The sequence below is a fragment of the Serratia sp. CY27727 genome (genome assembly GCF_052169275.1).
GTDB lineage: Bacteria > Pseudomonadota > Gammaproteobacteria > Enterobacterales > Enterobacteriaceae > Serratia > Serratia sarumanii.
Genome location: NZ_JBJNLB010000002.1, coordinates 509,078 through 563,211 on the forward strand (window position 1 = coordinate 509,078; position 54,134 = coordinate 563,211).

The following is a 54,134-nucleotide window of genomic DNA, read 5'->3' on the forward strand; positions in this document are numbered from 1 at the left end:
CCGCGCCGCAGCGCCTCAATCAGCAGCGCAAAGCGTGGGCCGATGCTGTTGAGCAGCCGTTCACCGGCCTCGGTGGGGGCGACGCTGCGGGTGGTGCGGGTGAGCAAGCGCAGCGCCAGGCGTTCTTCCAGCCCGCGAATAGCGTGGCTGAGCGCCGATTGGGAAACCCCAAGTTGCGCCGCCGCTTTGGTGAAGCTGCGCTCCCTGGCCACCATCAGGAAAGCGATCAGATCGTTAAAGTTTTCTTTCAACATATCGGCACCGAAGAGGAAGGGAGCGCACTGTCGCGCAGATTTATGAGTTTAGCTCATAGCTCCTTGCACATTTTACCCGCTAGTCGCCGGAAAAGCATGGCGCTATCTTGGCATCACGCATTCATGACGATCAGCGCCGGCGGTGAGAGCCGGCGCGGAGGACACGACAGATGAAAATACAACGCAGCGGTTCGATCCCATCACAGCGCGGTTCAGCGGATTATTTTACCGGGCAGGTACGCATCGACGCGCCGTTCGCTGGTGACGCGCCGGCCAGGGTGGGCGGCGCGACCGTCACCTTCGAACCCGGCGCCCGCACGGCCTGGCATACGCATCCGCTCGGCCAGACGCTGATTGTCACTCAGGGGCGCGGTTGGATCCAGATGTGGGGCGAGGCCACGCAGGAAATGCACTCCGGCGATATCGTCTGGATCCCGGCAGGCGTCAAACACTGGCACGGCGCGACGCCGGACACCGCCATGACCCATATCGCCATCGCCGAAGCGGTGGACGGCAGCCCGGTGACCTGGCTGGAGCCGGTCAGCGAGGCGGAGTACCGCCAATAAGGCCGCTCAGGCTTCGTGGCTCTGCTCGCAAAACCTCAGGCGGTTGCCGAACGGATCGGTGAGATTCAGCTCCTTGCCCCAGTCGACAACCTCCACCCCCGGCCGGGCATAGCGGTAGTTTTTGGCCGTGAGCTCCCGGTGCAGCGCGTCGATATCGTGCACCGGGATGAAAAGGGCGGCGCCGGGCGTGCTGTCCCCGTAGTGTTCGCTCAGGTGCAGCGTCAATCCGGCGCGGCTCACCTGCATGTACAGCGGCAGATCCTCGCTGAAACGATGCTCCCACGCCAGCGTGAAACCGAGAAAATCCAGATAAAACTCTTTGGCCTTGTCGACCGAAAAGATGCGCAGGATCGGAATGGCGGGGGAGAAGGTGGTCATCGTCGATCTCACTGTTACGTTAGCGGCAGCCGATATGGATATCGACCGCGTCGGGGCCGGTATAGGCTTCGAAGTCAGTCAGGAAGCGGCGTTCGATTTCCGGGTGTTGCTCGAAGTAGGCCCAGATGGCTTGCCAGCCTGCGATAACCGCCGCCGGCATCGCGCCCCGGGCCTGGAACACCAGATAGCGGCCGGGTTCGATGTACAAACCGCTCTCTGCCGCACTGCCGGCGGTGACGTCAAACGGCCCGCCGGCGTCGGAGGCGTAGTTGGAGTAGACCCCGTAGACCGGCATGGCGGGCGAGGTGGCGAAAAAGTCTGACCACAGCGCAGAAATTTTAGCCGTTTCGGGCCGGGTTTCGTCCTGATTGGTGGTTCTGATTGTCTGGCCGGCGACGTAAAAGCCGGGCAACTGCATCGAGAGGGGGTGCATAGCGGAAATTCCTTTTAACCGTTTGAACGAGAGGCCTAAAGGTAGCAAAGACTCTCCAAAACCGCCAGGCAGGGCCCCCGCAGGCGCGGGAGCCCATCGCATCAGGCGCCCAAACCGCCAAGGCACAGGTATTTGATTTCGAGATAGTCTTCGATGCCGTATTTTGAGCCTTCGCGGCCCAAACCTGAGTGCTTCATGCCGCCGAACGGCGCCACCTCGGTGGAGATCAGCCCTTCGTTGATGCCGACGATACCGTACTCCAGCGCTTCGGCCACGCGCATCACCCGGCCGATGTCGCGGCTGTAGAAGTAAGCGGCCAGGCCGAACGGCGTGTCGTTGGCCAGTTCGACGGCGTCGGCCTCGTGGTTGAAGCGGATCAGGGGCGCCACCGGGCCGAACGTCTCCTCGCGGAAGATTTTCGCCGTGCGCGGCACGTCGGTCAGGATGGTCGGGGTGAAGAAATTGCCGCCCAGCGCGTCAGGCTTGCCGCCCAGCAGCACCGATGCGCCGTGCTCGACGGCGTCGGCGATATGCTCGCGCACTTTCTCCACCGCGTCCGGGTTAATCAGCGGGCCGATGGTGACGCCCTCATCCAGGCCGTTACCGACTTTCAGCTTGGCGACGGCTGCTTTCAGTTTGGCGGCGAAGGCGTCGTACACGCCGTCCTGCACCAGAAAACGGTTGGTGCAGACGCAGGTCTGGCCGGCGTTGCGGTATTTCGAGGCGACCGCGCCGGCCACGGCGGCGTCCAGATCGGCGTCGTCGAACACGATAAACGGCGCGTTGCCGCCCAGCTCCATGCTGGTTTTCTTGATGGTGGGCGCGCACTGGGCCAGCAGCTGCGCGCCGACTTCGGTGCTGCCGGTGAAGGAGAGTTTACGCACATCCGGGTTGGCGGTGAGTTCGCCGCCGATGCCCTTGCTGGGGCCGGTGATCACGTTGCACACCCCGGCGGGCAGCCCGGCGCGCTCCGCCAGCACGGCGATCGCCAGCGCCGAGAACGGCGTCTGGCTGGCGGGGCGGATCACCCCGGTACAGCCGGCGGCCCAGCCGGGGCCGGCTTTGCGGGTGATCATCGCCGCCGGGAAGTTCCACGGGGTGATGGCGGCGAACACGCCGATCGGCTCTTTCTGCACGATAATGCGGCGACCGGCCTGCGGCTGCGGAATGGTGTCGCCGTAGACCCGCTTGCCTTCCTCGGCGAACCATTCGATAAAGGAGGCGGCATAGGCGATCTCACCGCGGCTTTCAGCCAGCGGTTTACCCTGTTCCGCCGTCATGATGCGTGCCAGATCGTCCTGATTTTCCATCATCAGTTCAAACAGCCGCCGCAGTTTGCCGGCGCGTTCTTTGGCGGTCAGCGCACGCCAGGCGGGCTGCGCCTTCTTGGCGGCGGCGATGGCGCGCGCGGTTTCTTCGGCGCCGAAGGCCGGCACGTGGCCGACCAGCTCGCCGTTGGCGGGATTATGAATGGCGATCGAACGGCCTGCTTGGGCCGGCAACCATTGCCCGTCGATGTAATTGGCCTCGCGGAACAGCGTGGGATCCTTGAGGGTAGCGCTAATGCTGGTGCTCATTGTTCTCTTCCTTTGCTGAGTTCAACAGAATGGTCTATCCCATACGGCTACCCTTTACCCTAGCAAACTTTGCCGCCGCCGTTTGCCGCCGCGGCGACAAGATGAGCGTTTTCTTCATGCGCACCTTCTGTACAAAAAATATCCGCCGCCGGGCCGATACTGAAAGAGCAGGCATATGACCCTTTTCGATGTGATTAAAAGGAGTGTGCGAATGATGAAATCAGTGGACAGACATCTCGCGGCCTACGGCAGCGAAATGGATTTTTTGGCGTCGAGCATCGCCCTGATGGAATGGCAAGGGCGGCAGATTGACGCCGGGCAGGTGGCCGGCAATATGTCGGAACAGCAAAGCCGCCTGTTCTTTGCGCGGTTGCGTTATTTTCGTCAGCTTTATCAGGCCGCATCGGCGGCCGAACACAGCCTGTAATCTTCCGATTCAGCCCCGCCGCAGCGGGGCTTTTCATTTCAGCGGCGCCACACCCCGGTCGCCAGCGTCGCCGGCGAATATTCCAGATCGCGTCCCCGCCACGGCAGCGCCGCCGCAAAACGCCAGGCGCGGTGAACGTCAAACCGCCAATAGCGTTCCGCCCCTTCAACGCCGGGATGCCCTTCCGCCTGCCAGAGGATCTGCGTTTTTCCCTGCAGATGCAGCACGTCGCCGCGCTCAAAATCGATGAACAGCAGCGCCGCCCGTGGTTCGGCCAGCAGGTTGCCCAGCGTATTCATATAGCGGTTGCCGCGAAAGTCCGGCATCCACAGCGTGTCGCCTGCCAGATGGATAAAGCCGGGCCGCCCGCCGCGATGGGAAATATCGACGCCGCCCTGCGCCAGTTCCAGGTGCGCGCCGCTGGCGACGAAGCTGGTGTCCGCGGTGCGGATCAGCGCCTGCGCCGCCGCATCGAGCGAAGCTAAATGCTCAACCGGCTGTGGTCGGCTCTCCACCGGGTAGAGTTCGCGGCGCTGAATGTACTGCGGGCAGTTGCCGAAGCTTTGGTGAACGACGATCTCCACCCGGTTTTTGTCGGTGCGGCCGACGATGCCGTTGGCGCGGTTGCGCCGCCGGTTGCTGAAGTCGAGCCCGAGCGCACCGACCGGTTTGCCGGGCAGCAACAGCGCCTGGGCGGGATCGTCGCTGCGGCGCGGCGCGCTGATGCGCAGGTGCGTGTCGTCCGGCGTGCGTAAAAACCCGGGCGGGCCGCTGAACAGGGTGGCGATGGGCCAGCCCTGTTCGTCCACCGTGGCGACGAACAGGTAGGGCAACGCGGCGAAAAAAGCGCGGTGCTGATCCGGCATCGCGGGGTAGATGCCGCCGCCCACGCGATCGAAACCGGCCAGCGTTTGCGCGCGCAGCTCATCGGGGTGGAACCGTTGCGGGATCATGGCGTCAGCTCGCCGCCGGTTCCGGCAGAGCCGGCATAGCGAAGAAGCCGGGAAGCGCCGCGATGCTCGCCACCCAGCGGCGTATGGCGGGGTAAGGCGCCAGCGAAATGCCGCCTTCGGCCGCGACCGCCACATAGCTGTAGCAGGCCAGATCGGCGATGGTCGCCTGTTCGCCGGCCAGATAGCCGCGCTCGCTCAGGTGCTGCTCCATCTGCGGCAGAAAACGATCGCTGATTGCCCGCGCCGCCTGATAATCCTCCGGCACGGCGAACTGGGCGATCAGCCGGCAGGAGGCCGGGCCGTAGCGCACTTCACCGGCGGCTTTGGAAAGCCAGGCCTGCACTCGCGCCGCCGCCGCCGGCTGTTCCGGCAGCCAGTGGCTGTTCGGCGCATAGCGTTTCACCAGATAGACCAGAATGGCGTTGCTGTCGGCCAGCGTCAGATCGCCGTCCTGCAAGACCGGGATCTGGCCGAACGGGTTGAGCCGGCGAAAGGCCGCGCTCTGGCGTACCTCCGCCGAGGCTTCTACCCATTCATAGGGCAGCGCCAGCATGCGCAGCAGCAACGCCACGCGGTGAGCGTGGCCGGAAAGCGGGGTGCCGTAGAGGGTGATGGTGGACATGGCGTTTCTCCTCACTGTTTTTTTTCAGCATACTCTTGCGGCGAATGAGCGTAATCCGGCAATGTGGAAATTGATAATTTCATTTTTCGGAAGAGTCTATGGATCGATTAGACGAGTTGGCCATCTTCGTGGCGGTGGTGCAGCAGGGCAGCCTGGCGGCCGCTGGGCGCAAACTGCGGCGCTCGGCGCCGGCGATCACCCGGGCGATCGCCGCGCTGGAACAGCGTTTCGGCACCCGGCTGGTGGAGCGCACCACCCGGCGGCTGGCGCCTACCGAGGCGGGCGTGCGCCTGCTGGAGCGCGCGCAACAGCTGCTGCAGGATTATCAGGCGGTGGTGCAGGATACCGCTGAAGCGCAGCTGAGCGGCTTGCTGCGCGTCACCTCGCCGGTGCAGTTCGGCCGCCGCTACGTGGCGCCGGTGGTGATGGCGTTTCTCGATGACTACCCGCAGATGCAGATCGAAATGGTGTTGAACGATCGCAATCTCGATCTGATTGACGAAGGATTGGATATCGCGGTGCGCATCGGTCATCTGCAGGACTCTTCCCGCGTGGCGAGGCGGCTGGGGCAGGTCAGCCGGGTGACGGTCGCCAGCCCGGCTTACCTGGCGCGCTGCGGCGAGCCGCGCTCGCCGGCGCAGCTGGCGGAGCATGCCACCATCGTTGGCACCCAGCGGCCGTCACTGCGCGAATGGCGCTTCGGCCCGCAGGAAAACGGCGAGCGCGTGCGCTTGGCTCCCCGGCTGTTGCTCAACGACGTGGAGGCGCAGCTGCTGGCGGTGCGCGCCGGCAAGGGCATCGCCCGGCTGCTCTCGTATCAGGTAGCGGACGATCTGGCCGCCGGCACGCTGGTACGGCTGCTGGCGGACCATGAACCGTTGCCGATGCCGGTACAGCTGGTGGCGCAGCAGGCGCAGCGCATGCCGCTGAAGGTGCGCGCCTTTTGGGATTATGCGTTTGAACGGCTCAGCGCATTGCCGCAAATTCAGCCGGACGGGCGGGGAAAATAAGCGCGAAAAGTTTCATGGGTTAAACTTTTTCGCCGCCTGTCTCATTTTATTTTACCGGGCGCGCATTGCTGATGCGCCCATCTTGACAATAATGTTGCCGGTGCTAATAGTTAATTCACATCTTAAATAATAAACGAAGTTTAATATATGAAACAACTTGCGGGGAGCTATGACAACGGCACCACGGTGGATAATGAAGACGCTATTTTGACTTCATTTCAAACTCGCAGCGCGGCTATTTTTCATCAGGTGAAGCATGAAAAGAATATTGCGTATGGCGAAAGCGAACGCGAGACGTTTGATTGGCTTTATTCTGCAAAGCAGCACCAGGGCACGTTAATTTTTATTCACGGCGGCTATTGGCAATGCTGCGATAAGGCAGATTTCGCCTTTATCGCCGCCGGGCCGTTGGCGTTGGGTTTTGACGTGGTGCTGGTGGAATATGCGCTGGCGCCGGCGGTTAATCTTGACGCCATTTGTCGCCAGGTGGGGGCGGCGCTTGATGCCATTCAGCGCCGTCTGCCGCCGCACTATGCCCATCCGGTGCATCTGTGCGGCCATTCCGCCGGCGGGCATCTGGCGGCGTTTTGGCAGCGGCATGCGTTGGTGGATGCGGTCTTTCCCGTCAGCGGCCTGTTCGAACTGGCGCCGCTGCAAGAGAGCTATGTCAACCGGGCGCTGCAGCTGACCGCGCGGCAGATTGAAACGCTCAGCCCGGCGCGCCGGCTGCCGGCGCGCAGTAAGCCGCTCACGTTGTATTACGGCGCTGATGAGCTGCCGGAACTGATCGGCCAGTCGCAGCACTATCACGCGGCGCTGCGCCAAGGCGGGCTGCCGGCCGATCTGGTCGCGGTGCCCGGCGCCAATCATTTCACCATTCTGGATGCGTTGTTCGCCGCCGACGGCGCGCTGCTTCGCCAACTTGACCACTACGGGAACCACTGACATGCGCGAGATCGTAGCGACCGGGCTGCCGGAGATCGGCCAGCCTTTTTCCTGGGCTACCCGGGGCGGCGGCATGCTGTTTACCGCCCACGGCCCGGTGCGGGCGGACGGCAGCATCGAGACCGGCGCGCCTGAGCAACAGATTGCGTTAACCTTCGACAACCTGGCCCAGACGCTGAAGGCGGCGGGCAGCCACAGCGATAAGGTGCTGCAGGTAATGGTTTATCTCACCGACGTTAATGACGTTAAATTGCTCGATGATATTTACCTGAAATACTTTAATTATCCTTATCCCAATCGCTCCACGGTTATTGTCGAAAAATTGGTGGTGCCGGGAATGAAAATAGAAATTACCGTCAGCGCCATCGCCTGATTTAATTTCTCATTAAGTCCGTCTTCATATTAATTCAATAACGAGTTAAGGATGCGTCATGTTTAAACAGATTGCACCTTCCGCGGCCGATTCTGTTCCATCGCTGATGGGAGTCTATTTGCAGGATCCCAATCCGCAAAAAGTGAATTTAGGCATTGGCCTCTATTACGACCGGCAGAATGATTTTCGCCCGGCCGCATGTGCCTGCCGGGGCTCAACCCCGGCAATATCGACTACGTGACCGCCGCCATTCTCGACGTCACCCGTACCCTCTAACTTCGCCCGGGAACCCAGCCATGCCACAGATGAATGATTTTGAGCATATCGCCCGCCGTCAGGGCGGGTTGAACAAGCATCTTACCGCCGGGCAGATGTCGATGCTGGCGATCGGCGGCGCTATCGGCACCGGGCTGTTTCTCGGCAGTGCCTACGCCATTCAGATGGCGGGGCCGGCGGTATTGCTGAGCTACCTGATCGGCGGCGTTATTGCGCTGCTGTTGATGGGCAGCCTGGCGGAAATGACCTCCGAACACCCGACGCCCGGCTCGTTCGGCGACTACGCCGAATTCTATCTCGGCCCGCTGTTCGGTTTTCTGGTGCGTTATTCCTACTGGTCTTGCGTGGTGCTGGCGGTGGGCACCGAAGTTACCGCCATCGGCATGTACATGCAGTTCTGGTTCCCGGCGACGCCGACCTGGCCGTGGGTGCTGCTGTTCTCGGCGGCGGTGATCGTCGTCAATGTGATCGGCGTGAAGTCGTTCGGCCAGGTGGAATACGCGCTGTCCACCGTCAAAGTGACGGCGATCGTGGCGTTCATTCTGATCGGTCTCGGCATGCTGGCGTTCTCGGGCAACCCGGCCTACGGCCTGCGCAACCTGACCGCCGGCGGCTTCATGCCGTTTGGCGTCAAGGGCATGTGGTTCGCAACGATCGTGTCCATCTTCAGCTACCTGAGCATTGAAATGATCGCGGTGGCCGCCGGCGAGGCGAAAAATCCGGTGATTGCGGTGAAGGCGGCGTTCAAGGGCACCCTCGTGCGGCTGTTCATCTTCTACATGCTGTCGATCGCTCTGATGCTGGCCATCGTGCCCTGGCGCCAGTCCGGCACCGGCGAAAGCCCGTTCCTGATGGCGATGAACGTCATCCATCTGCCCGCCGCCGCCGGTATTTTCAACTTTATCGTGCTGGTGGCGGCGCTGTCGGCGATGAACAGCCAGCTGTATATCACCACCCGCATGATGTTCTCGCTGTCGCGCGCCGGGCAGGCGCCGGCGGCATTGGGGCGCGTCAGCCGGCGCGGCATTCCGGTCAATGCGCTGGCGATGTCGTGCATCGGCATCGTGGTGTCTATCGTGCTGAGCCTGGTGGCGCCGGAAACCTCGTTCGCCGCCATGATGTCCATTTCGGTGTATGGCGCCTGCTTTACCTGGCTGATGATTTTCGTCACCCATCTGTTCTTCCGCCGCCGGCATCGGCAGACCCACCTGAAATTCCGCATGTGGGGGTTCCCCTATACCACCTTGCTGGGCACCGGGCTGATGGCGGCGCTGATGATCTCGACCGCGTTTACCGAATTCTTCCGCATGACGCTGTGGTTCGGTATTCCGTTCACCTTGCTGCTGGTGGCGGCCTACCGCTTCCAAAGCCGCCGCGCGGCGGCGCCGTCGCCGTTCAAGGCGCCGGAGGTGGAGTAATGCGGGAGAGGGGCTGAGGCGCGCCTCAGCCCCGGGGATTACAGCTGGCTTTTCGGGATCAGGTGGTCGCCGAAGCTCAGGCGCTGGCGGCCCGGTTCGATTTCGGTCAGCGGCGCCACTTCGCGCAGCGAGGATTTGCAGCGCTGAACCAGATCCTGATATTCGCGGGTGCCGGCGATCTTCCAGGCCAGTTCTTGCTCGGTCAGATCGCGCAACACGCGCGCCGGGCTGCCGACCACCAGCTTGTTGGCTTCGAGAGTCGCCGCGGCTTTGACGAACGCCATCGCGCCGACGATGGTGTTCTCGCCGATCTCCGCGCCGTCCATCACCACCGCATTCATGCCCACCATCGCATTGCGGCGAATGCGACAGCCGTGCAGGATGGCGCCGTGGCCGATATGGCCGTCTTCTTCCACCACCGTGTCCTGCTGCGGGAAGCCGTGCATCACGCAGTTGTCCTGAATGTTGGCGCCGTCGCAGATCACCAGGCGGCCAAAATCGCCGCGCAGGCTGGCGTTCGGGCCGATGTACACGTGTTTGCCGACGATCACGTCGCCGATCAGCACCGCCGTCGGGTGCACGTAACTGCTGGGGTCAACGACCGGCGTCAGGCCGTCAATCTGATACACAGGCATAGCGTGAGTTCCTTAATATGTAGGGTCGCGCGGCAGGCCGCCGAAGCGCCGATAGTAGCCGGCGGCCGGCGCGGGCAGGGCGCCGATGGTGGTTTCCGCCAGCGCGCTGACGTACTCCGTCGCGGCGCGATCGACCTGCTGATAGAGATTGATGCACAGATTGCGGGCGATCTGGCCCTCCCACTGCGCGGGCAGCAGCGCGTCCGGCAGCAGCGGATCTTTCAACACCACGCGACGGAAGAAGTGAATCAATAATAGCTTAATCTGGAAACAGCGCAGCGGCGTCAGCGCCGCCGGATCGACTTCGCGCAGCAGCGCCATCAGCGGCCGGAAGGAGACGATAAACTCGTGATAGCCGGCCGCCACCTCGCTCAGCGACCAGCAGTCGGCCACCAATTTCTGCAGGGTTTGCTCGGAGCGGTTGTAGGGATAATCGGCGCGGAAATAAATCACCTGCTCGCTGGCGTTCAGCTCGCCGAGCAGCGCCGTTACGTCGGTTTGCGCATGGGTAGGAGCGGCCATCAGGTTGCTGGCGATTTGCCCGAACCCGAGCCAGCCCAGCTCTTTTTTCAGCCGCGCGCGCGCGTTTTTTTCGGCGCTTTCCAGCAGCAACAGCTCCCACTTGCCGTCCCAGGCGGGCTGCTCGCGCAAATAGATTTTCGATTCGGCGTGGCGGAACTGGCGCATTCCCTGCTCGGTCACGCGGTAGAAGCTGCGGCGGCCTATTTTCTCCACCGCCAGCCACCCTTCTTTTTGCAGGCGGAACACCGAGGTGCGCACGAAGCGATCGCCGAAGCCGAAGGCCTCCAGCAGCGCGCTCAGGCTGCCGAGCCACACTTCGCCGCCGCGGTGGCTGAGCGCGTCGCCATACAGCGAAATGATCAGCGAGGTGCCGCTGATCGGCTGCGCGTCGACGGCATGGCGAATGAACTCATCCAGTTTATGTTCCATATTTTTCCATGGGTTAGCATTCGATGAGCCATAACATTACGCCTAATTTGGGGCGGCGTCATCCGTGACGCCGTGCGCCTCAGCGCGGCCGCAGATCGACCACGCGCTGCGCTTTGCCTTCCGAGCGCGGAATATCGCCGCAGTTGGCGATGCTGACGTCGGTGCTGACGCCCACGATCGATTTGATGTGGTGGCGCAGCTGGTGGCAGATGTCGCAACGCTGCTGGTGGCTGAGGCTGAGCGCCGATTCTTTCAGCTCGACGCGCACCGCCAGCGTGTCCAGGTGCCCGCTGCGGCTGACCTGCAGCTGATAGTGCGGCGACAGCTGCTCGAACTGCATGATCTGCTCTTCCACCTGCGACGGGAAGACGTTGACGCCGCGGATGATCAGCATGTCGTCGGAGCGGCCGGTGATTTTGCCCATGCGGCGCATCTGGCGTGCGTCGCCCGGCAGCAGCCGGGTGAGATCGCGGGTGCGGTAGCGGATCACCGGCAGCGCCTCTTTGGTCAGGGTGGTGAACACCAGTTCGCCGTGCTCGCCGTCCGGCAGGGCGACGCCGGTTTCCGGGCAGATGATCTCCGGCAGGAAGTGGTCTTCCCAAATGGTGGGGCCGCCGCCGCTTTCCAGGCACTCCATCGCCACGCCCGGCCCCATCACTTCCGACAGGCCGTAAATGTCCAGCGCCTTGATGCCCATGCGGGTTTCGATTTCGTGGCGCAGGGCTTCGGTCCAGGGTTCGGCGCCGAACACGCCGAGCCGCAGCGAGCAGCCGCGCGCGTCGCCGCCCATCTTGCGTTCCAGCTCGTCGATCAGCGTCAGGCAATAGGACGGCGTCACCATGATGATGTCGGGTTTGAAATCGAGGATCAGCTGCGCCTGGCGTTCCGTCTGGCCGCCGGACATCGGGATCACCGTCGCGCCGAGCCGCTCCGCGCCGTAGTGCGCGCCAAGGCCGCCGGTGAACAGGCCGTAACCGTAGGCGACGTGCACCTTGTCTTTGGCGGTGGCGCCGCCGGCGCGCAGACAGCGAGCGACGATATCGGCCCAGTTATCGATGTCGCGCTGGGTGTAACCCACCACCGTCGGCCGGCCGGTGGTGCCCGAGGAGGCGTGGATGCGCACCACCTGTTCCATCGGCACCGCGAAGGTGTCGAACGGGTAGTTGTCGCGCAGATCCTGCTTGGTGGTGTAGGGGAAGCGCGCCAGATCGCTCAGCTGTTTGAGATCGTCGGGGTGCACGCCGGCCTGGTCGAATTTGCGTTTGTACATCGGCACATTGTCGTAGGCGTGGTGCAGCGTCCACTTCAGACGCGCCAACTGCAACGCTTCAATCTCATCGCGCGAGGCGAATTCGATCGTTTCGAGGGGCTGTGGATTTATTGTCATGGTTAGCCTCAGGGGTCAGACACGCTCAATGATCATGGCGATGCCCTGGCCGACGCCGATGCACATGGTGCAAAGCGCGTAGCGGCCGGCTCGCCGTTCCAGTTCAAACAGGGCGGCCAGCGCCAGGCGCGCGCCGCTCATCCCCAGCGGATGCCCCAGAGCGATCGCGCCGCCGTTGGGGTTGACCTGCGGGGCATCGTCCGGCAGGCCAAGCTGGCGCATCACCGCCAACGCCTGGGCGGCGAACGCTTCGTTCAGTTCGATAACGTCCATCTGCGGCAGGCTCAGCCCGGCGATTTCCAGCACCTTGCGGGTGGCCGGCAGCGGGCCGATGCCCATCAGCCGCGGCTCTACGCCGCAGGTGGCGGTGGCAACGATGCGCGCGCGCGGCGTCAGCCCCTGGCGCGCCGCCATCGCTTCGGAGGCGACGATCAGCGCCGCCGCACCGTCGTTCAGGCCCGAGGCGTTGCCGGCGGTGACGCTGCCGGGCTGACGGAACGGGGTTTTCAGCGCCTGCAGCTGCTCGAGGGTGGTGTCGGGGCGCGGGTGTTCATCCTGGCTAAACAGCGTCACCGCGCCTTTTTTGCCGCTGAGGCTGACGGGGGCTATTTCCTGCGCCAGGTGGCCCAGCGTCTGCGCCCGGGCGGCGCGCTGCTGGCTGCGCAGCGCAAAGGCGTCCTGATCGGCACGGCTGATGTTGAACTGCGCCGCGACGTTTTCGGCGGTCTCCGGCATCGAATCGGTGCCGAACTCGGCCTGCATCCGCGGATTGACGAAGCGCCAGCCGAGGGTGGTGTCGTACAGCTGCGCCTGGCGGCTGAAGGCGCTGTCGGCCTTGCCCATCACCAGCGGCGCACGGGTCATCGATTCCGCGCCGCCCGCCAGCAGCAGCCCGGCGTCGCCGGCTTTGATGCTGCGCGCCGCCATCGCCAGCGCATCCAGGCCCGAACCGCACAGGCGGTTCACCGTGGTGCCGGAAACGCCGACCGGCACGCCGGCCAGCAGCAGCGCCATGCGCGCCAGGTTGCGGTTGTCTTCCCCTGCCTGGTTGGCGCAGCCGAGGATCACGTCGTCCAGCTGCGCCCAATCCACCTGCGGATGGCGTTCCAACAGCACGCGCAGCGGCAGGGCGGCCAGGTCGTCGGCGCGCACCTGGGCCAGCGCGCCGCCATAGCGGCCGATCGGGGTGCGCACGCCGTCGCAGATAAATGCCTGATTCATGCCTGATCTCCTAAAATGCTGTGGCCGAGGCGGTGCGCGCGGCCGCGGAACCAGGCGACGGTTTTGCCCCGTTGGTTAACGATCTCGACGTCATACAGCCCGGTGGCTTTGCCCTGATGGCGCACCGCCGCGCTGGCGGTAAGGCGGTCGCCGGCCAGCGCCGGGCGGACGAAGTCGATGCTGCAGCCGGAGGCCACCGCCGCCAACCCCTGGCTGTTGCAGGCGTAGGCGAAGGCGGTGTCCGCCAGGCTGAACAGCTGGCCGCCGTGGCAGGTCTGGTGGCCGTTGAGCATCTGCGGGCCGACGGTCATGCTGACCTGAGCGTATCCGGCGTCGACGGCGTCGATGTGCATTCCCATCGCCTGAGCGCAGGTATCTTGCTGGAACATCTGTTCGGCGCAGCGCTGAGCCAGCGCGCGCGGCGTATTGGCGTTCATCGTTCGGCTCCTGGGAAAGAGGCGGGGGAAGCGTAGCGGCGCAGCAGCGGCATTGGGCGATAGCGCGCTTCGCCGTAATAGCGTTGCAGGTTTTCCAGCGTCGCCAGAATGTGGCGCCAGCCGAGCGCGGCGCCCCAGGCCAGCGGGCCGCGCGGATAGTTGACGCCGCGCAGCATCGCCAGATCGGTATCTTCGGCGCTGGCGACGCCTTTGTTCACCACGTCGAGCGCTTCGTTGGCCAGCATGGCCAGGGTGCGCATCGTCAGCAGGCCGGGGTAATCCGGCAGTTGAATGACCTGCTTGCCAAGGGACTGCAGCAGGCGAATCGTTTTGGCATTGTGTTGCGCATCGTTTTGCGCCGCGCAGCTGATGGCGATGGCGGAGGCGTGCGCATAGTCGGCACAGAGATCGAACAGCACCACGGGCGTTCCACGTTCGTCGGCCAGCTGGCCGGCGGTTTTACCATTGGTTAACATCAGTGTAACGTCGTCGATCGTGACGTGCGGGCTGGTCTGGCCGGGTTGTTTGATCGCCCCCGCATTTTCGATCAACAGTTCCGCCAAATCGGCCAGCGAAGACCAGTCGCCGTGCAGCGTAACGCGTTGCGGCAATGCGGCCTGCGCCGGAGGCGAAAAGGCGATCGCGGCGGCGGATCGCGGTGCGTCGTAGCGGTAGAAACCGCGGCCGGACTTGCGGCCGAGGCGTCCGGCCGCCACCAGTTCCTGCTGCACCAGTGAGGGCGTGAAGCGCGGATCCTGATAGAAGGCCTGATACACCGATTCGGTCACGGCGTAATTGACGTCCTGGCCGATCAGATCGGTCAACTGCAGCGGGCCCATGGCGAAACCGCCGGCGTCGCGCAATACCGCGTCCAGCGTGGCGGCGTCGGCCACCCGTTCCTCCAGCGCGCGCAGGGTTTCGGCATAGAACGGCCGCGCCACGCGGTTGACGATAAATCCCGGCGTCGAGCGGCATACGACGCTTTGCTTACCCCAGCGCTGCGCCAGGGCCTGCAGCGCGGCGAGGGTCTCGGCGCCGGTCTCCAGGCCGCTGACGATCTCCACCAGCTTCATCAGCGGCGCCGGGTTGAAGAAGTGCAGCCCGGCCATGCGCTGCGGGTGTTGCAGTGCGCCGGCGATGGCGGTGATCGACAGCGAAGAGGTATTGCTTACGAACAGCGTCGTGGGCGAGCAGATCGCCTCCAGATCGCGGAACAGGCTCTGCTTAATCGCCAAATTTTCCGCCACCGCTTCAATCACCAGCGTGCAGTCGGCCAACTGCTCGAGCGAGTCGGCGCGTTCGAGGCGCGCCAGCAGCGCTTCGGTGGGCGCGGCGTCGGCCTTGCCGCCGTCTACCCGCTGGCGCAGGCGGCGAGCGAGATCGTCGATCGCGCGCTGGGCGGCGGCGGGCGCGATATCGAACAGCCGCACCAGGTGGCCGGCGGCGGCGGCCACCTGGGCGATGCCGATGCCCATGGTGCCGGCGCCGATCACCGCCACCTGGCCGTTAAGAAGGGGCGCGTTCATGGCTATTTCCCGCTGAAGTTGGGCGTGCGTTTGGCAAAGAACGCGCTGACGCCTTCGCGATAGTCGTCGCTGCGGCCGCCCAGGCGTTGCAGATCGCGCTCCAGATCGAGCTGCTGATCGAGGCTGTTGGTGGCCGAGCTGTAGAGGGCTTTTTTGATCAGCCCCAGGCCGTAGGTCGGCTGGGTAGCCAGATGGCGCGCCAGCGTTTGCGTGCGGTCAGTCAATTCATCCGCCGGCACCACCTGCCAGATCATGCCCCACGCCAGCGCCTGTTGGGCGCTGATTTTGTCACCCAGCATGGCCATGCCCATCGCGCGGGCGTGGCCGGCCAGCCGCGGCAGGAACCAGCTGCCGCCGGAGTCAGGCACCAGCCCCAGACGGCAGAACGACTGAATGAAGCTGGCATTGTCAGCGGCGATGACGATATCGCACGCCAGGGCCAGCGCGGCGCCGGCGCCGGCCGCCACGCCGTTGACCGCGCACACCACCGGCTTCGGCAGGGCGGTCAGGCGACGGATCAGGGGGTTGTAGAAACGTTCGACCGACAGACCGAGATCCGGCGCCTGTTGATCGGCGCTGACGTTGCGATCGTTGAGATCCTGCCCGGCGCAGAAACCGCGCCCGGCGCCGGCGATCAGCAGGCAGCGCACGCTGTCGTCGCGCTCGGCTTGCGTCAGCGCTTCGCTCAGCTGGCGATGCATCTCGTCGTTAAAGCTGTTGAGCCGATCCGGCCGGTTGAGGGTCAGCGTCAACACGCCGGCGTCGAGATGGCTGAGAATCAATGCGTTATCCATAAATCAGCGCCCCTGATAGTTTGGCGTACGTTTTTCGAAAAAGGCGGCGATGCCTTCGCGGCGATCGTCGGTGGCGGCCAGGGTGACGAACTGCTGACGCTCCATCGCCAGCCCCTGGCTGAGGCCGGTTTCCTCGGCCTGTTTCAGCGCCTGTTTGGCGGCGCGCAGCGCCAGCGGCGCCTGACGGCTGATGCGATCGGCAATCTGCTGCGTGCGTTCCAGTGTCAGGGCATCGACGCACACTTCGCCGATCAGGCCGGCCTGCAGCGCGGTGCGGGCATCGATGGGCTCACCGGTCAGCACCATCTGGCTGGCGCGCGACTTGCCGACGCAGCGGATCAGGCGCTGGGTGCCTCCGGCGCCCGGCATCAGGCCGAGGGTGATCTCCGGCAGGCCGAAGCGGGCGCTTTCGCCGCCGATGACGATGTCGCAGGCCAGCGCCAGCTCGCAGCCGGCGCCCAGGGCATAACCATTCACCGCCGCCAGCAGCGGCTTGCTGAACTGCGCCAGACGCTGCCACAGCTGCGGACGGCGATCCGCCAGCGCGGCCGGCAGATCCTGCTGTTGCAATTCGCGCAGATCGGCGCCGGCGGCGAAGAAGCGCGCCGCACCGGCGATCACCACGGCGCCCACGCCGCTGTCGGCGTCGGCCTGCTCCAGCCGTGCAACCAGCTGTTCCAGGCACGGCGTGCTCAGGGCGTTGCGCGCCTCCGGGCGATGCAGCGTCAGCGTGACCACGCGGTGCTGCTGCTGATGCAAAATAAAGGGGGTGTCCATCGCGGCTCCTAGACGTCGAAGTCCAATACCACGCCGTCGCCTTTCGGCCACGACTGGCAGCTCAATACGTAGCCCGCAGCCAGCTGATCCGGCTCCAGGCTATAGTTGACGCCCATCTCCACCTGGCCGGCCTTCAGACGGCATTTGCAGGTGGCGCAGACGCCGCCTTTGCAGGCGTAGGGCAGGTCGGCGCCCTGGCGCAGCGCGGCGTCGAGAATGCTGTCGTCCTGTTCGCCGATCTCGATATCCAACCGGCGGCCGTCGAGCAGGATCGCCACCCGGGTGGCGTTGCGATCGCCGCTGTGGCGCGGGTGGGCGGCCAAACCGCTGGTGTTGAAGCGCTCGCTGTGGATGTGATTGGCCGGTACGCCGGCCTGTTCCAGCACGGTTTGCGCGTCGTTCATCATCGATTCCGGCCCGCAGATAAAGGCGTGGTCATAGTCGCGGAAATCCAGCAGCGCGCCGCCGATCGCCGTCAGGCGTTCGCGGTCGATACGGCCGCTGAGCAGCGGGCTGTCGAGACTTTCCTGGCTGAACAGGTACAGCGGCTGAAAACGCTGCGGGTAGCGGTTTTTCAGATCCGACAGCGCCTCTTTGAACATCATCGAACGGCTGTTGCGGTTGCCATAGATCAGGGTGAAGCTGCTGCCCGGTTCGAGCAGCAGCGTCGCCTTGATGATCGACAGCATCGGCGTGATGCCGGAGCCGGCGGCGATCGCCAGGTAGTTGCCGTGGCGCTCTGCCTGCGGCTGGTAGCCGAAGCGCCCCTGCGGCACCATCACCTCCAGCGCGTCGCCGACTTTCAGCATGCGGTTGACGAAGCCGGAGAAACGGCCCTGATCAATCGCCTTCACGCCGATCTGCAGCAGGCCTTCCTGCGGTGAACTGCAGATGGAATAGCAACGCCGCAACTCTTCGCCGTTGACCAACGCCTTGAGCGTCAGGTGCTGGCCGGGGGTATAGCGGTATTGGTTTTGCAGCTCTTCGGGCACCCGCAGGGTGATGGCTACGGCGTCCGGCGTTTCGCGCTCGATGGCGGCGACGTTCAGGCGATAAAAGACCGTCATGGTGTCAGCGCTCCTATATGCATTTGAAATAATCGAACGGTTCCCGGCAGTCGCAGCAGCGGTACAGCGCTTTACAGGCGGTGGAGCCGAACTCGCTGATCTTCTCGCTGTGGGTGCTGCCGCAGCGCGGGCAGGCTACCGGGCCGTGGGCGTGCGGCCGATCGCAGGTGTGGCCCTGCGGGGGCGCTACGCCGTATTGCCGCAGCCGCTCGCGGGCGTCGGCGTTCATCCAGTCGGTGGTCCAGGCCGGGCTGAGGCGAATGTCCACCTGCACCGGGCTGAAGCCGGCGGCCGCCAGCCGCTGCTCGATGGCGTTGAGCAGAAATTCGGTGGCCGGGCAGCCGGAGTACGTCGGGGTGAAGGTCACGCGCCAGCCAGCGCCGTCGCGCGCCACGTCGCGCACCATGCCCAAATCGGTGATCGACAGCACCGGCAGCTCGGGATCGCTGATCTGCTGCAGGCAGTGCCAAATCTGCGGAATTTCGGCGGGTTGCAAACGGGTGACGTTCATCGTGGCCTCCTACCATTGCCCGTTTGGATAGGCGCGCTGCAGGAACTGCATCTCCGCCAGCAGCGGGCCGAGGTGTTCGCTGTGCCGGCCTTGCTTGCCGCCGTGCCGGAACGCCTGCTCGGCAGGCAGCGCCAGCGTCGCCTGGCGCAGCGTCTCTTCCACCTGCGCTTGCCAGGGGGCCTGCAGTTCGCGGGGATCGACGGCGATGCCTTGTTCCGCCAGTTCCAGCTCCAGCGCGTCGGCGTGGAACAGCTCGGCGGTGAAGCGCCACAGGTTATCCAGCGATTGCTGGATCTTGCGGTGGCTGACGTCGTTGCCGTCGCCGAGGCGGATCATCCAGCCGTGGCTGAAGCGCAGGTGGTAATCGGCCTCCTTCAGCGACTTGGCGGCGATGGCGGCGATCTGCGCGTCGCGGCTGCGGCTCAGCGCCTGGTGCAGCTGTACGTGGTAGGCATCGAGCAGGAACTGACGCACCAGCGTGTCGTTGAAACCGCCGTTCGGCTGCTCCGCCAACAGCAGGTTATGAAACTGGCGCTCGTCGCGCCCGAAGGCCAGGCTGTCTTCGCTGCAGGGCGGGCCGGCCAGTTCGGCGGCGTAGCCCAGGAAGTTGCGCGCCTGGCCGAGCAGATCGAGCCCGATGTTGGCCAGCGCCAGATCGATTTCCAGCTCGGGCGCGTGGCCGCACCAGGCGCACAGGCGCTGGGCGAGGATCAGTGGCGTGTCGCCCTGGCGGAGTAAATAGCTGATGCGCGGATCGTTAACCGTCATGGTCGCCTCTACATGTTCTTGATGCCGTCGGGAATGGTGTAAAACGTCGGATGACGGTAGATCTTGTCTTCGGACGGATCGAAGAACGCGCCGCGATCTTCCGGCTGCGAGGCGATCAGATGGCGCGATTGCACCACCCAGATCGAGCAGCCTTCGTTGCGGCGCGTGTAGGCGTCGCGGGCGTTTTCCAGCGCCATTTGGTCGTCGGCGGCGTGCAGGCTGCCGACGTGGCGATGCGCCAGCCCTTGTTTGCTGCGGATAAACACTTCATACAGCGGCCATTCAACGTGGCTCATGATCTCGGTTCCTTATGTTGGCTATGCGGCGGAGGCGGCGTTTTTCGCGGCGTGGGCCATGGCGCCGTCGCGCACCCAGGCGCCGTCTTCCCAGGCGCGGCGTTTGGCCTGCAGGCGTTCGTGGTTGCATTGGCCGCGCCCTTTGATCACCTCATGCAGCTCGCTCCAGTCGATTTCGCCGAAACGATAGTGACCGGCGGCGGCGTCCCAGCGCAGCTCCGGATCCGGCGCCGTCATGCCCAGCGCTTCAAGCTGCGGCACGGTGTTGTCGACGAACTTCTGCCGCAGCTCATCGTTGCTGTGGCGTTTGATCTTCCACGCCATGCTCTGGGCGCTGTGGGGGGAGTCGGCGTCGCTCGGGCCGAACATCATCAGCACCGGCCACCAGAAGCGATCGATGGCGTCCTGCAGCATGGCGCGCTGCGTGTCGCTGCCGTTGGCCATCGCCATTACCGCCTCGTAGCCCTGGCGCTGATGGAAGCTTTCCTCTTTGCAGATCTTCACCATCGCCCGCGCATAGGGGCCGTAGGACGCACGGCACAGCGCCACCTGGTTGACGATGGCGGCGCCGTCTACCAGCCAGCCGATCACGCCGATATCCGCCCAGTTGAGCGTGGGGTAATTGAAGATAGAGGAGTACTTCATCTTGCCATCGAGCATCTTTTGGTAGATGTCCTGGCGCGAACAGCCGAGGGTTTCGGCGGCGCTGTAGAGGTACAGACCGTGGCCGGCCTCATCTTGCACTTTGGCCAGCAGCACCGCTTTGCGGCGCAGCGTGGGGGCGCGCGTCAGCCAGTTGGCTTCCGGCAGCATGCCGATGACTTCCGAGTGGGCGTGTTGGCCAATCTGCCGAATCAGGTTCTGACGGTAGGCGTCCGGCATCCAGTCTTTGGCCTCAATGGCGATATCCGCCGCGATCTTGTCGTCGAAATGCTGCTGATACTGTGCGTCAGTTGTCATGCTTGCCTCTTGGTGATTCGTATTTTTCACATTAAACATAAAAATGTGAATCACTTTAACTAACCATAAGGCTACAAACTGATAACAAAAAGATCAAACGTAATTCATGTGGTTTTGCGAGGTCACTCACAAGGTTATTTGTTATTTTGTTGATTTTATTTGATAAGTAAAGTGATTAATTACTTGTTTATGGCAGGTTAAGCGGTCTGAAAATGCCTTTTGTTCTCTTTTTGTTAAAATTTGATTTGGCCTCGACTGGCATTTATATGATACGTAATTAAGCTGTATGGTGAAAATTTATGAATTTCGGAGGGCACATGCAGCAGTTACACAGTTATCTTTCTGGCGCCTGGGTGTACGGGCAGGGAGAGGCGCGCGAAATCCGCCACGCGGTGACCGGCGAAGCGCTGTACCAGGTCTGCACCGACGGCCTGCCGTTGGCGGCGAGCCTGGACTATGCCCGCAGCCGCGGCGGCCCGGCGCTGGCGCACATGACGTTCCAGCAGCGCGCCCAGATGCTGAAAGCGGTAGCCAAACACCTGCTGGCGCATAAAGAGGCGCTGTATCAGATTTCCTATCAAACCGGGGCGACGCGCAGCGACGGCTGGGTCGATATCGAGGGCGGCATCGCCACGCTGTTCGCCTATGCCGGCATGGCCGGCCGCGATCTGCCGGACGATACCCTGTGGCCGGAAGACGAGCTGATCCCATTGTCGAAACAGGCGCAGTTCGCCGCCCGCCACGTGCTCACTTCGCGCCCCGGCGTGGCGCTGCACATCAACGCCTTCAACTTCCCGTGCTGGGGCATGCTGGAGAAACTGGCGCCGACCTGGCTGGCGGGCATGCCGGCCATCATCAAGCCGGCCACCGCCACCGCGCAGCTGACGCAGGCGATGGTCAGGCTGATCGTCGACAGCGGCCTGGTGCCGGAAGGGGCGCTGCAGCTGGTTTGCGGCGGCGTCGGCGACATGTTCGCGCACCTGGATTACCAGGATGCGGTGACTTTCACCGGTTCGGCGCAGACCGGGCAGCGGCTGCGGGCACACCCGCGCCTGCTGGAGAAATCGATCGCGTTCACCATGGAGGCGGATTCGCTCAACTGCTGCGTGCTGGCGGAAGACGTGACGCCGGAAATGCCCGAGTTTGCGCTGTTCATCAAAGAAGTGTGCCGTGAAATGACCGCCAAGGCGGGGCAGAAATGCACCGCGATCCGCCGCATCATCGTGCCGGCGGCGCAGGTGGCGGCGGTGCGTCAGGCCTTGCTGCAGCGCCTGGCGGGGGTGACGGTGGGCGACCCGCAGCTGGAGCAGGTGCGCATGGGGGCGTTGGTCAGCCACGAGCAGCGTGATGATGTGCAAAGCAAGGTGGAGTTCCTGCTGCGCAACGGCTGCGAACCGCTCTGTGGCGCGGCGCTGGATAAGCTGGAGGTGCTGGGCGACGGCGCGCGCGGCGGGGCGTTTTATCCGCCGACCCTGCTGTATTGCGCCGATCCGTTCACCCATCAGGCGGTGCACGGCACCGAGGCTTTCGGCCCGGTGGCGACGCTGATGCCGTATGCGGATACCGAACAGGCGATCGCGTTGGCGTTGCTGGGGCAGGGCAGCCTGGCGGGCTCGCTGGTGACCGCCGATCCGGCATTGGCCACGCGCTTCATTCGCGCGGCGGCCTGCGCCCACGGCCGCATGTTGATTTTGGATGAGCGGGCGGCGGCGGAGTCCACCGGCCACGGTTCGCCGCTGCCGATGCTGGTACACGGCGGCCCGGGGCGCGCCGGCGGCGGTGAAGAGCTGGGCGGGCTGCGCGCGGTGAAACACTATATGCAGCGCACGGCGATCCAGGGCAGCCCGGCGATGCTGGCGGCCATCGGTGGCGAATGGGTGCGCGGCGCGCCGGTCGCCGAGCATCCGGTGCATCCGTTCCGGAAATACTTCGAGCAGCTGCAGCTGGGCGATAGCCTGTTGACCGCGCGCCGCACCGTGACCGAAGCGGATATCGTCAACTTCGCCTGCCTGAGCGGCGACCATTTCTACGCGCACATGGACAAGATCGGCGCCGCCGACTCGCTGTTCGGCGAGCGGGTGGCGCACGGTTACTTTGTGGTATCCGCCGCGGCCGGGCTGTTTGTCGACGCCGCCGTCGGGCCGGTGATCGCCAACTACGGCATGGAAAATCTGCGCTTTATCGAGCCGGTGAAGATCGGCGATACCATTCAGGTGCGGTTGACCTGCAAAAAGAAAATCCGCAAGCCGCAGAAAACCGCCGAAGATCGCCCGCACGGCGTGGTGGTGTGGGATGTGCAGGTATTGAATCAGCAACAGCAGCCGGTGGCGCTGTACAGCATTCTGACGCTGGTGGCGCGCCAACAGGGGGACTTCGAAGCGTGATGCGCGTTTGCCGCCGCCGGCCCCCGGCGGCGGCAAATCATTCAGATCAGCGGCTGAGCGCGCAGCTGTTCAAGCACTTTCAGCGGTGAACGCTGCGGATCCTGCATCTTATTCACCGGCAGCAGGAAGGTCTGTTCCAGCATAAACTGGCCGCCCATCGCGGCATGCGGCGTTTGATCAGAGAAGCAAATCCAGCTGCTGCCCGGCGGGAACGTCAGCGCCAGCTGCGGCCCCCGTTGCTGATAATCGCCGTCGGCCTTCATGGCGTCATGCAACTGCAGCATCAGGTGGTCATAATGGCTGCGGCGGGTTTTGGTGATGCGCACCTGGTGCTGCAGCCAACTGCCGAAAGCGGAGTAGCGAGCGAGACGCGGCATAAAGCGTGCAGCCAGCTCAGGGAACGGCTCGCCGACCCGCCATTGGCGATGCTCGCCGTGCGGGTTGATGTTGGTGAAAATGCGCAGAATGCGTTCGCCGTAGTTCGGGCGCGACGGGAAGGCGTCAACGTGCAGCCGGCTGTCGTCTTTGCGCCAGGAACTGGCCGCCCTCCAGGCGGAAACCGGATGTAAACGCAGGCTGCCGGTCGGGTGGTGCAGCGCCTCCTGATATTCGGGCAACAGCCCGGCGATCAACTGGCGGCAGGATTGGTAATAGCGTTCCAGCAATTGCTGAACCTGCTGCCGGCGTTCCGCGACGGCGACGCCGCTCAGCTTGCCGGACAGCGGTTGGTAGCTGATGTTTTTGCGCTTCGGGTCGACCAATGTCGGATCCAGCAGCGGCATTTCCTGTTCAGACAGGGTGAAGGCCAGTTCGGGCAGAAACAGCACCTTGCCCTGTTCCAGTTCGCTGACCGCGCTGGATGCTTCCGCTGCCGCCCATTGTCGCAACGACAGCGTCAGGACGGCCTGTTCGTGCATAATATCGCCAGTAGGCATGAGATCTCCTTGCAAATCTATATCGCTTTATTCCTGCCTCTCAGGTTGCCGCGTGATTGGCTGCACTGGCTTGCGCAGTGGCTGGCTGGAGCGGCGTCAGCAGGCCGCCCAATGGCAACGTGAAATTTGTGGGTTCTATTATGGCTGTATCAGCAGGGCGCAATGCGCCGAAGCGTGCGATGGCTTCCTGATAGATAGAATAATCTTGATAAGGGTATCACCGGCAATGCCAATGAAAAGTAAACGGGGTATAAACGAGGCGAGGTATAGGCACGAATAATCAAAAAAGGCACAAATTGCCTGCTGAATGGCGTGCTTTATCTTATTGAATTGTAATGAAAATAAATATACTGCTTATTATTTCCGTTATTTTATTCAGAGTGCAGGGTAAACCGGTGAAATAATGTTTCGTGAGGGAACTACTTCATTTTTCTGGCGAATAAATCGGGCCGCCAAATCTTGGTGACCCGATTATTGGTTAAGCGCCGTAAATGCAGTTTTTGCCTTTTTTCTTGGCCTGATACAACGCACTGTCCGCCTCATTGATAAAGCTGATCGGCGTATCGTTATACATATGCGGCACTTTGGCGCAGATGCCGATGCTGATGGTAACGATGCCGTGCGGGTTGCCCTGATGCGGAATTTTCAGATCGCGCACCGCGTTGATAACGCGCTCGGCGAAAATCAGTGCGCCTTGCACGTCGGTATCCGGCAGGATAATCCCCATCTCTTCGCCGCCGTAGCGCGCCAGGACGTCGTTGCTGCGGCAGGCCAACCCTTTGAGCGTTTGGCCGATCTGCTGCAGGCACTGGTCACCGGCGACGTGGCCGTAGCTGTCGTTGTACTGTTTGAAATAGTCGATATCCAGCATCAGCAGCGCCACGCTGCGGTAGTTGCGCGAAGCCCGCGCCAGCTCGTTCTTCAGCGCGATATCAAACTGGCGGCGGTTGGCCAGCCCGGTCAGGCCGTCCAGCAGCGCCAGCTCTTCGAGCATCTGGTTGATGCTGGTCAACTGATCGCGGGTGCGCATCAGCTCGGCTTCGGTTTGCATGCTGTGCTTGATTTGCCGCAGTAGCACCATGCCCATCGCCAACAGGATCATCAGCAGCGAGAGGCCGCCCGCGGCGAACAGACCGGCGTCGGTGCGCCAGTCCGCCAGCGCGTCGCGTTTCGACAACCCGGCGGCGATCACCAGCGGAAAGCGGTTGACCCGCGAATAGCCGTAGATGCGCTCCACTTTGTCGTACAGCGAGGTGATGGTGGCGTTGCCGAACTCCGAATGCGGTAAAATTTCGCTGAACAACACGCCCTTGGCGATATTTTTACCGATCGACGCCGCCGAGTAAGGGCGGCGGTAAAGGATGGTGCCGTCCGCCAGCAGCAGGTTCAGTGAGGCGTCGGTGTTGAGGGCGAAGCTGTCGTAAAACTGGCGGAAATAATCGACGTACAGCGTCGCCAGCACCACGCCGCCAAAGCTGCCGTCTGGGTTGTTGAAACGCCGCGAAACGGGAATGATCAGATCGCCGGTGGTGCGGCTGCGGATCACCTTGCCGATGTACAGGCCGCCGCCGTCGCGGTTTTGATGGTATTTGAAGTAATCGCGATCGGCGTTGTTGGCGTTCTTGATGAATTTGCCCGAGGAGGTCGCCAGCCAGCGGCCGCGCGCATCGTAGAGAAACAGCCCGTGCAGCTGCGGCAGGTTGCCGACCTGCGTCTGCATGACGCGCTGCAGCCGCGTCAGCTGCGCTGGGCCCAACCCGTCGGTTTGGAGACGTTCGGTCAGATCGAGCAGGTTGCCGTCCACCTGCATGAAAGTATCGTCGGCATGCTGTGCCAGCGAGCGGGCGAGGTTGGCGGACTCATGCTCGGCGCTGCGCAGATCGCGCTGATGCGCGTTCCAGATTTGCCAGCTGTTAAAGAGGATCAGCGTGGCGGCAACGATGATGACAAACACGCCGGCCTGAAATAATAATGGGGAGCTTTTAGCGCTGCGCGCCGGCACGGCATCCTGTATGGGTTGCTGCTGAGTCATGTCACCCTTGTTGTTTGATTACTATTCAATTTGAGTTAAGAGCAATCTTATATTTTATGCATAAATGCGCCAGACCTCTAGCCCTTAACGTGGCGATAGCGAGAAAGGGCATTTGCACCCCGTATCAGCGGCGGGGTGAACACTGTGGAGTGAAAGAGCCATGTCGGATTACATCATTATCGCTTTACTGACGCTGGCGGTGTATTACCCCCTTACGCTGGGGACGCTGGCGGTGATGATGTACTTCGCCTGGCGGCGGCGCCGGTCGCCCTATTGGCGGTTGGGATTGGCGCTGTTGGCGCTGCTGTTCGTGCTGTTCGCCAAGGCGGCGTATGACTGGCACCGCTATGGCTAGCGGCGCCATGACGGGTTATTCGACGTTAATCATCCAGTTGACGCCGAATTTGTCGGTCAGCATGCCAAAGCCTTTGGCCCAAAAGGTGGCTTGGTAAGGCATCGTCACCTGGCCGCCCTGCGCCAGATTGTCGAACAGTTTGCGTCCTTGTTCCGCATCGCTGGGGTTCAGCGACAGCGAGAAGCCTTTATGAGAAGCGCCGCCGCCGTCATCTTGCGGGCAGCCGTCGGAGGCCATCAGTACGCCGTCGCCGATCAGCAGGCGCGCATGCATGATCGCCTCCGGATTGACGTCCTGCGGCCCGTCTTGCCGGGCTTCTTCGGGCATGTCTTTATAGCGCATGACCATTTCAATTTTGGCATTCAACTGCTGTTCGTAGAAGTTAATCGCTTGCTCACAGTTACCGCTGAAAAACAGATAGGGTTGTACCAGCATGACATTGACCTCGGTTGTGGCTCGACAGGCAACGACCGGCCCTCGGGCAGGAAGAAATGGTTGCTGGCGGCAATAATTGCCGTCGGTGACTTATTAGTGTAGTTCCCCTGGCGCAGAATGCTTGTGCGAGGTGAGTGCGCCTTCGCCGCCGGCATGACGGGCGAAGGCGCAAGGGCGGTCAATACAGCGACGGCTCGCCGGCTGGGCGGGTTTTAAAGCGGCGGTGCAGCCACATGTACTGATCGGGGGCCAGCAGCACCTGTTCTTCCACCACGCGGTTCATCTTGGCCGCCGCGCGCGTTTCATCATCCAGCGGGAAGTCCGTCAACGGCGGCTGCACGATCAGCTCATAGCCCTGAGCATCTGGCAGGCGGCGCGGCACGAAAGGCACGATCGACGGCCGCCCCATGCGCGCTAGGATAAAGGTTCCGGTGGTCGTGGCGGCGTTTTCCACGGCGAAGAGCGGCGCGAACACGCTGCTTTGCGGGCCGTAATCGTGATCCGGCGCGTACCACAGGATTTCGCCCTGTTTCAGGTTGCGGATCATGCCTTTGATATCTTTACGATCGAGCATGAATTTATTCGAGCGCAGCCGGCCGCGTGTTTGTACCCACTCCATCAGCCTGTTGTTGTGCGGGCGATGCACGCCGATGCCGGGGTTTTGCATGCCGAAAATGCGCGCGCCCAGTTCCAGCGTCAGAAAATGCAGACCGATCAGCAGAACGCCTTTGCCGCCCTGACGCGCCAGCCGCATGTTTTCCATGCCGCTCACCTTGAACCAGCGGGCGATGCGCCAGTCGGGCCAGAACCAGGCCATGCCGACTTCGAACAGGCCCATACCGACGGACTCAAAATTTTTGACGATCAGCGCCACGCGCTCGGCGGCGGGCATCGCGGGGAAGCAGAGCTCTAAATTGCGGCGCGCTATTTTTACCCGGCGTTTCATCAGGCGCATGGCTATTCTGCCAAGGCCGTGTCCGAGTCGATAAATGAGCGGGTAGGGCAGTAATACCAAGAGATAGAGTATTCCCAGCCCTATCCACAGCAACCAATAACGAGGGCGCAAGAATTCGCGCTCAAAGCGTTGGTTAGAAAGCATTTTTCCTGTGATTCCTTGTTTTTTCCAATGGGACCTTAACCCAAATTTTCATAGGGCGAATGGTAGAACATTCTGAGCTAAATAGGATTTTCCATTAATGCTTTTTTTACGCTTTAGCTAAGCGCAGGCGAAAAACGGGGAGAGATAGGATTTTTACCGAGGGAATGGCGGATATTTTCCGCTATTTCAAACGACTGGCGAAATTGAAAAATAAAGACACAATTAAGCGCATCGCAAAAGTGACAACTGCTATGTAACCTTAATGAAACAATAACGCGGCGGAACCGTCCCAAACGGCGGCCAGTGCGTACAGTAGCGCGAGAATCAGGACAAAAGGGGCATTGAACATCGGCGTTTCCTCCAGGAGGATTTGTTTAAAGTTTAGCCTCGCGAGATGACAGCAGGATGAAATCAGATCGTTTTTTGTACGGTGAAATTCAGACGGACGGAAATGGGTAAACCGCTGATTTTTTACTATAGTCATAGTGTGAAGTTATGCGTTTGTCGCCGTACGCCTCTGCATTGAGCGGCAGCGGGCAGGTTGCCCAGAGCAAGATCGCGGAGCGGACGGCGCCTGGCGCGAAACATGTGACGAGATTCTCAGAGGGTTGGTCTGTAAGGATTTGACATGTCATATGAAAATGACGATCTAAACGGTGTTGAGCAACCGAGCGACTACGTGAAAACCACCGCCTGCGAAGTGCGCAGCGGCGTAAAGGCAGCGCTCGAGCAATCATGTGCCTGCATCAAGGATAACCCTTGGGCGGGGATAGGCGCCGGCGCCGTCGTGGGCCTGGTAATAGGATTTCTGTTAGGCAAAAGGTAATAGGGAGAGTAAAGATGGGCATCATTTCCTGGATCATTTTTGGTTTAATCGCCGGTATCCTGGCCAAGTGGATTATGCCGGGCAAAGACGGCGGCGGCTTTATTGTGACCGTTATATTGGGGGTCGTGGGCGCCGTAGTCGGCGGCTATATCAGCACCTTCTTCGGTATGGGCCGCGTTGACGGTTTTAACCTGGGCAGCTTTGTGGTGGCAGTAATCGGCGCCCTGGTGGTGCTTTTTGTCTACAGGAAGATCAAAGGCTAAGCAGCCATTGCTCAACAGGGTCGCCGCGGCGGCCCTTTTTCGTGAAATCAATCCGGCTGTGCGGCGCGGGCCGCAGCGGCTGAAAGGGGAATATCATGGGTCTGTTCGATAGCGTATTGGGTAACATTCTGGGCGGCGGCGCCAACGGCAAAGGCATCGACTACATCGCCATTATGCAGTGGGTCGAGCAACAAGGCGGCCTGCAGGCCATTTTGGACAAATTCCGTCAGGGGCAGTTCGGCGATATCGTCGGTTCCTGGCTCGGCAATGGCGAAAATCAGCCGATTACCGGCGATCACGTACAGCAGGCGTTGGGTAGCGACGCCATCAACCAACTGGCTGAAAAGCTGGGTATCGATCCGGCTCAGGCGTCCAGCACCATTGCACAGTTCTTGCCAACGGTCACCGATGCCGCCTCGCCAAACGGTGAAGTGCAGCAAGACAGCAACGAACTGGGCGACATGGTCGGTAAACTGTTCAAATAATGATTAGGCTCCCGGCGTCTGGCCGGGGGCATTCACTCCGCTGATCCCCTCGATCGTCGTCAACGCCTGCTGCAGATGCGCCACCCAGGCGCGCACTTTCTCCGGAATAAAACGCAAGGCGGGATAGACCGCGTGCAGCGCCATGGGCGGGTAGCGGTATTCCGGCAAAACGGGCACCAATGCCCCCGTCGCCAGCTGTTCGGCGATTAAAGGCCGTTGAGCGCCGCCGATGCCGGCCCCAGCCTCAATGGCGGCCAGCAGCGATAGCGTATTGTTGGCGCGGAACGTGGGCCGCAGAGCAACCGTCTCGGGGCCGTGCGGGCCGAACAGGGTGAGCGTATCGCCGTCGTTCAGGCCGCTGTAACGAATGTGCGCATGTTTCGCCAACTCCGCCGGGGAACGCGGCGTGCCATGCCTGGCCAGATAGGCCGGTGACGCCACCAGCAGGCGTTGCAGCTCGCCCAAACGTTTCGCCACCATGCCGGGCGCATGCAGTTCACCGAAACGCAGCGCTACGTCGATGCCTTCGCCGATCACGTCGGCGAGGCGATCGTCCAGCAGCAGCTCGATGGCGAGGTTCGGATGACGTCGCTGGAAAGCGATGGCCAGCGGTGTGACGTGCAACTGCCCGAACCCGGTCGGGGCGTGAATGCGCAGATTGCCCTGCAACTGGTGGCGCTGGCCGTGCAGCGCTTCTTCCGCTTCGTCGACCGCCGCCAGAATCGGTTTGAGGCGCTGATAATAACCGCTGCCGGCATCGGTCAGGGTGACCGCCCGGGTGCTGCGAAACAGCAGCTGGGCCCCCAGTCGCTGCTCCAGGCCGGCGATTTGCTGACTGACCGCCGGCTGCGTCAAACGCAGATCGCGAGCGGCGGCCGACAGGCTGCCCAGCTCCGCCACCCGCATAAAGGTTTTCATTGCGTTCAGTTTATCCATGTCGATCTTGCCTATAGATTTTTCTTATAAGTGTTAGTGCTAATTTGGCTCTACCGCAAGCATTGCTAATCAATAACACTCAGGGCATCAACAACCCGAGGAGTGGCAAGATGAATGCAAAGCGACAGGCATTGGTGATCGGCGCCAATGGCGTGATTGGGCGCCGATTGATTGAGGAGCTGATCGGCCAGGGCTGGCAAGTGGTGGGCGTCTCGCGCCGGGGTGGGCAACCGGCGCCGGGGGTGCGCCACCTGCAGGTTGATCTGCTGGATGCGGCGGCGACGCGCGACGCGCTGCGGCCGCTGAGCGCGATTAGCCACGTTTTCTATGCCGCCTATCAGGATGCGCCGGACTGGGCGGGGCTGGTGGCGCCGAACCTGCAGATGTTGCAACACGTTGTCGAGGGGCTGGAGCCGGCCGCACCGGCGTTGGAGCACATCAGTCTGATGCAGGGCTATAAGGTGTATGGAGCGCATTTGGGGCCGTTTAAAACGCCGGCGCGCGAAAGCGACGCCGGGCATATGCCGCCGGAGTTTAACGTGGCGCAGCAACAGTATCTGGCGCAGCGGCAGGCCGGCAAGCGCTGGCGCTGGAGCGCCATTCGCCCGAGCGTGGTGGGGGGCTTCTCCCTCGGCAATCCGATGAATCTGGCGTTAAGCATCGCGGTTTACGCGTCGATCAGCAAAGCGCTCGGGTTGCCGCTGCGCTTCCCCGGTAAACCGGGCGCTTACCACAGCCTGCTGGAAATGACCGACGCCGGGCTGTTGGCGCGCGCCACGCTGTGGGCGGCGACCGAGCCGGCGGCGGCCAATCAGGCGTTTAATATCAACAACGGCGATCTGTTTCGTTGGAGCGAGATGTGGCCGAAAATCGCCGCTTACTTTGGGCTGGAATGTGCGCCGCCGCTGCCGATGCCGCTGGAGAGCATGATGGCGGACAAAGCGCCGCTGTGGCGCGAGCTGGTGCAGCGGCACCAATTGGCCGAACCGGACTATCGCGCGGTGGCCGGCTGGCGCTTCGCCGATTTCGTCTTTTCCTGGGACTATGACATGTTCGCGGACGGCAGCAAGGCGCGGCGCTTCGGTTTCCATCAGTTCGTCGAAACCGAAGCCATGTTTTTCTCGCTGTTCGATGAGTTCCGCCGTCGCGGCATCATCCCCTGAGCGTGGCATCGGTTTCCCCGCAGCACCGGCCGCGGGGAATGAGGTCAGAACGTCAGCATGATCTTGCCGATGTGCTCGCTGGACTCCATCAGCGCATGCGCGGCGGCGGCCTGCTCAAGCGGGAAGGTTTTAAAAATTTGCGGCTTCAGCACGCCGCGCTCCAGCAGCGGCCACACCTTCTCGCGCAGCTCGGCGGCGATCTGCGCTTTGTCCGCCACGCTGCGCGAACGCAGCGTCGAACCGGTATGGGTCAGGCGTTTCAACAGCAGCGGCATCAGATTGAGCTCTTTCACCACGCCGTTTTGCGTGCCGATTTGCACGATGCGGCCTTCCATCGCCGCGGCCTGATAGTTTTTGGCAACATAATCGCCGGCGATCAGGTCGACGATCACGTCGGCACCTTTGCCGTTGGTGGCGTCTTTGGTGCGTACGACAAAGTCTTCGCTGCGGTAATTAATCGCCACGTCGGCGCCCAGCGCCAGGCTGGCCTGTCGTTTCTCTTCGGAGCCGACGGTGGTGATCACCTGGGCGCAGAAGGCCTTCGCCAGCATGGTGGCGACCGTGCCGATGCCGGAGGTGCCGCCATGGATCAACACGGTCTCGCCGGCTTTGAGGTGACCGCGCTGGAACACGTTGACCCAGACGGTAAAGAAGGTTTCCGGCAGCGCGGCGGCCTCGGTCAGGCTCAGGCCCGCCGGAACGGGCAGCGCATTGCTTTCATGCACGGTGCAATATTCGGCATAGCCGCCGCCGGCGATGAGGGCGCAAACCCGATCGCCGGGCGCGAAGCAGGTCACGCCTTCCCCGGTGGCCACCACTTCGCCGGCAATTTCCAGGCCGGGGATATCCGAGGCGCCGGGCGGCGGCGCATAGTTCCCCTGGCGCTGCAGCACGTCGGGGCGGTTAACGCCGGCGGCGGCGATTTTCACCAGAAGTTGGCCCGCTTGCGGAACCGGCACCGGGCGTTCAGCGACGACCAGAACCTCGGGGGCGCCCGGCTGGCTGATTTCAATCGCTTTCATCGTGCCGGGCAGCGCTGCATTTGTTGACATGGTCACTCTCCTCATCGTGGCGGACGTGGCTATCGGGCGAAACGTCCGCAATAAAGTCTGCTGTTAGCTTAGCGAAATCGAATGAGGCGCGCGTGGTCGAATAGAGCGGTTTTGCGAGGAAGGGGCGAAGCCGCCGCGATGGGCGGCAGGGCATCAATCGTTAGGTGGGATGCGGAACCCTTTCAACGAGACGATGAAGTGGTCTTTTCCTTTGGAGATCTTGGCGCCTTTATCGCACCACAGGCTGGCAAGCTGGAAGAAGTCGTCGCTGCCGATATCGTAGGCCAGTTCGATTTTCTTGGCGGTGCCGGCGCGGATGAGTTTTTCTGCTTCCTGATGGTTTGCAGCTTTAATTATGGTCATGGGCGAAATCCTTGGTGTTAAGCCAGAGCGGATAAACGCGAATTATCATATGGCCATAGTGTGACAATTTTGTGATGAAAGCATGACAGCCCGCGAAGGCGCGGCGTGCGTTGTGCCGGGCCTTCGCGGTGAAAGCGCGTTGTCGGTTACCGATCGTACGGGCGGATGAATGTGCTTTTTTTCTGAGATTTTAAATGTTTATAGAGGGCGAAGCCCGCAATGCCGGCCAAGACGGCCAGGAGGGCAAGGGATCCTGTGGCCATGAACGTTACCTCCGAATAAGAATGGCAAGGAGGCGTATTTGTGACATTGATCACTCTGCGGGGCAATGAGAGCAATCTGTAATCGGGAAGACGCTGTGAGGGCGAGGCAAAAAAAAGCGCCTATAGGGAGGCGCATAAAGATTTGCAACACAGCTTGTTGTGTTCAACACCAGGAGGAGTGGTGAACTGACGCTATTCTATGCAGCGGCAAAGGCGGCTGATATAGGTATTACTCCGAAAGCGCCGCTACCACTCATAGCCCAACTGAATGTTGTAATCGGGATCCTGATTGGTGGAATAAGGATCGGACTGGCGGCGGCGATCGGTTTTCTTCACCGGGCCTTCATACGCGGGATAAGGTTTGGCGCGCGGTTTGCTGCAGCCTGGATGATCGCACTCGATATCGACGCGAAAACCGCTTTTATCTCTCGCCTCTGCCCAGGCAATCGGCGGTTTTTCCGCTTTGGGGGCCGGCCCCGGCTCCGGCGCAGTTTTGGGGGCGGGGGTGATGCTGGGTTCAGGCGGATGATAATTCAGTTCCAGCGCGCCCAGCGGGGCGCTGCAAGCGGCAAAGGCCAGCAGAATGGCACTGGTGGCCGGCAATGTAAGCCATCTCGGCATGGTGACTCTCCCTGAATGATTTCGTCAGGCAACTATAAAACAGCAGAACGAGAATTACTATCATTTGCCTTGGGCGTTACGGGCGAGCCAGGCGGCGATTCCATCGGCAGACGGGGTCAAATCCTGTGCGTTTAGCCGAGATTAGCGTCTCGTCACGGCGAAAAAGGTTGCTATTGCCGCTCGCTCATGAGTTAATGATGTCGGCCTGTGGTACAGACCTATTTATGCACGACATTTTGAGTAAAGTAGTTCAAATTTAAAGCGTTATCCCGGATAGCCCTTCTCTGACGAATTTCCTTTCCAGTGCCTCCATAAGTAACTGATGACCGGCTACCTCGCCCATGGCGGCTTACATTTATTATTGAAGGAATTAGACATGTCTAACATGATCAAAGGTCAAGTGAAGTGGTTCAACGAAGCTAAAGGTTTTGGTTTCATCACCCCAGCAGACGGCAGCAAAGACGTATTCGTACACTTCTCTGCTATCCAGGATCAAGGCTTCAAGACCCTGGCTGAAGGCCAGAACGTACAGTTCTCTATCGAGAACGGTGCGAAAGGTCCATCTGCGGCTAACGTTACCGCTATCTAATTGGCGCCTGGCGCTGATTGAAAAAAACCCGCTGCGGCGGGTTTTTTTGTGTCTGAAATTCGGCGGTGCGAAAAAAAACCCGCAAGTCTGCGGGCAAAAGTTCCTTGTTACTTCTTCATTTGCGAGCGCTTCTCTGGGGGGGAAACGCCTGAAGACAGGCTACGTGAGGACCGGCTTAAGATTCTGCGGCCAAACCGTTAAGAAAGTGAAAATCCAGGCGGCTGCTACGCTGATAGCAGAGGCCGGCAGGGCTAGGGCGGTGTCCATCGCCCTCGGTTTTGTAATACACTGACGGCAATCGCAAATAATGGGGAATGGTATGCAGGTTAACGATCGAGTGACGGTAAAAACAGACGGCGGCCCGCGGCGTGAAGGCATCATTTTGGCCGTAGAGGTGTTCAACGAAGGCACCATGTATCTGGTTTCTCTTGACGACTACCCGGCGGGCGTATGGTTTTTTAATGAAATCGACAGCCGTGACGGCACGTTTGTGGAGCCCTGTCGCGAGCATGGGCAGTAACTTCGGCTAATCTCATTAATTTGCTAATGAAATTGTCCGTTTTGAGATTATTTCATAGCGGTAAGATTCTTTTTATCGATGACAAAAAAATACCCGTTGCGCTAGCGGGGGATAACGCAGCAGGTATTCTTTTAAGGGCGCCAGCATCTGATATCCAGATGACATTATCACCAGGTATTTAACGGCTGGCAAAACAGAGTGGGGGCGTTCTCTGTGGTTTAACGGCTATTGACAAATATTCCACTGGTCAAGGTATCGGTCAAACGAACAACGTGGTAAATGATCTGCTTGTTGTGCGTCTTTATTTTCCGCTTGATGTTTCCTTTGTGGGAAGAGACCGTTTTGGCCTTTATTTGCATCTGGTCTGATATCTGGATGGTGCCTTGACCGGACATCCACATGCGTAACATGTTCGATTCGGTCTGGCTCAGCGTTACCGGCGTTTGATCCAGAGAGGATTTCTCCGCCCGTAGGGACGTTCTCTCGAGATAGTGACTAAGTAGCTGATTCATAGTCTCTGGTTTGATGGATTTTGACGATATGATGACGTTCTTGCGAACATATAAATAATCGTCGAAATGTACGTTGGTAATGGCCATGAAGATGAAGAATAACGTATCCGGGTGCAGTGAAATCACCCGTTTTATTCGCTCGGTGGCGTTCGCTTCGTGGATGAAGCAGTCCTCGTTAATAAACACCAGGCTGGGATTCAACTTGCTGCATTTTTCGTGCAGGCTGTCAATGTCCTCGATGGCATTAATATGGCGTTTCTTCACGCCATGCGAAGTCAGATAGTCGGTTAATCCCAATCTGGTATAGCTACATGAATCCATGATGATCGTTGGCATATCGCACCCCCACTTAAATCCGTTTTACTGCGGTAATATGAGAAAAAGCCTAAAAAGCCGAAAGGCAAAATGGAGCAATAATTCAGTGTAGCGAGTGTTCTATCAATAAACACGACGTCACTCAATGATATTTTCATACTAAACTTATTAATTGCATGAATCTATAAGTTTGGCTTAAGTCAGGGCGATCTGCTGTTCGTCCAGCTTCGGCATGTTGAGCCTGATTTGCGCTTGGCGCCCGAGCCTGTCTGCATTGCTTGCCGTGAATCTGTTCATCATGTCACGAAACAAAATTTTAGTTTGCTAGGAAAAGTCTTAAAAAAAATTCATGTGTCGTTTTTTTGAGGTCTTTTAGCGTGTTTCTTGAGCGGTGTAAAAACACTCGCACTGAGTGCTTTGGATTTTTACATATAAAAATCATTATCTTGTGGTGTTTTTTGCTTTTCGCGCAAATGATAAGCACGCCTTTTTTTATCATAACAACAAACAGAAGTTAACATTCTGGCTGGAATGTGTAGCTTAATTGTTGCTATAAATCACCGTTTTACAATGAGTTATCTGGATATTTATTTCACATGAAATAGTTTTCGTGAATGTTTAACGGTGATTGAGTGATTTTTCTAAACTATCATCCTGCTGCCCGATCCCCGGGGAGGAATGGCAGGTCGGAGTTGTCTCTGGCCCGCGTTGGTTTTAACTTGCCTCTCCACCTTTCAAAAAACAGGATGCCGCGGTGAGACGGAATCAGTATGGGCAGCCGATAGGTGAAGCCCTCCCTCATTGGCAGCCGGCAGGCATGCCCGGCCACACGCCACTGCAAGGGCGGTTTTGCCGCCTGGAACCGCTTAACCTCGAGCGCTGGGGGGATGCGCTTTATCAGGCTTATCAAACCGCCGAGGACGATCGCGACTGGACCTATCTGTTTTGGGAACGCCCGCAGTCGCGCGCAGATTTCCAACGTTATCTCCAGGCGCAGGCGTCCAGCGCAGACAGAAACACGATGGTGGTGATCGATCGGGCGAACGGGCGCGCGGTAGGAACCTGCGCTTTTTTGCGCATCGATCCCGCAAACGGCGTGGCCGAACTGGGCACCATCAACTGGTCGCCGCTGATGAAGCGCAGTGCGCTGGGCAGCGAGGCGATCTTCCTGATGCTGCGGCACCTGTTCGACGATCTTGGTTACCGGCGTTGCGAATGGAAATGCGATAGCCTCAATCTGCCTTCACGTCAGGCCGCCGAGCGCCTGGGGTTCCGCTATGAAGGCACGTTCCGCCAGGCCGTCGTCGTCAAAGGACGCACGCGCGACACCGACTGGCTGTCGATCGTCGACGGGGAATGGCCGGCGCGGCGCGCGGCGTTTGCTGCCTGGCTATCGCCGGATAACATCGGCGATGACGGGCGGCAAGCACGGCAATTGCAGGCCTTCCGACGCGAGTAATGCGCCGCGTGCATTAGGCCGCTTCCGCCAGGCAATGGCGCAGCGAGTCCAGCGCCAGTCTGATGTCCTGTTCCTCTGTCATCCAGTTGACCAGCGCGGCGCGGATCCCCGGCTGATGGTGATAGCTCGTTGGGGTGCAACGCACCACGCCGTGCCGGTTAAGGCGATCGAGAAAGCGATCGCGCGCCGCTTCGCTGTCGCCCTGCGGGTGACTGAGCGCGAAGCACACCACGTTCAAATTCACCGGCGCCAGCAGATGGAAGCCGTCGTCGGCCGCTAACGCCGCGCCCAGCGCCTGCGCCAATCGGACATTGCGCTCGACGATATCCCGTATGCCGCTGCGGCCATAGGCTTTCAGCGTCAGCCAAAGCGGCAGGGCGCGGAAGCGGCGCGAATTTTCCGGCGTCAGATGCAGATAGTTGTCCGGCCGCGGCGTCGGCGCTTCCAGGTAAGCCGAATGGTTCTGAAATACCTGCATCTGCAGATCCAGGTGGCGGGTAAATTGGATCGCGCTGTCATAAGGCACGTTCAGCCATTTGTGCGCATCGACGGTGATGGAATCGGCATGCTGCCAGCCCTCGAGCCTTGGGGCGTATAGCGGCGAGCAGGCCGCCACGCCGCCGAATGCCGCATCGACATGCAGCCAGAACGGGTAGCGCTCCCGCAGCGCCAGCAGACGCGGCAGATCGTCGAAAGCGACGGTGTTGACCGTGCCGGCGCTGGCCAGCACCAGCGTGGGACGGCCTGCGCCGGCGGCGAGCTGTCGCTCCAGCGCCGCCATATCCATGGCTTCTGAGTCCGGCAGGCTGGCGACGGTCGTCAGCGCGTCGCGGCCGAGGCCGAGCATGCTGAGCGCCTTCACGCTGCTGGAATGCGGGTTGGCCGCCAGCACCCGGATGGGGCCGAGCGCCGCCAGGCCCTGTTGGGCGATATCCACGCCGTGCTGTTGCCCCAGCCACTGCCGGCCAATGGCCAGCCCGGCGAAATTGGCCATGGTGGCGCCGCTGACCAGGCTGCCGCTGAACGCTTCCGGCAGGCCCAGCAGGGATTTCAACTGCGTCACCGCGGCCAGCTCGATCGCCGCAGCGATCGTATCATGGCTGAGCTGGCTATTTTGGTCTGTCACGCTAACCAGCCAGTCTGCCGCGATCGCCGCCGGCGTGCCCCCGCCGGTGACGAAGCCAAAATAACGCGGGCCGGCGCTGGCGGAAATGCCCGCCTGATAACGTTGCCAAAAGTCATCCAGCGCCGCCAGGGCGCCTTCGCCGTTTTCCGCCAGCCGATCGTCACCGGGTTGCAGTTGCTGTTGCGCGAGCGGTGGGCAGACCGAGCGTTGCTGCAGCCCGGCCAGAAAATCTTCCGCCAACTGGCGGGTGTGATCGAGGATCTGCGGAAACTGTGCAAGATCCTGTTGTAAACGTGGGTGCATGGCGGCTCCGAAAGCGTCAGGGATGATGGGGTAAACATAGAACATTTGCCTGCGGGCCAAAATCGATGAAAAATAGCCTTTTTGGCTAGTCTGGTTAACCAATGATGAATGAGCGTCTCCCGCTGCATGTCTTGCCGACCTTTGCTATCGCCGCCAGGTTGGAGAATTTGCGCGCCACGGCGCAGCAGGTGCATTTGACGCATGGCGCGGTCAGTCAGCAAATTCAGCTGCTGGAGCAGGCGGTGGGCTACCCGCTGTTTGAACGGCGCGGGCGCGGTGTGCGCCTGAATGCCGCCGGGAAAGAGTTGCTGGCGGCGGTAGAGCCGGCGCTGCAGGCGCTGCAGCAGGGCGTCGCCCGCGCCCGGCGCTTGGCGGCGAGCCAGACGCTGCGCATCAGCGTGCTGCCGTCTTTTGCCCATTACTGGCTGTTGCCGCGGTTGCCGGCATTTCATGCAGCCTGCGCCGATATTGCGCTGGATATCGATGCCTCGCTGGCGTTGCAGGATCTGTCGCAGCGCGGGTTCGATGCGGCGATCCGCATCGGCAGCGGCCAGTGGGCGGGGCTGCAGGCGCAGCGCATCGCGTCGGGCGACGTGCTGCCGGTCGCCTCGCCGGATATGGCGCGTCAGTGGGGAACGGCATTCGAGAACGGCGGCGACGTTCCCTTGCTGGAGCACGACGTCAGCCCGTGGCGCGACTGGTTCAATGCGCAAGGGCGCTCGCGGTGCGGGCGGCAACAGGCGGTGTTCAACGATGCCGGATTATTGATTCGCGCCGCGGAGCAGGGGTTCGGCATCGCGCTGGCGAAAAAGCTGCTGGTGCAGGATGCGATCGACGCGGGGCGGCTGGTGGCGCTGGCTGCGCCCTGTCGCCTGAGCGAGGACGACGTTTATCTGGTGTGGCCGCAGACCGCCGGGCTGACGCCGGCGATCACACGCTTGCTGCAGTGGCTGCAGCAACAGTTGGCGGCGGTTTAACGGCGCAACCACTCCGGCTGTGAGGTGCCGAGCGTGGTCGCCGGCAACGCCCATTGCAGCGCCGTACCCTGCAGGCTTAACGGGGCGCGCAGGCGTTGCGCGGCGCCCCAGTAAGTCAGCTCCGTTTCCGGGTTCTCGTCGGCGGTTCCGGCCGGCGCCAGCGGCTCCGGCCGATAATCTGCCGAACAGGGATGCGCCAGCAGCAGTTGCGCCGTGCGCGCCAGCGACAGCCGCGCGTGGTAGCCGGTGCCGCGGCTCAGGCGCTGCTCCATACCGGTCAGCACCGCCGCCGCCATCAAATAGCCGGTGGCGTGGTCCAGCGCCTGTACCGGCAGCGGTACCGGCAAACTGGCGCTGCGCCAAACCATGCCCGCCTCCGCCAGCCCGCAGCTCATCTGCACCAGGCTGTCGAAACCGCGCCGGGTGCGCCACGGTCCGCTCCAGCCGTAGGCATTCAGGCAGACGTCGATCAGACCCGGCGCCAGCGCGCGCCTTTCCTCCGCGCCATAGCCCAACTTCTCCAGCGCACCGGCACGGTAGCCGTGCACGATCACGTCGGCGTTCCTCAGCAGATGTTCAAACGTGTGGCGATCGTGCGCATTGGTCAGGTTGAGGCGCGCGCTGCGTTTGCCCAGCATTACCTCGTGCTCGACGCCGGGCTCATCCCAACCGTAGGGATCGATGCGCAGCACGTCGGCGCCCAAACCGGCGAGAAAACGGGTGGCGATCGGCCCGGCGAGAATGCGCGTCAGATCCAGCACCCGCACGCCGTGCAGCGGCCGGGCGACGGGCAACGTCCAGCCCGGCGGCGGTGCTTCCGGCTGCAGCGAGGCGTGGATCAGTGGTTCGAGCGCCACGCTCTTGCCCTGAATATGTTGTCGCCACGCGGCCGCCGAGCGCATTTGGGCCGCGCAGCCGCCGGCCTCGATCACCGCTTCCTCCAGCTCGTTTTTTTTCCAGCCCAGCACGCGTTCCGCCAGCGCGCCTTTGTCCGGTGCCGGGCCCAGCACCTGTTCCACCGCCCGCCGATGGTGCGGCGCATTGGTGTGCAGGCGTATCCAGCCGTCCGCCGTCGCGTAGTCGCCGGCCAGGGCGTCCCAGGCCGCAGGCAGCGTCCAACCCAGCGGGCGCAGCGTCCAGCCGAACCAGAGCGAGGCCATGCGTTGATCGATCCAGACCTGCGGCGCATCGGCAGCCTCGCGGCGAAGCAACTCGGCGCAGGCCAAACCGGCGGCGCTCCAGGCGGCGGTAGCCAATTCGGTCACGGGAAAAGCCGAAGGCAATGCGCCGGTACCGCTTACGGTTAACCGGTCGCAGGGCGCGGGGCGTTGCCCCAGGCTTTGCCAAATCTCGTCGAGCAGAGTGTGGATCAGAGGCGTCATCAGCCACTCCTTGCGGGTCGTCGGAAATATAGCCTAGCGTAGCCCATCGCCGGCGACCTTGCTAAGGTACAACGTCGAACGTGCGGCCGTCGGCCAGTTTGGCGCGCAGGCTGTGGGCCGCTACGCCGGCGAACGGCTGCGCGCTGAAGTTGGCGGTCAGCGTCGAACCGTCGCTGAAGGTCGTCTGCTGCACCCAGCCGTCCCGATCGAGCCAGCGGAAGTCGGTCAGCGCTTTGTCCCAGAGAGCCTGATGCAACGGCCGGAAGGCGGCGTCGGCGCGTTTGATTGCCGGCAGGCGGGCCGCCAGGGTGGCGCGGCTCAGATGGAACATCGGCGCGGTGTTGTACAGCTGGCTGAGCAGACTGCGGGTGGTCTGAACGTCGCTGAACTTCAGGTTGTCGTAATTCCAGTGGTGGCTGCTGACGATCGCATCGTGGAAAACGGCCTGGTACAGCGGCAGGCGATAACGCGGATCGAATTCGACGGTGCGGTAGGGCTGCTTCACCTTGGCGGGGCGGAAGAAAAACGCCGGTTGAGCGTTGGGCCACCAGGCGCCGAGATAATAGGGCGAGGATTTATCCTGATTCATCTGCTTGTCGCCCCAGCCGAATCCCCAGGTTTCCATGCCGTGGGCGAACATCAGGCTGCGGGCGGTTACCGCATTGCCGTCCTCCGAGCCGAGCGGCAGCTTAAGGGTGGCGCTGAACCAGGCCAGCCGGGCGTTGCGCGCCTCGGCCATCTGTGCCGCGCCAGTCGGGTGGCCGGGCTGATAGTCGTCGGAGACCATGCTGGTGCCGTCCACGTCGAGGAACAGGCTGTTCAACCCGGCCAGTTGCACCAGCTCGCGCATGCGCCGTTGAGAATAGGGCAGGACGCAGCCCGGGTTGAGGTAGTAACCCTGTTTGCCGAAGCCGGGTTTCTTGCTGCCGTCGGCGCGCACGATGGCGCAACTTTCCCGCAGCGCCGTCGGCAGTTGCGCGGTGAGCCAACTGTCGTTCACGCCGCGCGCAATGGCGGTATCGTAGGAGTCGTAGCTGGCGATCAGATAGCCGGCCGCTTTGGCGGCGCCCACCGCCTGCGGGTGCAGGAAGGCAGAGGTCCAGTTATCGGTGCCTAACCACAGGCGCGGCAAGCCGGCCTGGCGCAGCGCGTCGATCACCGGTTCGGCCAGTCCTTGCCCCCAACGGTCCGCCGGGGTTAGCCAGCGCCCCAGTTCCTGTTGCGCCCGCTCCTGAACCGCAGCAGCCTGGCGCTGCTGCGCCTGCAGAAAATCGGCGTCATCCGGCGTGGCGCCCAGCGGGATTTGCGCCGTCAACGCCTGGTTGATGCCGTCGATCAGGGGCTGTTGCTGCCAGCCCTCCGGTGTTTTGCCCGCCAGCTGCAGCAGGAGCTTTCTGCTCTCGGTATCCATCTTCTGCCGCAGCGCTTCGGCGGCGGGAGAGGCGAGGTAGTGCAGCAACCCCGGCCAATCTTTGACATCTTCCGCCGCCAGCAGTTTGTCCCCCCACAGGTAGACATGGGTGGCGCCGATCAGCTTTTCGCCTTCGGGCGCCTGCTTTATCTTCTCGCGCAGGCTGCTGAACTGGCCGTTCTGTTGCAAATAGTCGCGATAGCGACGGGCGCCGGACAGCGGCGTGTCACCGACGTGCAGCAGCACCTCGAATGCCTGTTGCTGATTGAAGCGGTTGAACTGATGCCCGGCGCGCATCTCCAGCTTTTCCTGCGCCGAGGCGAAGGTGACCCGGTTGCTGAACGGCGTCAACATCAGCCAGCTGTAGACCTTGCCCTGGTATTGCTGGCTCCACAGCGGCAGCTTCAGATCCCAGTTGGTATCCAGCGGCGTCATTTCCGCCGTCAGGTAATGGCGCCAGACGGCGTTGTCGAGCGGAATGCGGCTGCCTTCGCCGATCGGCAACAGCAGCGTTTCTGTTTGTGGCGGCAGGCGATACCAGTTCAGAAGCTGTGGCCGGTCGCTGCTGAAGCTCAGGCGCAGATCGCCGCCTTCCAGACGGGCGCTAACCTTGACCGCGCTCTGCGGCCAGCGCCAACTGGCGCGTTGTGGCGACGCGGTGAGATCTTCCACCTGTTGCGCGGGCTGCGCCAGATTGACCGGCACAGCGCCGGCGGCAATGCGCAGCGTGGCGGGATCGAGTTCAAACTGCGCGTCGCCTTGCTGCAGCAGCAGGGCATCGGCGGGATAGCTGACGAGCAGCGCGAGCGCGAGCGGGGAAAGCCGGTGTTTCATCGGGGGCGTCCTTGAAAGATGAAGGGGAGCAGTTTACCGATAAGCGCACTGCCGCCCAACGCTGTCGCTGCCGATTTGTGACATCGAAATATCATCGCGGTATTTCAGTTTATTTTTCGTTTAATAAATTAGCCTTTACTTCATTACCCGACGTCACTATACTCAGCCAAAATTTCGGTGGAGAAACCCAATTGGACAGTTGTAGTTGTAATAAAACAAATAAGGCAAGCTGACCAATTCTCTTCTGATTTGTTGCTTGCCGTTATCGGCGGGCAGCACCCCTCTCCAGTTATTCCTGAGCTGTGCATACCCGAATATAAAACGTTTCCTGAGGCCTGATGGTTTCAGGTGAATTGAGTTGGACGTTATTATGGTATTCTGCAGCCACAGCCTTTTCCCTCCAGGCACAGTACGCTGATTCGCTGATTTATTTTCGGCGCGATTTTGCGTGTGCTAAACAGCACATGATTTTATCTCCTGAGGTTAATTAAGGGGACAGTCATGGCTATGACTCCTTTCGTTTTAAATTTATTGCTGGCGATGTGCCTGGGCGCGGTAATTGGCGCCGAGCGCCAGTGGCGCCAACGTATGGCCGGCCTGCGCACCAATGCGCTGGTGGCGACCGGCGCGGCGGTCTTTATTCTCAGCTCCATGTCCACCGATCCGGCCAGCGCCGGCCGCGTGGCTGCGCAGATTGTCTCGGGTATCGGCTTCCTCGGCGCCGGCGTTATCATGCGTGAAGGGCTGAACATTCGCGGCCTCAACACCGCCGCCACGCTGTGGTGTTCGGCGGGGATCGGCGTACTGTGCGGCCTGGGCCAGCATTGGGATGCGGTGGTCGCCACGCTGGTGATCCTGTGCGCCAATATCCTGCTGCGCGAGGCCGCCCAGCGCATCAATCTGCAGCCGCACCAGCAGGCGACCGATCTGGAACTGTGCTATCGCATTCAGGTGACCTGTGGCGAGCAGGATGAAATTCTGGTGCGTACCCTCATTCTGCAGGCGCTGAACGGCGTCGCCTTGCGGCTGCAATCTTTGCGCAGCGCCGATATTTCCAGCCCGGGGCAATTGGAAGTGTGCGCGGAAATTACCGCCACGCCGGCCGCACAAAAAGAAATTGAGGGTATTGTCTGCCGCGTCAGCCTGGAAAAAAGCGTGAGCGCCGTTCGCTGGCGCGTTGCGTCTGAATTACCGGTCTGAGTAATGATATAAATATTTATTAACTTGATTATATGTTCGTGTTTATTCAGGTAGGCCTGAATAACGCGAGCATTAAGGAGGCGTTATGGACGATGACCCCGGAAGGGAAATGATTCTTGCGTGGCTGACAGGGTAATCACGCTATTCAGTCACGCTAATTAGAAAATTCCACTCTGCGCAGAGTCACCTGTTTATCGGGCGGGATACCCCTGTGCGCAGAACGAAAATAAGAGAATAGCGTTATGACTCAGATTAATGAAAGAACGCGTCGCCGTGATAAAGACGCGGTGACCTACGCCATTGCGGAAGAAGCGACCAACAGCATCGCCCAAACGCTGGCGAACCTGAAGTGCAACCGCAACGGTTTGACTCAGGACGACGCCGATGAGCGGCTGGAGCAGTTCGGCGCCAATCAGGTCGCCCACGACAAGGCGCCGCATGCCTTGATCCAGCTGATCAAGGCTTTCAACAACCCGTTTATCTTCGTGCTGATGGTGCTGGCTGCGATCAGTTTCTTTACCGATTATTGGCTGCCGCGCCAGAGCGGTGAAGAAACTGAACTCACCGGCGTCATTATCATTCTCATCATGGTCACGCTGAGCGGGCTGCTGCGTTTCTGGCAGGAATACCGCACCAACAAAGCGGCGGAAGCGCTGAAGTCGATGGTGCGCACCACCGCCACGGTGCTGCGCCGCAGCAGCTACAGCGCGCATCCGCTGACGCTGGAAGTGCCGATCCGCGAACTGGTGCCGGGGGATATCATTCAGCTCTCCGCCGGCGACATGGTGCCGGCCGACGTGCGCCTTATCGCCTCGCGCGATCTGTTCATCAGCCAGGCGATTTTGACCGGCGAAGCGATCCCTATCGAAAAATACGATGCCATGGGCAGCGTGGCGCAGAAGTCGAGCGAAGGGGAAGTGTCCAGCGAGAACGCGCTGCTTGAGCTCTCCAACGTCTGCCTGATGGGCACCAACGTCGCCAGCGGCACCGCCACGGCGGTGGTGGTGGCGACCGGCGGGCGCACCTACTTCGGCTCGTTGGCCAAGTCCATCGTCGGTTCGCGGGCGCAAACCGCGTTCGATCGCGGGGTGAACAGCGTCAGCTGGCTGCTGATTCGCTTCATGCTGGTGATGGTGCCGGTGGTGTTGCTGATCAACGGTTTCACCAAAGGCGACTGGAGCGAGGCGGCGCTGTTCGCACTGGCGGTGGCGGTCGGCCTGACGCCGGAAATGCTGCCGATGATCGTCAGCTCCAACCTGGCGAAAGGGGCGATCGCCATGTCGCGCCGCAAGGTGGTGGTGAAGCGCCTGAACGCCATTCAGAACTTCGGCGCCATGGACGTGCTCTGCACCGACAAGACCGGCACGCTGACCCAGGACCGCATCATTCTCGAGCACCATATCGACGTCAACGGCGCCAGGGATAACGAGGTGCTGCACCTGGCCTGGCTGAACAGCTTCCATCAGAGCGGCATGAAGAACCTGATGGATCAGGCGGTGATCCGCTTCGGGCGCGGCAAACCGGGGATCGAAGCCCTGGGGCGTTTCAGCAAGGTGGATGAGCTGCCGTTCGATTTCGTGCGCCGCCGCTTGTCGATCGTGGTGGCGGACGAAAATGGCAAGCAGCAGCTGATCTGTAAGGGCGCGGTAGAGGAGATGCTGGAGATCGCCACTCACGTGCGTGAAGGCGACAAGACGCTGGAACTGGACGACGCGCGCCGTGCGGCGCTGCAGGCGCTGGCCCGCGAGTATAACGAAGACGGTTTCCGCGTGCTGGTGCTGGCGACGCGCGAGCTGGATGCGCAACGCCCGGCCGACCCGCTGAGCGTGGCCGACGAGCGCGACATGGTGGTGCAAGGGTTGCTGACCTTCCTCGATCCGCCGAAGGAGAGCGCGCAGCAGGCGATCGCCGCACTGCAGGAAAACGGCGTGACGGTGAAGGTGCTGACCGGCGACAACCCGGTGATCACCTGCAAGATTTGCCGCGACGTCGGGCTGGAGCCGGGTGAACCGCTCTCCGGGCTGCAGATTGAACAGATGGATGATGAAACGCTGGCGCGCGAAGTGGAGCAGCGCACGGTCTTCACCAAGCTGACGCCGCTGCAAAAATCGCGGGTGCTGAAAATGCTGCAGGCCAACGGCCATACCGTCGGCTTCCTCGGTGACGGCATCAACGATGCGCCGGCGCTGCGCGATGCCGACGTCGGCATTTCGGTCGACACCGGCACCGACATCGCCAAGGAGTCGGCGGACATCATCCTGTTGGAAAAGAACCTGATGGTGCTGGAAGAGGGGGTGATCAAAGGGCGCGAGACCTTCGGCAATATCATCAAGTACCTGAACATGACCGCCAGCTCCAACTTCGGCAACGTGTTCTCGGTGCTGGTGGCCAGCGCCTTCATTCCGTTCCTGCCGATGTTGGCGATCCACCTGTTGATTCAAAACCTGATGTACGATATTTCCCAGCTGTCGCTGCCGTGGGACAAGATGGACAAAGAGTTCCTGCGCAAGCCGCGCAAGTGGGACTCCAAAAACATCGGGCGCTTTATGCTGTGGATTGGGCCGACCTCGTCAATCTTCGATATCACGACGTATGCGCTGATGTGGTACGTGTTCGCCGCCAACAGCGTGGAACACCAGGCGCTGTTCCAGTCCGGCTGGTTCATTGAGGGGCTGCTGTCGCAAACGCTGGTGGTGCATATGCTGCGCACCCAGAAGATCCCGTTCATTCAGAGCACCGCGGCGCTGCCGGTATTGCTGACCACCGGGTTGGTGATGGCGCTCGGCATCTACATTCCGTTCTCGCCGCTCGGCGCCCTGGTTGGCCTGCAGCCGCTGCCGTGGGAATACTTCCCGTGGTTGGCCGCTACGTTGGTCAGCTACTGCGTGGTCGCGCAGTTGATGAAGCGTTTCTACATCCGCCGCTTCGGCGAGTGGCTGTAAGCCGCCTCGGCGTTCACTCCGGGGGCGAAATTTTTCGCCCCCGCTCCGCTACAGCAGTTTGTTGACCAGCAGGCCGAGCATGATGGTCAGCGTGAAGGAAAACAGCGTGCCGAGCAGCACATACTCGGTGCGCATCTTATCGTCGCTCTGGCGCAGATCGCCGAAACGGAAGATAGATTTGGCCGCCAGCAAAAAGCCGATCGCCGGGATTTGCCCCAGCAGCACAAAGGTCAGGATCAGCGTTCTCTCCAGATAGCCAATCTGTTTGCCCGCGCGCAGCAGCGAGTCGTTGTCGGCCTTGGCCGAAGGCGGCATTTGCGGCGTCCAGTGCGCCAGCAGTTGCCCGATCAGCAGGCTCATCGGCAGATAAATCAGGCTGTAGGCCACCAGCACCAGGCCGGTTTGCCAACGCCCCAGTTGCCGCCCCAGCGCGGCGAGCAGTTCACCGGCATTCGGCGTCAGCCCCAGCCACAGCAAGGCGATTACCGCCAGATGCAATCCCTGATCGAGCAGGAAACTGCGGGCCGGGCTCAGGCGGTTCATCGCGGTGACCTTCAGTAAATCGATCAGGTAGTGGCTGACGGCGATGATCAGCAGGCTGGCCAGCACCTGAAGTGAAGAAAGCCCGCCGTGCAGCAGGCCGAAACCGGCCACCACCCAGGCGGCCAGCACCCCGTGCAGCAACGCGTGCAACACCAGAAAACGTGAACGCGCGCGATGCTGGATTTTATCTTCCACCCAACTCAGCGGCTGCAGCGGAAAATCCGCCAGCAGATGGACGAGCAACAGCCAGGCCAGCAAAGGCGCATAGGTCAGATCCATAGTCAGACGATCCTGTTAATGGCGTGAATAAACCGCATGATTTCCTCGTAGGCCGCGCGTTTCAGCGCGGCGGAGACCGTGGAGGCGGCTTTTTGCAGCTGATCCGCCACGGCAGCGCCGCTGTCGGCGAACATTCTCGCCTGGACGATGCGCGCTTCGGTCTGCGACAGGCGGCCAATCACATGATCTAACATCGGCAGCAGATCGCTGACAATGGCGTTTGTCCGATCGTTGTCGGTTTTCAGAGCCAGCCGGCAATTTTTCGCCATGGCGTCCAACGCGCTGCCGGAGTTGATAAAGGCGCTGCCATAGCCGGCGGCGTCGGGCCGTTGGCTGCCCAGCCCGACGGCGACGCGCGCATCCCAGTGCGCGGCGCCCGTTGCCCGCAGCGCGAGGCGAATATACACCGCCAGCAGCAGCCCGTCCTCCGGGGCGGCCTGCGCCTGGAAGGCGTCGCCGCGAAAGATTTCCACCTGATGCAGCCGCCCGTCGCGCCGCAGCCGATCGAGCAGGCTGTGCAGCTCATTGAGGTAGTTGACGGTGTCTGATCGGCGGGAATCGACCAGATCGCCGCTGATTACGCTGATTGGCGTCGGCATGACATGTTCCGATGTTTATAGAAGGATGACTATAAATTCGCACCTGGATACGAATATGTCAATAATTCGCCTTTTGGGGCGAATTTCTCGGATTTTCGCCTGTGAGGACGAATTGAGGCAGGGTGAGGAGGGGAATGAATGGCCGGGAATGCGCGGGCCTGCAGGCTCGCCACCGGCGGCGTAGACGGAAAGTGGCCGGCAACCGGCCGTTCAGAAGCTTTTAACCAGCACGTCACGCGGCATTTCGCTGCCGTGTTTCAGCAGGTGCTCAAACGATCGCTCGCTGCTTTTCAGCTGCTGCAAAAATTCCTGCGGCGACAGATCGTGTTTTTTGCCGCTCATGTAAGCCAGCGCCAGTTCTTTTGCCTGATAGCGGGAGAAGTTGTACATGGTGTCCTCGATACGATGAATGTCAGTGCTCACGATTGTAGCGAAAGAGCACATAATGAACAGCGGCTTTGGCGTATGGAATCGATAGCCGAAACTTAACTTGCCGGTTGCAACAGCTCATCGCACAGGCGCTTGATCACCTGAGCCTGCGGCAGGCCGTTGTGCAACATCTGGCGGATATGCTCCGAATCGCTGATGCCCTGGCGGACATGGTGCTCGATCGCCTGTAGCACGGCCCGATCCTCCCGTCGCTCGGCGAAACCGCTCAGCGCGTCGAGAGTGTGCAGGATATGGGCGGTCAGGCTGCTGCGGCGCAGCGTCGCGGGATCGACGTATTCGGCGGCGAAACCGCTGCGATAGGCGTTGATCTTGTTGTAATTGGTGAAGGCATCGTATTCCGGCGCGATCGGCGTGCGGTGTTGCAACAGAAAATCAGCCAGCAGACGGCAGTAACCGACCAGCAGCACGGCATGCGCGAGGCGCAGCGGCGTATCGCAGATGCGGATCTCCACCGTGCCCAGCTCCGGTTTGGGCCGCGCATCCCAGTAAATATCCTTGATGCTTTCAATCACGCCGGCGGCGTTCAGCCGTTCGTAGTAGGCATTGAATTCGCGCCAGCTGTAGATGTGTTCCAGGCATCCGTAGTTGGGGAAGGAATTCTGCGCGCTGAAACGGGAGCTGGCAAAGCGCGTATCGACGCCCTGGTACAGCGGTGACGATGCGCTGAGCGCGATCAGCTGCGGAAAGTAGGGCGTCAGTGCATGGCACAGGTACATCGCTTCGTCCCCGTCGTTGACGCCGAGGTGGATGTGTTGGCCGAACACGCAGGCCAGCTTGGAAAGATAGCCAAAGCGGCTGGCCAGCTGCCTGTAGCGCGCGTTGTCGCTGATGACCTGCTTGCGCCAGTCGTTGCTCAGATGGCGGCCGCCGCCGCAGACGTCACAGCCCAGGCGCTGCGCGCTGCGCCGGACGGTATGGGTCAGGGCGCGCAGCTCGGCGTGCAGCTCCTCGAGATCGCGGTGCACCGAGCTGTTCAGCTCCACCATCGATTTGGTGAGCTCATGTTTGACGCGCCGGCGGTCGCCGACCGCGCTGACCACCCGGTCGGCCCGATCCGTAAGATCGTAGTGCTTGTCATCGACCAGCTGCAGCTCTATTTCGGTGCCGATGGAGAGCCTTTCCGAACGTTTGAATGTGAGCGGCATGGTGCCTCCCCTCAATACGCAACGTTAATTCAGTATAAGTCGCGGGGGGAGGCTTTGCCGCAGAAGGGAGGGTTAATGCAGTTCGGCGCCGCTGCGATCGGCCAGCGCTTCCAGCAGCGGGGCGGACGGCACGAAGAACAGGGTGCCGGTCACCGCGTGGCTAAAATCGAGCAGCCGATCGTAGTTGCCGGCCGGGCGGCCGATAAACATGTTTTCCAGCATCTGCTCGATTGGCTGCGGAGAGCGCGCATAGCCGATAAAGTAGGTGCCGAATTCGCGCAGGCCGGGGCGGCCGAACGGCATGTTGTCGCGCAGAATTTTCACCTCGTTGCCTTGCTCGTCGGTGATGGTGGTCAGCGAACTGTGCGATGACGACGGTTTGACCGCTTCATCCAGTTCGATGTTGGACTGCTTATGGCGGCCGATGATCTTCTCCTGCGTTTCCACGCTGAGCGAGTTCCAGCCCTGCATATCGTGCAGGTATTTTTGCACCAGCACATAGCTGCCGCCGCTGAACGCCGCGTCTTCGTCGCCGATCACCGTGTAGTCGAAGGCTTCGTGCCCCTCCGGGTTCTCCGTGCCGTCGACGAAGCCGATCATGGCGCGCTGATCGAAGTAACGGAAGCCGTGCACCTCTTCGACCACCGTCACGGCGTCGCCGAGCTTGCCGACCAGCTGCGAGGCCAGTTCGAAACACAGATCCATTTCATCGGCGCGGATATGCAGCAGGATATCGCCGGGCGTGGCGACGGCGACGCGTTCCCCGCTGCCGATCGGGCTGAACGGATGCAGCTGGCGAGGGCGCGGGGCGCCAAACAGCGTATCCCAGGCTTCGGAGCCGAAGCCGCAAACGCAGGTGAGGTTGCCCGCCGGCGCGCGTTTGCCGACCGAACGCACCACGGCGGCGATGTCGCCGCACCAGGCGCGCACCGCCGCCAGATGGGCGGGAACGGGCGACAGAGTGGCGACGATGAAGATGGCATGGCGCGTTACCGGCGTGAATACGGCTTGCGGCGGGTTGTTATTTGCATTCATTGCATTCGGCTCCAGTGTGTTCGGGTGAAATCGATCAGATCAAATTAAAGTGCTCGTCGGGTTTCATCGGCGGCGGCAGCGGGCTTTGGTCGTTCATTTCCAGCAGGTTGCGCTCGATGGTGTTGCAGATGGCGTTTAACGGCAGATGGTTGGCCGACACGCCGAACGGATCTTCCAGCTCTTCGGCCAGTGAGTCCCAGGATAAGAAGGTATAGGAAATGAACACCGAAACAAACGGTGTCATGTAATGCAGATCGGTCACCAGGGCAAAAGGCAACAGGCTGCAGAACAGGTAAACGGTGCGCTGCAGGATCAGGGTATAGGCGAACGGCACCGGCGTGCTGGCGAGCCGTTCACAGCCGCCGAGGGCGTGGGACAGCTCGCTCAGCTTGTTGTCGAGCAGCTCGAAGGTGATGTCGCTCAGCAGCCCCCGTCGGCGCAGCTTGCCGATCTCCTGGCCCAGCATCAGCAGGATGCGGTTGGTCGGCATCGGGCTGGCGATCACCTCCGCCAGCTCTTTGCTGCTGAGGTTGTGGTACAGATCGGCGGTCGGATCGGTGGCGCGCAGCTGATGCTTCAGGCTCCAGCTGAAGGCGATCAGCAGCTTGGCGACCTTCTGGTGCACCGCCGGTTCGTCCGGCAGCAGGCTTTTTATCTGGCGCAGCAGGGATCGCTCGGTAATCAGCAGCGAGCCCCACAGGTTGCGCGCTTCGACAAAGCGGCTGTAGCCGGCGTTATTGCGAAAGCCGAGAAAAATCGCGATGGCGATACCCAGCAGGCTGAACGGCGCGATGGTCAAATGCACGCCGAGCTGTTCGTACCATTGATAGCTGATCACCGCCACTATCGACATCAGCACGTTCAGCGACAGGCGAAAGGTGATCTTTGACAGCACGGAACCGTGCCAGGCGAACAGGCGAAAAAACCAGTTCTGGTTCGGGCGAATTATCATGACGTGGGTGCTTCCTGGTGTCCTGCTATTGAGAATAGTCGATTCTTATCCGGCGGCGCTATGCCGCCGTCGTCGATTGCCAGAGCCGCTGCGGGTGCGTATAGACGGTGGCGCGCCCTGGCTTGCTGAAGCCCACCAGCGTCAGGTTGCTGCGCTCGGCCACCTCGACCGCCAGGCGGGTGGCGGCGGAAACGGCGAACAGGATCTCGACGCCGCACATGGCGGATTTTTGCACCATTTCATAGCTGGCGCGGCTCGACACCAGCGCCGCCCCTTGCAGCCACGCCTGTTGGCTGCGGTAGCCCAGCAGCTTGTCGAGCGCCACGTGGCGGCCGACGTCTTCACACCCGCCGCTGAGCGCGCCATCCGGCTGGATCCAGGCCGCCGCGTGGGTGCAGCCGGTCAGTTTTCCCACCGTTTGCACCTCCTGCAGCTGCGCCAACGCCCGGTCGAGCAGGGCCAAATCGAAGCGTTGCGTGAAGGGCAGCGGCGCGATGGGCTGGGCGACCTCCTGCAGTTGCTCCACCCCGCAGACGCCGCAGCCGGTGCGGCCGGCCAGGCTGCGGCGCTTCTCTTTCAGCTGCATAAAACGGCGGCTCGAGAGTTCCACATGCACTTCAATGCCGTTGCAGGCCGGCTGTTGGCGGATGTCGTAGATATCGTCGGGGGAGGCGATGATGCCTTCGGACAGCGAAAAACCGATGGCGAAGGCCGCCAGATCTTTCGGCGTCGCCATCATCACCACGTGGGAAATGCCGTTGTACACCAGGGCGACCGGCACTTCTTCCGCCAGCCAATCCTGTTGCGCCTGGGCCAGATCGTTGCGCTGCCAGACCGCGTGGCGCGACAGGCATTCCTGTTTGATATCGTCGGTTTCTGCGAGGAGCAGGTGCTTGTTCATAACGTTCTCGTGACCGTCGGTGACGAGGCGCCGACGGGGATGAATTCTTATTAGCAGGTGTGGGGATTATACAGGATTCTGATCCCGCCCGCGCAGGGAATGACGTCTGCCGGCGACCCCACCAGGTTATCCACAGTTTTGGTGGATAACGTGTGTGCAAGGGGCGGTGAAACGCTTAGCAGGCGTAAAAAAAAATCGCTCAGAAAATTATTATATTACGCGGCAAAGCGCGATCTGCAGGGGGATTGGGGGGGGGCACGTGTTCGCGTTTTGTTTATGCTTCACTGTATAAATACACAGCTTAGTTATGATTATGCTGAGCAATTCAAGGTTGTATGCTTTTTCACCAGGTGAACCCCTGACGTTACCGCTGTTTGCCGATCGCGTGGCCTGCGGCTTTCCTTCCCCGGCTCAGGACTATGTCGAGAGCAGGCTGGATATCGGCAAGCTGTTGGTGCGGCACCCCAACGCCACTTACTTCGTGCGCGCCAGCGGCGAGATGGAGCGTGCAGGATGGATCAGGCACTACCGACAGATTAAGAAACTGAGCATCCGAGAAACAGCAGACGCGACAGGCTACAGTACTTCCCAAGTTTGTCGCATTCAGGCCTTCTATAAAGAAGTTGAGACTGATTAAAAAGCAGCCTTAATGTACAATAATTTTCGATATCCAAACTGACCCCATGAACAATCAATGAGTAGAGGTGAAAGATGATTTCATACAAAAAAACCATACCTGCTCTTGTCATATTCGCTTTATCTAATGCTGTGGCATATGCGAATGATTTCGACAAATCAAATGAAGCGATGGCAATTTCAGCAATAGGTTTTTCTGGCTCAAATGCTCGTGTTGCACATGATGTTTGTGGGGCAACCAATGAGAAAA

Annotated in this window: 57 protein-coding genes and 2 pseudogenes (1 of these 59 cut by a window edge); 21 read left to right on the forward strand and 38 right to left on the reverse strand. The window is 61.4% G+C overall.

Annotated elements, in window-relative coordinates:
• Positions 1–26: 26 nt before the first annotated feature.
• Positions 27–254 (reverse strand): annotated as a pseudogene (locus ACJ8HB_RS07215) (LysR family transcriptional regulator); the annotation flags it as partial.
• Between the two features lie 170 nt (positions 255–424).
• Here ACJ8HB_RS07215 and ACJ8HB_RS07220 point away from each other — a divergent pair.
• Positions 425–820, forward strand: a complete 396-nt coding sequence (locus ACJ8HB_RS07220; protein ID WP_047571477.1) for a (R)-mandelonitrile lyase — start codon at positions 425–427, stop codon at positions 818–820.
• 6 nt (positions 821–826) lie between these two features.
• Here the strand turns inward: ACJ8HB_RS07220 and ACJ8HB_RS07225 are convergent, their stop codons facing one another.
• The 3 genes from ACJ8HB_RS07225 to gabD form a co-directional block, all read right to left on the reverse strand.
• Positions 827–1,198 carry a glyoxalase superfamily protein gene (locus tag ACJ8HB_RS07225; RefSeq protein ID WP_047571479.1) on the reverse strand — a complete coding sequence of 124 codons (372 nt, stop codon included), beginning with the start codon at positions 1,196–1,198 and terminating at the stop codon, positions 827–829.
• Between the two features lie 19 nt (positions 1,199–1,217).
• Complete coding sequence (locus ACJ8HB_RS07230; protein WP_047571481.1) at positions 1,218–1,631, reverse strand: GyrI-like domain-containing protein; 414 nt, start codon at positions 1,629–1,631, stop codon at positions 1,218–1,220.
• A gap of 101 nt (positions 1,632–1,732) precedes the next feature.
• A complete protein-coding gene (gene gabD, locus ACJ8HB_RS07235) occupies positions 1,733–3,208 on the reverse strand; it encodes an NADP-dependent succinate-semialdehyde dehydrogenase (protein ID WP_041035756.1) in 1,476 nt (491 codons plus the stop codon).
• 211 nt (positions 3,209–3,419) lie between these two features.
• Between gabD and ACJ8HB_RS07240 the strand changes: the two genes are divergently transcribed.
• A complete protein-coding gene (locus ACJ8HB_RS07240) occupies positions 3,420–3,635 on the forward strand; it encodes a glycogen synthase (RefSeq protein WP_033647872.1) in 216 nt (71 codons plus the stop codon).
• Positions 3,636–3,673: 38 nt separating this feature from the next.
• Here the strand turns inward: ACJ8HB_RS07240 and ACJ8HB_RS07245 are convergent, their stop codons facing one another.
• Positions 3,674–4,588, reverse strand: a complete 915-nt coding sequence (locus tag ACJ8HB_RS07245; RefSeq protein ID WP_047571483.1) for a pyridoxamine 5'-phosphate oxidase family protein — start codon at positions 4,586–4,588, stop codon at positions 3,674–3,676.
• Positions 4,589–4,592: 4 nt separating this feature from the next.
• The gene (locus ACJ8HB_RS07250) at positions 4,593–5,210 is read right to left on the reverse strand and encodes a glutathione S-transferase family protein (RefSeq protein WP_047571485.1); all 618 of its coding nucleotides are present in this window, start codon (positions 5,208–5,210) and stop codon (positions 4,593–4,595) included.
• 98 nt (positions 5,211–5,308) lie between these two features.
• Between ACJ8HB_RS07250 and ACJ8HB_RS07255 the strand changes: the two genes are divergently transcribed.
• From ACJ8HB_RS07255 to ACJ8HB_RS07275, 5 genes are all read left to right on the forward strand, one after another.
• Positions 5,309–6,220, forward strand: coding sequence for a LysR family transcriptional regulator (locus ACJ8HB_RS07255; RefSeq protein ID WP_033647869.1), 912 nt, complete (start codon positions 5,309–5,311; stop codon positions 6,218–6,220).
• A gap of 147 nt (positions 6,221–6,367) precedes the next feature.
• On the forward strand, positions 6,368–7,165 hold the full coding sequence (locus ACJ8HB_RS07260; RefSeq protein WP_047571487.1) for an alpha/beta hydrolase: 798 nt from the start codon (positions 6,368–6,370) through the stop codon (positions 7,163–7,165).
• Between the two features lies 1 nt (position 7,166).
• Positions 7,167–7,538, forward strand: a complete 372-nt coding sequence (locus tag ACJ8HB_RS07265) for a RidA family protein (RefSeq protein ID WP_047571489.1) — start codon at positions 7,167–7,169, stop codon at positions 7,536–7,538.
• A gap of 58 nt (positions 7,539–7,596) precedes the next feature.
• A complete protein-coding gene (locus tag ACJ8HB_RS07270; RefSeq protein WP_072021620.1) occupies positions 7,597–7,779 on the forward strand; it encodes a hypothetical protein in 183 nt (60 codons plus the stop codon).
• Positions 7,780–7,834: 55 nt separating this feature from the next.
• Positions 7,835–9,232 (forward strand): amino acid permease, encoded by a 1,398-nt coding sequence (locus tag ACJ8HB_RS07275; RefSeq protein ID WP_039565368.1) that lies wholly within the window; start codon positions 7,835–7,837, stop codon positions 9,230–9,232.
• Between the two features lie 38 nt (positions 9,233–9,270).
• Here the strand turns inward: ACJ8HB_RS07275 and paaY are convergent, their stop codons facing one another.
• From paaY to paaA, 13 genes are all read right to left on the reverse strand, one after another.
• Positions 9,271–9,867 carry a phenylacetic acid degradation protein PaaY gene (paaY, locus tag ACJ8HB_RS07280; RefSeq protein WP_033635110.1) on the reverse strand — a complete coding sequence of 199 codons (597 nt, stop codon included), beginning with the start codon at positions 9,865–9,867 and terminating at the stop codon, positions 9,271–9,273.
• 12 nt (positions 9,868–9,879) lie between these two features.
• The gene (gene paaX, locus ACJ8HB_RS07285; protein ID WP_033647864.1) at positions 9,880–10,818 is read right to left on the reverse strand and encodes a phenylacetic acid degradation operon negative regulatory protein PaaX; all 939 of its coding nucleotides are present in this window, start codon (positions 10,816–10,818) and stop codon (positions 9,880–9,882) included.
• Between the two features lie 79 nt (positions 10,819–10,897).
• Complete coding sequence (gene paaK / locus ACJ8HB_RS07290) at positions 10,898–12,205, reverse strand: phenylacetate--CoA ligase PaaK (RefSeq protein WP_033635108.1); 1,308 nt, start codon at positions 12,203–12,205, stop codon at positions 10,898–10,900.
• A gap of 15 nt (positions 12,206–12,220) precedes the next feature.
• Positions 12,221–13,426: a 3-oxoadipyl-CoA thiolase gene (gene pcaF, locus ACJ8HB_RS07295; RefSeq protein WP_047571491.1), complete on the reverse strand. Its 1,206-nt coding sequence runs from the start codon at positions 13,424–13,426 to the stop codon at positions 12,221–12,223.
• Entirely contained in the window at positions 13,423–13,863 is a 441-nt protein-coding gene (paaI, locus tag ACJ8HB_RS07300; RefSeq protein ID WP_033635105.1) for a hydroxyphenylacetyl-CoA thioesterase PaaI, read from the reverse strand. The genes pcaF and paaI overlap by 4 nt, the downstream gene beginning before the upstream one ends.
• Positions 13,860–15,389 (reverse strand): 3-hydroxyacyl-CoA dehydrogenase, encoded by a 1,530-nt coding sequence (locus ACJ8HB_RS07305; RefSeq protein ID WP_047571494.1) that lies wholly within the window; start codon positions 15,387–15,389, stop codon positions 13,860–13,862. Before ACJ8HB_RS07305 ends, paaI begins: the two co-directional genes overlap by 4 nt.
• A 2-nt stretch (positions 15,390–15,391) precedes the next feature.
• Entirely contained in the window at positions 15,392–16,183 is a 792-nt protein-coding gene (paaG, locus tag ACJ8HB_RS07310; RefSeq protein WP_033653574.1) for a 2-(1,2-epoxy-1,2-dihydrophenyl)acetyl-CoA isomerase PaaG, read from the reverse strand.
• Between the two features lie 3 nt (positions 16,184–16,186).
• Positions 16,187–16,960, reverse strand: a complete 774-nt coding sequence (paaF, locus tag ACJ8HB_RS07315) for a 2,3-dehydroadipyl-CoA hydratase PaaF (RefSeq protein ID WP_047571496.1) — start codon at positions 16,958–16,960, stop codon at positions 16,187–16,189.
• 8 nt (positions 16,961–16,968) lie between these two features.
• Entirely contained in the window at positions 16,969–18,027 is a 1,059-nt protein-coding gene (paaE, locus tag ACJ8HB_RS07320) for a 1,2-phenylacetyl-CoA epoxidase subunit PaaE (RefSeq protein WP_094859959.1), read from the reverse strand.
• Positions 18,028–18,040: 13 nt separating this feature from the next.
• Entirely contained in the window at positions 18,041–18,538 is a 498-nt protein-coding gene (gene paaD, locus ACJ8HB_RS07325; RefSeq protein ID WP_033653577.1) for a 1,2-phenylacetyl-CoA epoxidase subunit PaaD, read from the reverse strand.
• 9 nt (positions 18,539–18,547) lie between these two features.
• The gene (paaC, locus tag ACJ8HB_RS07330) at positions 18,548–19,306 is read right to left on the reverse strand and encodes a 1,2-phenylacetyl-CoA epoxidase subunit PaaC (RefSeq protein ID WP_033635097.1); all 759 of its coding nucleotides are present in this window, start codon (positions 19,304–19,306) and stop codon (positions 18,548–18,550) included.
• An 8-nt stretch (positions 19,307–19,314) separates the two neighbouring features.
• Positions 19,315–19,602: a 1,2-phenylacetyl-CoA epoxidase subunit PaaB gene (paaB, locus tag ACJ8HB_RS07335; RefSeq protein WP_004935173.1), complete on the reverse strand. Its 288-nt coding sequence runs from the start codon at positions 19,600–19,602 to the stop codon at positions 19,315–19,317.
• A 21-nt stretch (positions 19,603–19,623) separates the two neighbouring features.
• On the reverse strand, positions 19,624–20,562 hold the full coding sequence (paaA, locus tag ACJ8HB_RS07340) for a 1,2-phenylacetyl-CoA epoxidase subunit PaaA (RefSeq protein WP_033635096.1): 939 nt from the start codon (positions 20,560–20,562) through the stop codon (positions 19,624–19,626).
• Between the two features lie 317 nt (positions 20,563–20,879).
• Between paaA and paaZ the strand changes: the two genes are divergently transcribed.
• Positions 20,880–22,946, forward strand: a complete 2,067-nt coding sequence (gene paaZ / locus ACJ8HB_RS07345; protein WP_047571499.1) for a phenylacetic acid degradation bifunctional protein PaaZ — start codon at positions 20,880–20,882, stop codon at positions 22,944–22,946.
• A gap of 41 nt (positions 22,947–22,987) precedes the next feature.
• Here paaZ and ACJ8HB_RS07350 read toward each other — a convergent pair whose 3' ends face one another.
• Both ACJ8HB_RS07350 and ACJ8HB_RS07355 read right to left on the reverse strand, forming a co-directional pair.
• Positions 22,988–23,881: a Kdo hydroxylase family protein gene (locus ACJ8HB_RS07350; RefSeq protein ID WP_047571501.1), complete on the reverse strand. Its 894-nt coding sequence runs from the start codon at positions 23,879–23,881 to the stop codon at positions 22,988–22,990.
• Between the two features lie 478 nt (positions 23,882–24,359).
• Positions 24,360–25,913 carry a sensor domain-containing diguanylate cyclase gene (locus ACJ8HB_RS07355; RefSeq protein ID WP_047571503.1) on the reverse strand — a complete coding sequence of 518 codons (1,554 nt, stop codon included), beginning with the start codon at positions 25,911–25,913 and terminating at the stop codon, positions 24,360–24,362.
• A 160-nt stretch (positions 25,914–26,073) separates the two neighbouring features.
• Between ACJ8HB_RS07355 and ACJ8HB_RS07360 the strand changes: the two genes are divergently transcribed.
• Positions 26,074–26,268, forward strand: coding sequence for a hypothetical protein (locus tag ACJ8HB_RS07360; protein ID WP_004935157.1), 195 nt, complete (start codon positions 26,074–26,076; stop codon positions 26,266–26,268).
• A 15-nt stretch (positions 26,269–26,283) separates the two neighbouring features.
• Here the strand turns inward: ACJ8HB_RS07360 and yjdN are convergent, their stop codons facing one another.
• Together yjdN and ACJ8HB_RS07370 are read right to left on the reverse strand one after the other, a co-directional pair.
• Positions 26,284–26,703 (reverse strand): VOC family metalloprotein YjdN, encoded by a 420-nt coding sequence (gene yjdN, locus ACJ8HB_RS07365; protein ID WP_033635089.1) that lies wholly within the window; start codon positions 26,701–26,703, stop codon positions 26,284–26,286.
• A 178-nt stretch (positions 26,704–26,881) separates the two neighbouring features.
• Positions 26,882–27,802: a Kdo(2)-lipid IV(A) acyltransferase gene (locus ACJ8HB_RS07370; protein ID WP_047571504.1), complete on the reverse strand. Its 921-nt coding sequence runs from the start codon at positions 27,800–27,802 to the stop codon at positions 26,882–26,884.
• Positions 27,803–28,430: 628 nt separating this feature from the next.
• Here ACJ8HB_RS07370 and ACJ8HB_RS07375 point away from each other — a divergent pair.
• The 3 genes from ACJ8HB_RS07375 (at position 28,431) to ACJ8HB_RS07385 (ending at position 29,376) form a co-directional block, all read left to right on the forward strand.
• Positions 28,431–28,628, forward strand: coding sequence for a DUF883 family protein (locus ACJ8HB_RS07375; RefSeq protein ID WP_033635087.1), 198 nt, complete (start codon positions 28,431–28,433; stop codon positions 28,626–28,628).
• Positions 28,629–28,642: 14 nt separating this feature from the next.
• On the forward strand, positions 28,643–28,891 hold the full coding sequence (locus tag ACJ8HB_RS07380; RefSeq protein ID WP_033635086.1) for a GlsB/YeaQ/YmgE family stress response membrane protein: 249 nt from the start codon (positions 28,643–28,645) through the stop codon (positions 28,889–28,891).
• Between the two features lie 95 nt (positions 28,892–28,986).
• A complete protein-coding gene (locus ACJ8HB_RS07385) occupies positions 28,987–29,376 on the forward strand; it encodes a YidB family protein (protein WP_033635085.1) in 390 nt (129 codons plus the stop codon).
• A gap of 3 nt (positions 29,377–29,379) precedes the next feature.
• Here the strand turns inward: ACJ8HB_RS07385 and ACJ8HB_RS07390 are convergent, their stop codons facing one another.
• On the reverse strand, positions 29,380–30,312 hold the full coding sequence (locus tag ACJ8HB_RS07390; protein ID WP_047571505.1) for a LysR family transcriptional regulator: 933 nt from the start codon (positions 30,310–30,312) through the stop codon (positions 29,380–29,382).
• Positions 30,313–30,422: 110 nt separating this feature from the next.
• Between ACJ8HB_RS07390 and ACJ8HB_RS07395 the strand changes: the two genes are divergently transcribed.
• Positions 30,423–31,475: an SDR family oxidoreductase gene (locus ACJ8HB_RS07395; RefSeq protein ID WP_047571506.1), complete on the forward strand. Its 1,053-nt coding sequence runs from the start codon at positions 30,423–30,425 to the stop codon at positions 31,473–31,475.
• A 44-nt stretch (positions 31,476–31,519) separates the two neighbouring features.
• Here the strand turns inward: ACJ8HB_RS07395 and ACJ8HB_RS07400 are convergent, their stop codons facing one another.
• The 3 genes from ACJ8HB_RS07400 to ACJ8HB_RS07410 all read right to left on the reverse strand — a co-directional run bounded on the left by ACJ8HB_RS07400 (position 31,520) and on the right by ACJ8HB_RS07410 (position 33,774).
• A complete protein-coding gene (locus ACJ8HB_RS07400; protein ID WP_047571507.1) occupies positions 31,520–32,527 on the reverse strand; it encodes an NAD(P)H-quinone oxidoreductase in 1,008 nt (335 codons plus the stop codon).
• Between the two features lie 153 nt (positions 32,528–32,680).
• The gene (locus ACJ8HB_RS07405) at positions 32,681–32,890 is read right to left on the reverse strand and encodes a hypothetical protein (protein WP_033647847.1); all 210 of its coding nucleotides are present in this window, start codon (positions 32,888–32,890) and stop codon (positions 32,681–32,683) included.
• Between the two features lie 509 nt (positions 32,891–33,399).
• On the reverse strand, positions 33,400–33,774 hold the full coding sequence (locus ACJ8HB_RS07410) for a hypothetical protein (protein WP_094859958.1): 375 nt from the start codon (positions 33,772–33,774) through the stop codon (positions 33,400–33,402).
• 376 nt (positions 33,775–34,150) lie between these two features.
• Here ACJ8HB_RS07410 and cspE point away from each other — a divergent pair, with 376 nt between their 5' ends.
• Positions 34,151–34,363, forward strand: coding sequence for a transcription antiterminator/RNA stability regulator CspE (gene cspE, locus ACJ8HB_RS07415; protein ID WP_004935122.1), 213 nt, complete (start codon positions 34,151–34,153; stop codon positions 34,361–34,363).
• Between the two features lie 319 nt (positions 34,364–34,682).
• Entirely contained in the window at positions 34,683–34,883 is a 201-nt protein-coding gene (gene dsrB / locus ACJ8HB_RS07420; RefSeq protein ID WP_033635079.1) for a protein DsrB, read from the forward strand.
• A 218-nt stretch (positions 34,884–35,101) separates the two neighbouring features.
• Here the strand turns inward: dsrB and rcsA are convergent, their stop codons facing one another.
• Positions 35,102–35,731 (reverse strand): transcriptional regulator RcsA, encoded by a 630-nt coding sequence (rcsA, locus tag ACJ8HB_RS07425; protein ID WP_033635078.1) that lies wholly within the window; start codon positions 35,729–35,731, stop codon positions 35,102–35,104.
• Between the two features lie 796 nt (positions 35,732–36,527).
• Here rcsA and ACJ8HB_RS07430 point away from each other — a divergent pair.
• Positions 36,528–37,169 (forward strand): GNAT family N-acetyltransferase, encoded by a 642-nt coding sequence (locus tag ACJ8HB_RS07430; protein ID WP_077791457.1) that lies wholly within the window; start codon positions 36,528–36,530, stop codon positions 37,167–37,169.
• A 13-nt stretch (positions 37,170–37,182) separates the two neighbouring features.
• Here the strand turns inward: ACJ8HB_RS07430 and ACJ8HB_RS07435 are convergent, their stop codons facing one another.
• A complete protein-coding gene (locus ACJ8HB_RS07435) occupies positions 37,183–38,598 on the reverse strand; it encodes a pyridoxal phosphate-dependent decarboxylase family protein (protein ID WP_094859957.1) in 1,416 nt (471 codons plus the stop codon).
• A gap of 101 nt (positions 38,599–38,699) precedes the next feature.
• Here ACJ8HB_RS07435 and ACJ8HB_RS07440 point away from each other — a divergent pair, with 101 nt between their 5' ends.
• Positions 38,700–39,575 (forward strand): LysR substrate-binding domain-containing protein, encoded by an 876-nt coding sequence (locus ACJ8HB_RS07440; RefSeq protein WP_094887896.1) that lies wholly within the window; start codon positions 38,700–38,702, stop codon positions 39,573–39,575.
• Here ACJ8HB_RS07440 and ACJ8HB_RS07445 read toward each other — a convergent pair.
• Complete coding sequence (locus tag ACJ8HB_RS07445; RefSeq protein WP_047571513.1) at positions 39,572–40,957, reverse strand: CoA transferase; 1,386 nt, start codon at positions 40,955–40,957, stop codon at positions 39,572–39,574. The genes ACJ8HB_RS07440 and ACJ8HB_RS07445 overlap by 4 nt on opposite strands.
• A gap of 61 nt (positions 40,958–41,018) precedes the next feature.
• Positions 41,019–43,202, reverse strand: a complete 2,184-nt coding sequence (locus tag ACJ8HB_RS07450) for a glycoside hydrolase (RefSeq protein WP_094859955.1) — start codon at positions 43,200–43,202, stop codon at positions 41,019–41,021.
• 501 nt (positions 43,203–43,703) lie between these two features.
• On the opposite strand from ACJ8HB_RS07450, the gene ACJ8HB_RS07455 reads away from it, so the two are divergent.
• Complete coding sequence (locus ACJ8HB_RS07455; protein ID WP_025303346.1) at positions 43,704–44,402, forward strand: MgtC family protein; 699 nt, start codon at positions 43,704–43,706, stop codon at positions 44,400–44,402.
• A gap of 242 nt (positions 44,403–44,644) precedes the next feature.
• Positions 44,645–47,344, forward strand: a complete 2,700-nt coding sequence (gene mgtA / locus ACJ8HB_RS07460; RefSeq protein WP_033653591.1) for a magnesium-translocating P-type ATPase — start codon at positions 44,645–44,647, stop codon at positions 47,342–47,344.
• A 48-nt stretch (positions 47,345–47,392) separates the two neighbouring features.
• On the opposite strand, the gene ACJ8HB_RS07465 is transcribed toward mgtA, so the two are convergent.
• From ACJ8HB_RS07465 to fdhD, 7 genes are all read right to left on the reverse strand, one after another.
• Positions 47,393–48,166 carry a DUF3307 domain-containing protein gene (locus tag ACJ8HB_RS07465; RefSeq protein ID WP_033635070.1) on the reverse strand — a complete coding sequence of 258 codons (774 nt, stop codon included), beginning with the start codon at positions 48,164–48,166 and terminating at the stop codon, positions 47,393–47,395.
• Positions 48,167–48,168: 2 nt separating this feature from the next.
• Positions 48,169–48,765, reverse strand: coding sequence for a hypothetical protein (locus ACJ8HB_RS07470; protein ID WP_033635069.1), 597 nt, complete (start codon positions 48,763–48,765; stop codon positions 48,169–48,171).
• Between the two features lie 210 nt (positions 48,766–48,975).
• On the reverse strand, positions 48,976–49,155 hold the full coding sequence (locus ACJ8HB_RS07475; RefSeq protein WP_004935085.1) for a hypothetical protein: 180 nt from the start codon (positions 49,153–49,155) through the stop codon (positions 48,976–48,978).
• 95 nt (positions 49,156–49,250) lie between these two features.
• Positions 49,251–50,360, reverse strand: a complete 1,110-nt coding sequence (locus tag ACJ8HB_RS07480) for a YbdK family carboxylate-amine ligase (RefSeq protein ID WP_094859954.1) — start codon at positions 50,358–50,360, stop codon at positions 49,251–49,253.
• A gap of 72 nt (positions 50,361–50,432) precedes the next feature.
• Complete coding sequence (locus ACJ8HB_RS07485; protein ID WP_033635063.1) at positions 50,433–51,395, reverse strand: Dyp-type peroxidase; 963 nt, start codon at positions 51,393–51,395, stop codon at positions 50,433–50,435.
• 34 nt (positions 51,396–51,429) lie between these two features.
• Positions 51,430–52,347: a bestrophin family protein gene (locus ACJ8HB_RS07490; protein ID WP_033635062.1), complete on the reverse strand. Its 918-nt coding sequence runs from the start codon at positions 52,345–52,347 to the stop codon at positions 51,430–51,432.
• Between the two features lie 58 nt (positions 52,348–52,405).
• Positions 52,406–53,248 carry a formate dehydrogenase accessory sulfurtransferase FdhD gene (fdhD, locus tag ACJ8HB_RS07495; protein WP_025303336.1) on the reverse strand — a complete coding sequence of 281 codons (843 nt, stop codon included), beginning with the start codon at positions 53,246–53,248 and terminating at the stop codon, positions 52,406–52,408.
• A 307-nt stretch (positions 53,249–53,555) separates the two neighbouring features.
• Here fdhD and ACJ8HB_RS07500 point away from each other — a divergent pair.
• Positions 53,556–53,747 (forward strand): annotated as a pseudogene (locus ACJ8HB_RS07500) (DNA polymerase V); the annotation flags it as partial.
• 212 nt (positions 53,748–53,959) lie between these two features.
• On the forward strand, positions 53,960–54,134 hold the start of the coding sequence (locus tag ACJ8HB_RS07505) for a hypothetical protein (protein WP_126171699.1). The gene runs 197 nt beyond the window's last position; 175 of the gene's 372 nt are visible here — the first part of the coding sequence; the start codon lies at positions 53,960–53,962; the stop codon falls past the right edge of the window.

Bases quoted from the DNA above. Each gene is read 5' to 3' on its own strand.
- ACJ8HB_RS07225 (WP_047571479.1), bottom strand. From the start codon at position 1,198: ATGACCACCTTCTCCCCCGCCATTCCGATCCTGCGCATCTTTTCGGTC.
- ACJ8HB_RS07250 (WP_047571485.1), bottom strand. From the start codon at position 5,210: ATGTCCACCATCACCCTCTACGGCACCCCGCTTTCCGGCCACGCTCAC.
- paaE (WP_094859959.1), bottom strand. From the start codon at position 18,027: ATGACGGTCTTTTATCGCCTGAACGTCGCCGCCATCGAGCGCGAAACG.
- ACJ8HB_RS07400 (WP_047571507.1), bottom strand. From the start codon at position 32,527: ATGTCAACAAATGCAGCGCTGCCCGGCACGATGAAAGCGATTGAAATC.
- ACJ8HB_RS07435 (WP_094859957.1), bottom strand. From the start codon at position 38,598: ATGCACCCACGTTTACAACAGGATCTTGCACAGTTTCCGCAGATCCTC.
- ACJ8HB_RS07275 (WP_039565368.1), top strand. From the start codon at position 7,835: ATGCCACAGATGAATGATTTTGAGCATATCGCCCGCCGTCAGGGCGGG.
- ACJ8HB_RS07430 (WP_077791457.1), top strand. From the start codon at position 36,528: ATGCCCGGCCACACGCCACTGCAAGGGCGGTTTTGCCGCCTGGAACCG.
- ACJ8HB_RS07370 (WP_047571504.1), bottom strand. From the start codon at position 27,802: ATGCTTTCTAACCAACGCTTTGAGCGCGAATTCTTGCGCCCTCGTTAT.
- ACJ8HB_RS07270 (WP_072021620.1), top strand. From the start codon at position 7,597: ATGTTTAAACAGATTGCACCTTCCGCGGCCGATTCTGTTCCATCGCTG.
- ACJ8HB_RS07440 (WP_094887896.1), top strand. From the start codon at position 38,700: ATGATGAATGAGCGTCTCCCGCTGCATGTCTTGCCGACCTTTGCTATC.
- ACJ8HB_RS07445 (WP_047571513.1), bottom strand. From the start codon at position 40,957: ATGACGCCTCTGATCCACACTCTGCTCGACGAGATTTGGCAAAGCCTG.
- yjdN (WP_033635089.1), bottom strand. From the start codon at position 26,703: ATGCTGGTACAACCCTATCTGTTTTTCAGCGGTAACTGTGAGCAAGCG.
- ACJ8HB_RS07405 (WP_033647847.1), bottom strand. From the start codon at position 32,890: ATGACCATAATTAAAGCTGCAAACCATCAGGAAGCAGAAAAACTCATC.
- paaG (WP_033653574.1), bottom strand. From the start codon at position 16,183: ATGGATAACGCATTGATTCTCAGCCATCTCGACGCCGGCGTGTTGACG.
- paaD (WP_033653577.1), bottom strand. From the start codon at position 18,538: ATGAACGTCACCCGTTTGCAACCCGCCGAAATTCCGCAGATTTGGCAC.
- paaK (WP_033635108.1), bottom strand. From the start codon at position 12,205: ATGACAATAAATCCACAGCCCCTCGAAACGATCGAATTCGCCTCGCGC.
- ACJ8HB_RS07305 (WP_047571494.1), bottom strand. From the start codon at position 15,389: ATGAACGCGCCCCTTCTTAACGGCCAGGTGGCGGTGATCGGCGCCGGC.
- ACJ8HB_RS07480 (WP_094859954.1), bottom strand. From the start codon at position 50,360: ATGCCGCTCACATTCAAACGTTCGGAAAGGCTCTCCATCGGCACCGAA.
- ACJ8HB_RS07485 (WP_033635063.1), bottom strand. From the start codon at position 51,395: ATGAATGCAAATAACAACCCGCCGCAAGCCGTATTCACGCCGGTAACG.
- ACJ8HB_RS07355 (WP_047571503.1), bottom strand. From the start codon at position 25,913: ATGACTCAGCAGCAACCCATACAGGATGCCGTGCCGGCGCGCAGCGCT.
- ACJ8HB_RS07265 (WP_047571489.1), top strand. From the start codon at position 7,167: ATGCGCGAGATCGTAGCGACCGGGCTGCCGGAGATCGGCCAGCCTTTT.
- ACJ8HB_RS07395 (WP_047571506.1), top strand. From the start codon at position 30,423: ATGAATGCAAAGCGACAGGCATTGGTGATCGGCGCCAATGGCGTGATT.
- dsrB (WP_033635079.1), top strand. From the start codon at position 34,683: ATGCAGGTTAACGATCGAGTGACGGTAAAAACAGACGGCGGCCCGCGG.
- mgtA (WP_033653591.1), top strand. From the start codon at position 44,645: ATGACTCAGATTAATGAAAGAACGCGTCGCCGTGATAAAGACGCGGTG.
- ACJ8HB_RS07230 (WP_047571481.1), bottom strand. From the start codon at position 1,631: ATGCACCCCCTCTCGATGCAGTTGCCCGGCTTTTACGTCGCCGGCCAG.
- ACJ8HB_RS07380 (WP_033635086.1), top strand. From the start codon at position 28,643: ATGGGCATCATTTCCTGGATCATTTTTGGTTTAATCGCCGGTATCCTG.
- rcsA (WP_033635078.1), bottom strand. From the start codon at position 35,731: ATGCCAACGATCATCATGGATTCATGTAGCTATACCAGATTGGGATTA.
- ACJ8HB_RS07470 (WP_033635069.1), bottom strand. From the start codon at position 48,765: ATGCCGACGCCAATCAGCGTAATCAGCGGCGATCTGGTCGATTCCCGC.
- ACJ8HB_RS07490 (WP_033635062.1), bottom strand. From the start codon at position 52,347: ATGATAATTCGCCCGAACCAGAACTGGTTTTTTCGCCTGTTCGCCTGG.
- paaX (WP_033647864.1), bottom strand. From the start codon at position 10,818: ATGGAACATAAACTGGATGAGTTCATTCGCCATGCCGTCGACGCGCAG.
- pcaF (WP_047571491.1), bottom strand. From the start codon at position 13,426: ATGAATCAGGCATTTATCTGCGACGGCGTGCGCACCCCGATCGGCCGC.
- gabD (WP_041035756.1), bottom strand. From the start codon at position 3,208: ATGAGCACCAGCATTAGCGCTACCCTCAAGGATCCCACGCTGTTCCGC.
- paaA (WP_033635096.1), bottom strand. From the start codon at position 20,562: ATGACAACTGACGCACAGTATCAGCAGCATTTCGACGACAAGATCGCG.
- ACJ8HB_RS07450 (WP_094859955.1), bottom strand. From the start codon at position 43,202: ATGAAACACCGGCTTTCCCCGCTCGCGCTCGCGCTGCTCGTCAGCTAT.
- ACJ8HB_RS07255 (WP_033647869.1), top strand. From the start codon at position 5,309: ATGGATCGATTAGACGAGTTGGCCATCTTCGTGGCGGTGGTGCAGCAG.
- ACJ8HB_RS07410 (WP_094859958.1), bottom strand. From the start codon at position 33,774: ATGCCGAGATGGCTTACATTGCCGGCCACCAGTGCCATTCTGCTGGCC.
- ACJ8HB_RS07360 (WP_004935157.1), top strand. From the start codon at position 26,074: ATGTCGGATTACATCATTATCGCTTTACTGACGCTGGCGGTGTATTAC.
- ACJ8HB_RS07465 (WP_033635070.1), bottom strand. From the start codon at position 48,166: ATGGATCTGACCTATGCGCCTTTGCTGGCCTGGCTGTTGCTCGTCCAT.
- fdhD (WP_025303336.1), bottom strand. From the start codon at position 53,248: ATGAACAAGCACCTGCTCCTCGCAGAAACCGACGATATCAAACAGGAA.
- ACJ8HB_RS07385 (WP_033635085.1), top strand. From the start codon at position 28,987: ATGGGTCTGTTCGATAGCGTATTGGGTAACATTCTGGGCGGCGGCGCC.
- ACJ8HB_RS07350 (WP_047571501.1), bottom strand. From the start codon at position 23,881: ATGCCTACTGGCGATATTATGCACGAACAGGCCGTCCTGACGCTGTCG.
- paaI (WP_033635105.1), bottom strand. From the start codon at position 13,863: ATGAACGCCAATACGCCGCGCGCGCTGGCTCAGCGCTGCGCCGAACAG.
- ACJ8HB_RS07475 (WP_004935085.1), bottom strand. From the start codon at position 49,155: ATGTACAACTTCTCCCGCTATCAGGCAAAAGAACTGGCGCTGGCTTAC.
- paaY (WP_033635110.1), bottom strand. From the start codon at position 9,867: ATGCCTGTGTATCAGATTGACGGCCTGACGCCGGTCGTTGACCCCAGC.
- ACJ8HB_RS07390 (WP_047571505.1), bottom strand. From the start codon at position 30,312: ATGGATAAACTGAACGCAATGAAAACCTTTATGCGGGTGGCGGAGCTG.
- ACJ8HB_RS07220 (WP_047571477.1), top strand. From the start codon at position 425: ATGAAAATACAACGCAGCGGTTCGATCCCATCACAGCGCGGTTCAGCG.
- ACJ8HB_RS07455 (WP_025303346.1), top strand. From the start codon at position 43,704: ATGGCTATGACTCCTTTCGTTTTAAATTTATTGCTGGCGATGTGCCTG.
- paaF (WP_047571496.1), bottom strand. From the start codon at position 16,960: ATGGACACCCCCTTTATTTTGCATCAGCAGCAGCACCGCGTGGTCACG.
- paaZ (WP_047571499.1), top strand. From the start codon at position 20,880: ATGCAGCAGTTACACAGTTATCTTTCTGGCGCCTGGGTGTACGGGCAG.
- ACJ8HB_RS07240 (WP_033647872.1), top strand. From the start codon at position 3,420: ATGATGAAATCAGTGGACAGACATCTCGCGGCCTACGGCAGCGAAATG.
- cspE (WP_004935122.1), top strand. From the start codon at position 34,151: ATGTCTAACATGATCAAAGGTCAAGTGAAGTGGTTCAACGAAGCTAAA.
- ACJ8HB_RS07260 (WP_047571487.1), top strand. From the start codon at position 6,368: ATGAAACAACTTGCGGGGAGCTATGACAACGGCACCACGGTGGATAAT.
- paaB (WP_004935173.1), bottom strand. From the start codon at position 19,602: ATGAGCCACGTTGAATGGCCGCTGTATGAAGTGTTTATCCGCAGCAAA.
- ACJ8HB_RS07245 (WP_047571483.1), bottom strand. From the start codon at position 4,588: ATGATCCCGCAACGGTTCCACCCCGATGAGCTGCGCGCGCAAACGCTG.
- ACJ8HB_RS07375 (WP_033635087.1), top strand. From the start codon at position 28,431: ATGTCATATGAAAATGACGATCTAAACGGTGTTGAGCAACCGAGCGAC.
- paaC (WP_033635097.1), bottom strand. From the start codon at position 19,306: ATGACGGTTAACGATCCGCGCATCAGCTATTTACTCCGCCAGGGCGAC.